Source organism: Pirellulales bacterium (genome assembly GCA_035656635.1).
Taxonomy (GTDB): Bacteria; Planctomycetota; Planctomycetia; order Pirellulales; family JADZDJ01; genus DATJYL01.
In genome coordinates this window covers 1-55,320 of the sequence record DASRSD010000008.1, presented here as the reverse complement: position 1 = coordinate 55,320, position 55,320 = coordinate 1, and the positions used below count along the sequence as shown (strand labels likewise).

The following is a 55,320-nucleotide window of genomic DNA, read 5'->3' as shown; positions in this document are numbered from 1 at the left end:
ATCCAATCCAGGCCGGGCACTTTGACCAGTTTCCGCAGCAGTTCCGCCAGGCGCGGCTGGCCGTATAAATCGAGACCGTAATACGTGGTATCTTGGGCCACGATGATGAGTTCGCGCACGCCGTCGGCCGCCAGCTCGGCGGCTTCCTCCAGCACTTCTTCCATCGGCTTGGTGGCGTGCTTGCCGCGCATTTTGGGAATTGCGCAAAACGTACACAGGCGATCGCAGCCTTCGGAAATTTTCAAATAGGCAAAATGCCGCGGGGTGATTCGTAACCGGGAACGATCGGAAAATGGGCGCGAAGGCGCCGGCCGGAACACGCTGCGTTGCTCCGCCAGCCGGCCGACCAAACGATCGGCCACTTGCGTTACCTGCTCGCGGCCAAACACGCCGACGATGTAATCTACCTCCGGGCATTTTTCCAGCAGCACTTCTTTTTCGCGCTCCGCCAGGCAGCCAGAAACAATGACGCCCCGGATATCGCCACTCCGCTTCAGTTCCAGCATTTCGTGAATGGTGGAATACGATTCTTCGCGGGCCCGCTCGATAAAGCCACACGTGTTGACGACGACGAAATCTGCCCCCTGCGGTTCGTGCACCAGGCGGTAGCCATCGAGCTGCAGCAGGCCCAGCATGCGTTCGCTATCGACCAGGTTTTTGGGGCAGCCGAGGCTGACAAAAGCGTAGGTGCCTTTGCAATTGGTTTGGGCGGGTTTTTCGGCTATGGCGGACAAATGGGGGCCTTTATCAGTGAATGATGGAGCGCAATGTTCAGGTTCTTCATCTTATCCGAAACCCAGCGCGCTGACGAGTGGACCGCTCAAAACGAATTCGCCTGCCTAACCGGCGGCTTACCAATTGCTTGACAGGGACCGACCCGCATGATATAAACATATGTACACTAACTGGGTGCCGTCATGCTGCCGGAAATTTCGCGGGAAGAATTAGCGGGAGCGCTAGATATAGTGGCCCGCCGTGCGCTGCGGAGCGTACGGTGCGATAAGACGCCGATCGATGCGGTCGCCTTGGCGCAGCGGCTGGGCCTGACCGTGGCCTGGGACGATCGGCAACAGGGGCGGGCACGGCTGGTCAATTTGGCCATGACCAATGGGAGAAACGCGGCATCGATTTTTGTCAAGCACGACCCGCGCCCGGAACGGCTGCATTGGGCCGTGGCGCATGAAATTGGCGAAGCGTTGGCGGAAAAAGTGTTTGCGCAATTGGCGGTCGACCCTCATTTAGTGCCGCAACAGGCGCGCGAGACCATCGCCAACGGCATGGCGGCGCGATTGTTGTTGCCACACAAATCGTTTCATCGCGCCGGGAACGAGTGCCAGTGGGATTTGCTGCGGTTGAAAGAAATTTACACCACCGCCAGCCACGAGTTGATCGCCCGGCGGATGCTCGATTTTCCGCCGCCGGTGATTTTATCGGTATACGATCAAAACCAACTTGCATGGCGAAAAAGCAATGCCGGCTATCGGCTGGCCCCGCCGTGCGCGCGAGAACTTCAGGCTCGTCGCCAGGCCCACGAAACTTGCCAAGCGGTTTATGATGATGGTCCGCCGGCCATTCGCGCTTGGCCGATTCACGAGCCCGATTGGAAACGGGAAATTGTGCGCGTCGAAGTGGACGAGTTCGCCGAGTTCTGAATTGACCCGCCGGCTCGTTCACACTGGTCTCGTTAACACTGCGGCACGATCGCACTGCGGCACATCACACTCCAGCACCTTCACACTGCGGCGGGCGCGCTACACATTGGGCAATTTGCCCCAGTAAATCGGCGGCGAGAAACGGCTTGGAGACGACTGCCGCAGCGCCGGCGGCGTGCCACTGGGCAATATCTTCGCTGCGCGGAAAGCCCTGGAGAACCACAAGCGGCGCGTGGCCGGAAATTGCTTGCAGCGCGGCCACCGTGGCTAGCTCCGCCTGGGCGCAAGCACTGGAATCAAAAACAATGGTGTCGACCTTCAACGGCGTTTCCACCGGCGGTGTTCGAAGCCAAACGGTTTTCCATCCTCGTAGCGAGCAGACATCGCACAAGGCTTGACCTGTTTCGCGCTGCGGCGAAACCACGGCAATGAGCGCGGTCGAGGAATTGGAGCGCGCCGAATTCAAAGGGTCGCAGGCCAGCAACCGTTCGTCATCGGCCGCTGTGGCAGGAGAGATCAGCCAGGGGTTAAAAACCGTTTCGCCATGGTCCCCATCGGCAGGCACAGGCGTAACCAACCGCGGCAAGTGGCTCGGCCATTGATGCCAGTAAATTCGCAGCGCGGCGGGCAGCGGCAGGCCAGTGCGAACTTCTCCCTCGAACCACGGCCCCAACAGGCGCACGATTCGGGCCAGCGGCGCCGCTTGGTGCAACGCTTCAAGCTGGCCTTTCGAGATGCGCGGCGGAGAAAACTCTGCCAAAACAATCACCGCCGGAGCCAAGCCTTTCTCGGTCAGCAAATGGAGCGCCGCAGGCACATTGCCGGCTGTCCAAGCCCCGCGGCCAATTAGCCAGGCGGCCGCCGCGCGGAATTCGGCTTGATCCGTAGGGCCAATCCACAACGTGGGTAGAGTTTGATTCATGCAGGTGCGCTACGCATTCAATTTTGCTTCGGCCGTTTGAATTGCTTGTCGGACGGCTTCGGCATCTGGCGCGGCTCGCAGCGCGGCCAGCAATTCCGGTTCGGCAATGATTCGACTCAAGCGCGCCAAGGTTTGCAAGTGACCACGGTCGTCGGTCGAGCAAATCAGAAAGAACAAGTCGGTCATTAAACCACTGCGTCCGCCAAACGGAATGCTGTTTTCCGTTCGGCCAAACGCTAAAAACGCTTCGCCTAAAATGCTGGTCGTCGGCCGGCGCGGGTGCATCAGCGCCACGCCAATTTCCAGCGCCGTTGGGTGCATATCTTCCCGGGCACGGACCGCTTCGGCCATTTTTTGCGGGTCCCACAACAGCCCGGTGCGGGCAGCCACTTCGGCCATAGCGGTGATTACCGAATTGCGCGTTTTCGCCAGCAAAGGCACTTCGATTGCGGCCAGCGGCAGCAGTTGGCTAATGCCCACCGGAGCTAGCAAATGCCCTGCGGCCGGCCGAACAATGGCTTCCATTTGCTGCAACTCTTCCTGATCGGACAATCCAATGCGGCTCTCCAGCCAGTGATGCACATCCGCTTGCGAAAACCGCCATTGCTCCTGAACTTTGCGTCCCGGAATTTTGCCGCGCTCCGCCAGGCGGCTTACTTGCGCCGGCGTTAAATGCAAATAGACAGCCAGCCGCTGCAAATCAAAATCTTCTTCTGCCATGCGTGATAGCGTAACGGCAAAATGGGGAATGCGGAATGGGGAATGCGGAGGTGATGAGAGAGGAATGCAGGTAGCTGAATGCAGTGCAAAATGCAAGGTGCGGAGCTTGATGAGGTAAGGGAGGCGAGCAGGTAAGAAGGTGAAGAAGCCAGCAGGCATGCGCACTCGGTGCAAGCAAAAAAATAGGGGTTTGAAAGTCAGCCGAAATCGCCTTGACAGGAATGCGGAAATCGCCACAATTCGGCCCCGTTTGCAGTGCAATTGAGATCGCTTTTTCACGAGCGCGCCGTAACCAGGAAGGAAGCGGCCGCTGGCTTTTCGGTTTGTACGTCTCGACCAAGTTCCGGGGGCAACGGGACAGGTTGTGAAGGCGGCAGATGCCGCACTCACCGCCGAGCAGGGCAAGGAGGCCTTGCGACATGCGGGACATTACCTCTAGCGCTGGCGGCGTCAGCTTGCGGCAATTATTGCCTGCGGCCACGCTGTTTGGAGCCGACGACGTGGTTGTGCAAGCCTGCACGGCCGATTCGCGCACTTGCCATCCCGGCGATTTGTTTGCTGCGCTGGTGGGCTGCCACGTCGACGGCCACGAATACGTTTCTGCAGCGGTTCAACGCGGGGCGGCGGCCATTTTGTCGGAGCGCTATGTGCCGGCCGCGGGCATTCCGGTGTGCGTGGTGCCCGACAGCCGTATCGCCTTTGGCGAAATTTGCCAGGCGCTGGCAGGCCATCCTAGCCGCAAGCTGAAAGTGATTGGCGTCACCGGCACCAACGGCAAAACGAGCACCAGCTGGCTGATTGCCAGCGTTCTGCAAGCGGCCGGTTACACTGCCGGATTGACCGGCACCATTGTCAACAGCGACGGCCTGGCCATCGATTCCAGCGACATGACCACGCCCCCGGCGCCCATGCTGGCCGATTGGCTGGCGCGAATGGCCGCCAACGGCTGCTCGCACGCCGTGTTGGAAGTTTCCAGCCATGCCTTGGCGCAATCACGCACGGCCGGAATCGAATTCGACGCCGGCTGCATTACCAACGTGCGGCGCGATCATCTCGATTTTCACAATACCATCGAAAATTATCGCCAGGCGAAAGGGCGGTTGCTCGAGCAAATTAGCCCGGACGGCTTTGCAGTTCTGAATGCCGACGATGCCGTGTGCCGCGAATTTGTGACTTCGTTCAACGGGGCGGCGCTGACCATCGGCCTCGAAAACTCCGCCGAGCTCACGGCCACCATCATCGAGCGGCACGCCAGCGAGCAAACGTTTTTATTGCATGCCGGCCACAATACTGCTGCGGTTCGCACCAAAATCATTGGCACAGGGCACGTTTACAACTGCCTTACCGCCGCGGCGGTTGGGCTGCTATACGGCATTCCGCTGACCGACATCGTGCGCGGGTTGGAACAGTTGGAAAAAATTCCCGGCCGTCTGGAACGAGTGGAATGCGGCCAGCCATTTAGCGTGTTTGTCGATTACGCCCACACGCCCGATGCCTTGGCCAGCGTACTCGGGTCGCTGCGATCCACCACCCCAGGACGGCTGCTGTGCGTGTTCGGCGCAGGTGGCCAGCGCGATAAAGAAAAGCGTCCGCTCATGGCTCAGGCCGTGGAGCAAGCCGCCGACCTGGCGATTGTGACCGACGACAATCCACGTCGGGAAAACCCGGCCAAAATTCGTCGCGATATTTTGCGCGGGTTCGTGCACAGCAATGCCGTGGTGGTAAAGCCCGATCGGGCCGAGGCCATCGCTTGGACGCTGGAGCAGGCCGAAGCGGGAGATTGCGTTTTGATCGCCGGCAAAGGGCACGAAGATTATCAAATTGTCGGCAACCAGCGGAATTGGTTCGACGATCGGGAAATTGCCCGCCGCTGGCTGTACGAAAATATTTCCTTGCCGCGGACCGGCGCGCCGGCGTTGGCGTCTTTGTGGAGAGCAAACGCGGGCTGAGGAAATCAACCCGGCCTGGCGGCCGGGGCTAAGCAATTGATGGATGCGATTTCGGCAATTGATGGATGCGATTTCGGCAGTTGATGGATCAAAAATCATGGTATTAACTCTGGCGCAACTTCGAGAAATTACCGGCGGCCAACTGCGGTTAGCGGCGATGCCGCCGCGCCACGGCGAAACGACGCACGTGGGTCCAATTGTTACCGATAGTCGCCGGATCCAGGCCGAGATGGTGTTTTGGGGCTTAACGGGCCCACGCTTCGACGGCTCTTGCTTCGCAGAAGATGCGCTGGTGCGCGGCGCATCGGGCGTGGTGGTGGCCGGCCGGAACGTGGAGCCGTGGGCGGGTCGTTGGTCGTTGCGCGTGGAAGACGGCTTGAAAGCGCTGCAATCGCTGGCGGCCTGGCAGCGGCGGCAGTTTGTCGGAAAGGTGGTGGCCGTTACTGGCAGCGTGGGAAAAACGACCACCCGGCTGATGATTGACACTGTGCTGCAGAGCAAGTTTTCCGGCACGACCAGTCCGCACAACTACAACAACAACATTGGCGTTCCGCTCAGCTTGCTGCGGCTGGAGCGCGAACACCAATACGCCGCTTTAGAGCTGGGCGCTAGTGCGCCAGGCGAAATTGCCGAGCTGGCCAAGCTGTGCCGGCCGCAAATTGGCATCATCACGCGAATTGGCGAAGCCCACTTGGGCGGCTTCGGTAATCAGCAGCAATTGGCCGCCGCCAAGGCGGAATTGCTGGAAGCCCTGCCACAGGACGGCCTGGCGGTGCTTAACCGCGATGATCCGTGGCAGCGACAAATGCGTCACCGCTGCGCCGGAAGAGTTGTTTGGACGGGCCGTGGACCGAATTGTGATTTGTCCGCCTCCGAGGTGCGCTCGGCCGGCGGCCGTTTGCAATTTCGTGTCGATCGGCAGAACTACGAAGTGGCCGTTTGGGGTCGGCATCATTTGACTTCGGCACTGGCGGCCATTGCCGTGGGACTGGAATTCGGAATGTCGCCCGCGGAAATTGCGGCCGCCCTGGCGGGTTTTCAACCACCCTCCATGCGCTGCCAGGTGACCGACGAAGCGGGCGTGAAAGTGATCGACGATTCGTACAACGCCAGTCCCTCGGCCATGCGGGCGGCACTGGAGCTGCTGCGCGAAGTGGATGCGCCGGGAGAGCGGGTGGTGGTGTGCGGCGACATGAAGGAATTGGGCGCCGCCAGCCGGCAATGGCACCGGCAGATTGGCGAGGAAGTAGTTACGCGGTGCGGGGCCGATCGGCTCATCGCCTGCGGAGATCATGCCAACGACGTGGTAATTGCCGCCCGAGCCGCAGGCATGCCCAGTGCGCGGGCAACCGCCTGCCAGGCGATGGAAGAAACCATTTCGCTGGCCAAGTACCTCACGCAGCCGGGCAGTGCCGTGTTGGTGAAGGGTTCGCGGGCCATGGGTTTGGAGCGCGTGGTGGAGGCGATTCGTAGTGAAAATTTGCGGCGCGCAGCGTGAAGTGTTTAGCCGCGACGCGCAAGCGGAGCGCGGTGCTGAGCAAGTGAAGACATGAGCGGGTGATGAGTGAATCGATGTTTAGCCGCGACGCGCAAGCGGAGCGAGGTGCTGAGCGAGTGATGACGTGAATGGTGAACAGATGAGGCAGTGAGCGCGTGAGTTCTCACTTCCCCATCTCTTCACCTCGAAGGAACAATCCAAGTTGTGGCTCCGTCCGCTGCGCCAAAGTTTGCGGGAACCGAGGCGCTACCCTCCCTCCTGGGTAGGAGTGATTAACTTGTCTGGCGCAGTTTCTGGGTCAATTGCGCGGGCAAGTGCTTCGCGACGGAGCCAAGACTGAGCGTCGGAGCGGCGGCAACGCCGCTCCGACGACTCAGGGAACAAGCGGTTAGTGGCTAGCGGTTAGTGGCTAGGGGTTAGTGGCTAGGGGTTAGTGGCTAGGGCTAGAGATTAGTGGTTACGGATAGCCGGAGGCACACTTGCCTCCGGAGGCAGCTGAAATGACGAATGAAATGACGAATTATGCTCGTTTGGCTCGTCGATCAATTCGCAACCTGGTGGACCGGAACGCCGTGGTCCGCCATGCAAACCGGGTTTGGCAAAATCACGTTCCGCACGGCGCTGGCAGCCTTGGCCAGCTTCATCCTGGCCGTGTTATTAGGACCGCACGTCATTGCCTGGCTGCGTAATCGCTTCCGTGAGCCGCCCAACCAACGGTCGGCCGAACTGAGCCAGTTGCATCGCCACAAAGCCGCCACGCCGACCATGGGTGGATTGTTTTTAGTCGCCGGCATTGTGGCGGCCGCCGTTTTGCTTGGCAACTGGAAGAACAGCTACGTGCCGATTTTGATCGTGAACTTAATCGCCTTGGCCACGATTGGCGCGCTGGACGATCTCAAAAAATTATCGGGCGCCGGCCGTGGATTGACCGCGCGCACCAAATTGGCAGCGCAATTCGCCGTGGCGGGATTGATCGCCTGCTGGATGTATGCCGTGCAGCACGATGTGCCCGGCGGCGCCGATTTACAAATTCCCTTGCTGTGTGCAAGTGTGCCGCTAGGTATTTGGTTTGTGCCGCTGACCATGCTAGTGATTGTGGCCAGTTCCAACGCCGTGAATTTGACCGACGGGCTGGATGGATTGGCCGGAGGATGCTTGCTCACCACGACGGCGGCCATGGCCATCATGGCCTATGTGGCCGGTCACGCCGATTGGGCCGGTTACTTGGGCGTGGCACATATTCCTGCCGCTGGGGAAACCGTTGTCATTGCCGGCGCCATGATCGGGGGAACGCTGGGATTTTTGTGGTTCAATTGCCAACCGGCGCAAGTGTTCATGGGCGATACCGGCTCGCTGGCGCTGGGGGGCACTTTGGGATTGCTGGCCGTGGTCGCCCGACAGGAATTGCTGCTGTTGATCGTGGGGGCCGTGTTTGTGGCCGAAGCAGGCAGTGTGATTCTGCAAGTTGCTTCGTGCCGCCTGCGCGGCCGGCGTATTTTTCGTTGTGCGCCGCTGCACCATCACTTTCAACTGGTGGGCTGGGCGGAAAACAAAATTGTGACGCGGTTTTGGATTGTGTCGATGCTGTGCGCCCTGGTGGCGCTGGGCGTAATGAAAATGAACCGCAGCGAGGAATCCCGAGCGCCATCGACCGGCGAAAATATCGCGGCGCGCGAACTTGGATTCGCAAACCATGTCGTGGAAAGCGATGTCCAAGCCAAGTAAAGTTAACATTCTGTTCGCCGGCGGCGGCACCGCGGGACATTTATTTCCCGGGCTGGCCGTGGCTGCGCAGTTGGCCGCGCTGGCGGATGCCCCGGCGATGACCTTCGCCGGAAGCGGCCGGCCTTTGGAACAACGCTTAGTAGCCGAGGCGGGCTTGGAATACCTTTCGCTGCGCAGTGCCCCGGCCGCAGGTGGATGGCGCGGCATGTGGCGATTCGTCGGTCAGAACGTGGTGGGCTTTCAAACGGCGCGGCGTCTTTTACAGCGGCGAAAGTACAACGTCGTGGTCGGCTTAGGTGGCTACGTTAGCCTGCCCGTGGGTGTGGCGGCGCGGAGCATGGGAATTCCGCTGGTGCTGTTGGAGCAAAATGTATTGCCGGGCAAAACCAACCGATGGCTGGCCGCGGGGGCCGATTTAATTTGTGCCGCGTGGCCGAATTCGCGGCAACACTTTCGCGCCGTGTGTCCCGTGCGAGTGACGGGAAATCCACTGCGAGCGGGCTTCCGGCCACGAACTTCTGCTCACCGTGCCCGGCGTGCAACGCGCCACGGTTGGCGGCATCGATTGCTGATTTTGGGCGGGAGCGGCGGCGCGCACGCGTTGAACGAATTTGTCCCCCCAGCGCTGTATAAGCTGCGCGATCAACTCTCCGGCTGGCAAATTGTGCACCAGGCCGGCGCGCACGAGGCGGCAGCCACCGACGAGTTGTATCGCAAATTGATGATCGAGGCACTCGTCGTGCCCTTTGTGCGCAACCTACCGCAAGTGTTGCGGCAAAGCGATTTGGCGGTTTGCCGTGCCGGCGGCTCCACCTTGGCGGAACTGGCGGCCACCGGCGTGCCGGCGGTGTTGGCGCCATATCCGCACGCAGCGCAAGATCATCAACGGCTCAATGCGGAATTATTTCGCTCGGCCGGAGCTGCACGCCTGATTGACGAGCGCCAGCCGGGGGTGCCCTTTGATGATGCGCTGGCCGACACGTTGGTCGATTTGCTGGCCGACGGTGGCGCGCGAAATAAAATGTCATCGGCCATGTTGCGCTTGGCGCGGCCTGACGCCGCCTGGCAAGTGGCAACCATGGTGTACGAGCTGGCAACTCAGGCTGCGGCGCGCAAAGCCGCTTGAGAGCTAGAGTTTGCACCGTTCGCTGGACTCTGTTTGCTGTGCTGTCGTCGACAGCACGCTTGCCTTGTCGGCATTGACCGTGGCGCGCGGCAGCTCGTATGATCCGCAGCCCAATCGAGCGAATTGTGAAACGAAATCAATCATTTTTTAACATCTGGCAGAACAACTATGCGTGTTGATCGAATCCATGAATTGGCAACCCGACCAGGCACCGGACCCGCTGGGCAAAATCGCAATGCTCATTTGGTGGGCATTGGCGGCTCAGGAATGCGCGCTTTGGCCACCGTGCTGTTGGACCGGGGCTGGAAGATTAGCGGGTCCGATGTGCGGCCCGAAGCGGCTGGCAGCCTTGCTGCGCGCGGCGTGCATGTTTTTTCGGGCCATGCTAGCAACCATTTGCCGCCGGAGGCCCAGCTACTAATTTACAGCGACGCCGTGCCGGAGAATAACCTGGAACGCATGGAAGCCCAGCAACGGGGCATTGCGCAAATGAGTTACGCGCAAATGCTGGCCCAGTTAGCCGGCGAGACTCAAGCCGCCGAAGGGCAAACCATCGCCATTGCCGGAACGCATGGCAAATCGACGGTCACGGCAATGACGGCGGAAATTTTGATTCGCGCCGGACTCGATCCCACGGTCATCTGCGGGGCCTCTGCGTTGGCGCCGGGAGGCACGCACGCCGATTCCAAGGCCACGCCGGCGACAGTTTCGCTAACGGCGCGCTCTCGCAAGCTGGGCGCAACCGGCGGCCGGCATGGCGAGGGAAAATTGTTTGTCGTGGAAGCGTGCGAATACCGCGAAAACTTTTTACAGCTGCGACCCAACGTATCGGCCATTTTGAACATTGAGCCGGATCACTTCGATTACTACCACTCGCCGTCGCAATTGCGAGAGGCATTTCTAAAATTCACACAGCAAACGGCGCACGACGGTTTAATTGTCGCTTCACAAGAATGCAGCCTCACCCAGGAAATTGCCGTGGCGTTGGGAAGGCACGTCGCCTCGTTCGGGTTTTCGCGCGCGGCCGATTGGCGGGCGACCAATTTGGAGCATCGGCTGGGGCGGTATCGCTTCGATTTGGTGCGACACGATTCCAAACTGGCCCACATAACCTTGGCTGTGACCGGGCGGCACAATGTGCTCAATGCGGTGGCGGCGGCCAGTTTGGCGCGGCATTGCGGCGTTTCGGCCCAACATATTTCACAAGGATTGGCGGCCTTTCGCGGGCTGAAACGGCGTTTGGAAATGCGCGGCCGCTGGGGCGGAGTGCCCTGGATGGACGATTACGCCCATCATCCCACCGAAGTAAAAGCCGCCTTAACGACGGTGCGACAAATGTTTCCGCGGCGGCGAATTTGGTGCGTGTTTCAGCCACATCAGGCTTCGCGGCTGGCAGCCTTACTAGACGAAACGGCCACAAGTTTGCACAATGCCGATAGAATTGCGGTCGCCGAGGTTTACCGGGCTCGGGAAAATACAGCCGAACCGGCAGCCGCCACGGCGACTGATTTAGCCAATTTACTGGAAGCCGGCGGCAGCGAAGTGCTGGAAGAGCATCAGCCGGCGGCCATTGCCAGGCGGTTGAGCAACGAATTGCAGCCCGGCGACGTGCTTTTGACCATAGGAGCAGGCGATCTTGGGAAAATCTTCTACGAGTTTCACGAGCGGCTTCGACGAAATTGTGCGGTCGCATGAGGCCTTGGCGCCACTCACCTGGATGGGCCTGGGGGGAGCCGCGGAATTTTTCGCGGAGCCGCGGTCGGTTGACGAGCTACAGGCACTGGTGCGCCGTGCGGCCGGGGATGGTTTGCCCATTCGCTTGCTGGGCGGCGGATCGAACCTGCTGGTGCGCGACGAAGGCGTGCCCGGCGTCGTGGTGCGCTTGGCTGCGCCCGCATTCAACGAAATTCAAGTTGAAAAGCAAGTGCTCTCTGCCGGCGGCGGAGCGCGATTAGGGCATGTCATTTCCACCGCGGTGCGCTCCGGCCTAGGAGGCTTGGAAACCATGGTGGGCATTCCCGGCACCATTGGCGGCGCCTTGCATGGCAACTCCGGCTCCAGCGGCGGAGATATTGGCCAATGGACGTGCCAGGCAGACGTGATAACACGCGAGGGCGAAATTATTTCCCGACAACGGGAAGACCTGGTATTTGCCTATCGCCACAGCAGTCTGGATGAGTTGGTCATTTTGTCGGCGCAATTTCAATTGGAAACGGACGATCCACAAGAATTGACCAAGCGGATGCAAAAGCAATGGATCGTTAAGAAGGCCGCACAGCCGCTGGCGCATCAAAGTGCCGGATGCATTTTCAAAAACCCGCGCGGCATCAGCGCCGGAATGCTGATCGATCAGGCCGGCTTGAAAGGCACGCGCGTGGGCGGGGCCGAGGTCAGCGATCGGCACGCAAACTTTGTGGTGGTCGATCGCAACGCTTCCAGCCACGATGTGCTGCAACTAATCGATCTGATGCGCAGCCGGGTGGCAGAACACCTGGGCGTGGAGCTGGAATTGGAAATTGAAATTTGGTGAAGCGCTTGCCGCCCATTGAACGGGCGGGTTATTGGGAGCATGGCCATGGATGGCGCCGCTGGTGCATTTGGCTTTCGTGTTGCGCTGTTATACGGTGGCGATTCTGCCGAGCGCGAAATCAGTCTCCACAGCGGGCGGCAAGTGGCCTTGGCATTATCGCTGGCCGGCCATGCACCAGTCATGATCGATCCGGCCGAAATAAGCTTATCGGCCATCGACTGGCCGTCGTTCGATGTTTGCTGCTTGGCGCTGCACGGCGGTCCCGGCGAAAACGGGCAAATTCAGCAGCACTTGGAAACGCTGGGTGTTCCCTACACGGGGAGCGGGCCGGCTGCCTCCCGGTTGGCAATGCACAAATCGGCGGCGAAGTTGCGATTCAAAAGCCACGGCGTGCCAACCTTGCCGAGCATTGCATTCACGGCGAGCGAATATCGGGACGCCGAAAACACGCACCCCGCTTCCGCCGTGCGGCAGCAATTACAATCTCTCGGCTTTCCCTTGGTCATTAAGCCCGAAAGCCAGGGCTCCAGCTTGGGAATCTCCATCGCTGCTCATCCAGCCGAACTGTCGCCAGGCGTGCGTGCGGCGGCGGAATATGACGATTGCATCATCGCCGAGCCGTACGTGGCAGGGAGAGAATTCACGATTTCGCTATTGGGACGCGACCCCTTGCCGATGATTGAAATAGTGGCGCCGCAGCGTTTGTTTACCTATTCGGCAAAGTATTGCAGTCCGAAAACAGAATATCAGTTGAATACCGGTCTGCCGGCGGCGGTCGAGGCTCAGCTGTATCGGGCCGCGGTCATGGCTGCCGAGGCGCTAGGCACCGCCGGGTTAGTGAGGGTCGACGTAATGCTCGATGCCCAGCACCGGCCGTGGGTGCTGGAAGTGAATACGATTCCAGGCATGACGGTTCGAAGCCTGTCGCCGCGGGCGGCCCAAGCGGCGGGAATGGAAATGCCGGCGCTGGTCGATTGGATGGTGCGCGAGGCCCGGCAGCGATTTCGCCGCCGTCCCGTCTCACGCCGCAGGAATGCAGAATTTGAACTACGTGGAACCCAGCAGGCACTCATGTGAGCACCGTTGCCAAGAGAGAATCGCGGGGTGCGCGGCGTGGGCTGTTCAGTACTGCAATCGCGTGGTTTCGCTCCTCTCGGGCTGCCCGGCTGGCGCTAGTGACAATTGTGGTGTGTGGCGTGGGGGTGGGGGTGGCCCTGGGCGTGTGGCGGAGAGTGCGCCCGCATGTCGAGAAACTGCCGGAATATTTGGTGGCAGCCGAAGATTTGGAAATCACGACGCCGCCAAGCTGGGTGCATACCGATCTCAAGGCGGAAGTGATTCGCGATGCCGGTTTGAGTAAAATATCCATCCTCGACGAGCACACGCCGCAACTATTGTCCGAAGCGTTTGCCTTATGCCCTTGGGTGGATCGCGTGTCGGGCGTTCACACTTCTTATCCGGCGCACATTCGGATCGATTTGGTCTACCGCCATCCCGTCGCCATGGTGGAAGTGTCCGGCGGCCTGTTGCCAATCGATGACGCCGGCGTGCTGCTACCCACGGCGGGTTTTTCCGCTGACGAAGCGCACCAGTATCCGCGCATTGCCGGCATCGAAACCAGTCCGCGAGGAATGATTGGCTCGCCCTGGGGAGATCCTGCCGTAGAACAAGGTGCGAAGCTTGCCGCGGTGCTGCAAGATGCCTGGCCAATGCTGCGGTTTCATCACATTCAATCACCGCGTGCCGAGAGTAGCGACGACCCTGCCGGAGCAGGATTGCAACTTGTCACTCGCCAGGGAACTTTGTTTGTATGGGGAGATCCGCCGGGCGAAGAAAGCGGCGACGAAGCGCCGGCGGCCAAAAAACTTGTTCGTCTGAAAAATTTGCTCGTCGAATTTCAATCGCCGGATGCTGTGCCGGCGAAGCAGCGCGACCTGCGGCAGGCAAATCGTTGAGCAAGCTCAGCGGCAACACATAGTTAGCGGGCTAGTCGTGCTGTTCGACGGGGCGCTCTCGGGTCGTGGGTATAAAGCCCTCGCGAATTTCCTCGCGCACCACCGTCATTTCGACGGGCGCTTCCACTCCGATGCGCACCACCCCTGCGCTAATCCGCACGACGGTAACCTCGATTTGCTCGCCAATTTGAATCCGTTCACCCGCCCGGCGCGATAATACAAGCATGGCCATCCCTCCTGGATCAAAAGCTGCATCAGGCTTTCTTGCATCGAATACGAAGCGAACTCCGTCGTCGTTCGAACAAGCGCCGTCTCTTTTGCGCCCGCCACTTTCGTGCTAGCATAGCAAAGCTAGCTTTTGGCAACAACGTCAGATTTATCCAGCATTTCTATGCCTCTTTCTGCGTTAGTGACGGGCAGTTCTCGCGGAATTGGCCGAGCCATTGCCCGGGAAATGGCTCGCGCGGGCTACGCCGTTGGGGTAAATTACGCGTCACGGGCCGACAGCGCAGAAAAAGTGGTTGAGGAAATTGTCGATAGCGGCGGGCAGGCGGTGGCATTGAAGGGAGACGTCGGCTTCGCGGCCGATCGGACGGCGCTGGTCGAGGCGATGCTCGGCCAATTCGGACGATTGGATGTGCTGGTCAACAATGCGGGCATCACGTCACCCGGTCGAAAAGATTTGTTGGAAGCGACGGAAGCATCGTGGGACCAGGTGTTCAACACCAATTTGAAGGGCCCTTTTTTTCTGACGCAGTTGGCGGCGAACAAAATGGTGGAACTCATCCGCGCTGGAAAAATGCCAGGAGGAAAAATCATCAACATTTCGTCAATCTCGGCATTCGCTGTCTCGACCGACCGTGGCGACTATTGCCTGACGAAAGCCGCGCTGCCGATGCTCACGCAATTATTTGCGGTGCGGTTGGCGGAGGAGAAAATTGGCGTGTTCGAAATTTGTCCCGGCATTATTGAAAGCGACATGACCGCGGCGGTGAAAGAAAAGTACGATCGCTTGATAAGCGGCGGGTTAACGCCTATTCGCCGCTGGGGACGCCCGGAAGATGTGGCGCAGGCCGTGTCGGCAATCGTCGCCGATGTGTTTCCGTTCAGCACCGGGGAACGAATTCACGTGGATGGCGGTTTTCACATTCGGCGACTGTAAGCAATCCGTCATCAGCAATCAACTCATTATGCGACTAGCAATGTTGGGCGTCGACGATGCCACACTTGCCCTGGCCGCAGCGGCAATGCGCGGCGGGCACGACGAAATTGCATTGATCGATGCCACTGCATCCCGCGCAGCGGAAGCGAAAGCAATTGCCGGCAATGCCCGGCCGATGACCAATTGGGAAAACGCGCTAGATACCAGTTCGCTCGATGCCGTGTTGGTGGCGGCCGATCAGCCAATGGGCGAGCCCTCGAACATCAGAGTTGAACAACTCCGCCGGCTCATTCAGGCTGGAATGCCGCTGATCGTTTCGCATCCGATCAGCCTGTCGATGCTGGAATGCTATGAGCTGGAAATGATTCGCGAGGAGTCGCACAGCGTCGTGCTGCCGTATTTGCCAGCGCAATGGCACCCGGCGGCAATTCAATTGCAATCGCTCGTGGAACAGGATGATTCCGCGGAAATCGGTTCGATTGAACAGATCGTGTTTGAGCGGTTTTTGCCAGTACGAAATCGCGAAACGGTGTTGCGACAATTTGCCATGGATGCTGATTTGCTGCAATTTGTCGCGGGTCCGGCGACCAAGCTGCACGCTTTGGGAACCGAAGCCGGAAAATCGGCTGGGCCATATTTGAATTTGACGGTGCAAATGACATCTGCGCGAGGGCTGGTTTGCCGATGGAGCGTTTCTCCTGCGGAAGCTGGCTCCGGCAGTCGGCTCACGGTCATCGGCGCACACGGAAAGGCCGTGATGCAGATGCCCGATCGTGGCGCCTGGCAGTTGGAAGTTCGCGGGACCTCCAACATGGAAGACCCGCATTGGGATCCGGCCGCCATGGCCCTGGAAAAACTCGCCGCTGCCATGCAAAGCGAACAGACTGAGCCGACTTGGGCTCAGGCCTCTCGCACCGTGGAGCTGGCGGAGACGATTGATCGCAGCCTGGCCAAGGGACGCACGATTGATCTGCATCAAGAAGAATTCACCGATATTGGCACGTTCAAAGGAACAATGACCTCGATCGGCTGCGGGCTGCTGGTGGCCGGGTTGGTCCTTGTAGTTGTCGTGGCTCTGTTACATTTGCTGGCTGTGCAAGCAGGCTGGGGGAAGCTGGCAAATTTGCTGGACCATTGGCCGATTCTGCTCCTTGTTGTCTGCGGGCTTTATTTGCTGCTCCAGCCACTGGCATTCATTGGAAGGCCGCGACAAACGCAGGATAAAGGCGGCAACGAATCGCGGCGTTAAAGGCTGGCCCCTCGCTCTCGCTGGCTAAACATTCTCTCCCGCTTAACACGCCCGCCTGGCGGTAGTCTACACAAACTTTGCCGGTTATCCGCAAGTTGGTGTCCTAGTCGATCCGATGAATTGACCCGGGATTCTATGCAGAGATCGCCTCTCGATAGCCTGAGAGTCTTGCGTAGATTAGTGAATTTGGTGAGCTCGTGAAAAAACTTGTTTCTTCACTGTTTATTGGATTGGGAGCCGCAACGCTAATAGGCTGCTCTGCGCCGGTTGGACCCCTGGGAGGCGCAGAATTCAACCGCGCGATGATGCATCAATGCCGATGCTTTTCCAGCGAAACTTGCGAGGAAAATGATCCGAGCATTGTGCCGCCGCATGCGAATTTTCATCCGTTGCCGACGCGGCCAGTGTTTTCACCCCCGGCGGCGATTCCTGGAATCTATACACCGTGGCCGGATCACAACGGCATGCCTTCGGCGCCTATAGCTCCCCTTCCGACGCCAGCCAGCGAAGTTCAATACCCGCCACGGAACATCAACAGTTCGCCGGCTTGCGCTACGAATGCCAGTGCCAGTGATTCAACCGACTGGTCGGCAAGTGCAAACAGCGGGGCATCTTTGCGACGATAGACGTTCCGCGTTGCTGATTCGGCAACGTTTGCCGGACCGGCACATCTTACGCGAGCGGAAAACGGGCCAGTAACCGGCAATCTTTTGTGCCGGAAGATGCAATCAGGCAAGCTATTCGGGCCGCTTCGTAGCGTTTTAAGCGCCTGTAACTGGTGGACCGATTTAACCAGCGTATCGCTGTGCATTTCCTGCCCAGCGAATTGCTTTTTCCCACCGATCCGGCCATGTGCCGGGCGCATCTTCGCAACGCTTCCTCACGTCCACATCGGCCTGCCATGACTAATTGCCTTGTCCGTCGCGTGCCTCGATTTTGTCGGAGCACGTTGTGCTGGATTGCAGTCAGCGGCTTAGTGAGCTTGGCCCAACTTGGCACGTGCCGCTCCGGCCAAGCCTCCGAAGCCCGTCGCACCGCCATTGTGCAAGCAGTAGAAGGGGCGCGCGACGCGGTGGTGAACATCCGCGGGCAAAAAACCCTGATTGGCGACGACGATCCTTTGGCCCGGCCCGATGTGCCGCACAAAGTGAATGGGATGGGCACCGGAATTGTGATTGACGAGCGCGGTTACATTATCACCAATTTCCACGTGGTCGACGGCGTCACCAAAATTGAAGTGACGTTGTCCGACAGCACCACCTGCGTGGGCCAGGTGGTTTCAACCGATCCGAAAAATGATTTAGCGATCGTGAAAATCGACCTGCCACGCAAACTGCCGGTGATTTCGATTGGCACCTCCAGCGACCTGATGGTCGGCGAAACGGTCATCGCGCTGGGCAACGCCTTCGGATACGAGCACACGGTTACGCGGGGAATCGTCAGCGCCTTGCACCGCAATGTGCAAATTAGCGATACGCAAAGCTACGAAGACCTGATTCAAACCGACGCCAGCATCAACCCCGGAAATTCCGGCGGGCCGCTGTTGAACATCGACGGCGAGATGATTGGCATTAACGTTGCCGTGCGGGCCGGAGCGCAAGGCATTGGGTTTACCATTCCGGTCGACAAAGCGATGATCGTGGCGGCAAAGTTGATGAGCGTGGAACGGGTCGAGCGAAAATGGCACGGCGCGAAAACCGGCGATACGCCCGGCCATCCGGATGGCGCGGTGGTCACCTCCGTCGAAGAAGACAGCCCGGCCGCCAAATGCGGACTAAAGTCGGGCGATGTCATCACGTCTGTCGACAGCAAACGGGTGGCCAGATCGGAAGATTTTGAACGGGCGATGTTGGGCCGGCCTGCCGAGCAAGATGCGTCGGTCACGGTGCGACGCAACAATCAGCCGGTCGAACTGAAGCTGGCCTTGACCGATTTGCCTAAAAGGGGAAGCAACCCCGCCGACGCCGCCTGGGAAGTATTGGGGTTGAAATTACAGCCGATTTCGTCGCAGCAGTTCCAGCAGTATCAATCGCGGTATCACGGCGGATTAACCGTCACCGCAGTACGGCCTGATAGTCCGGCCGCCAAGCAAGGAATTCGCCGCGGCGACGTGCTGGTGGGGATGCATATTTGGGAAACCGTCAGCCTGGATAACGTCGATTACGTGCTCAACCGGCCCGATTTTTCCGACATTCAGCCGATCAAATTCTACATTCTGCGCGGCAGCGAAACGCTGTACGGCCATCTGCCGGTGTCGCTGGAACGACGATAACGCCGTGGGCACGGTTGCTGGGCGATCGATCGCTACTTGCATCTGCGGGGACGCGCCGATATGGTCGGAGAATGGAAACTGATTTTCTGCGCTGGTTGCGCCAGCAGTTGCCTCCTCATCCGCTGTTGAAGTTAGGCATTGGCGACGATGCCGCGGTATTGGCAACCGCAGGGCGAAACGATGTGGTGGTAACCACCGATTTAATCGCCGACGGCGTTGATTTCGATTTGAAAATTCATTCGCCCGAGCAGATTGGGCACAAGGCGCTGGCAATTAACCTCAGCGATTTAGCGGCGATGGCCGCCCAACCCTTGGCGGCGGTGATTGCCTTGAATTTGCCGCGGCAAAATGGCAGCGAACTGGCACAAAAGCTGTACGAGGGAATGCTGCCCCTGGCGGAGCGTTTTCACATTGCCTTGGCCGGCGGCGACACGAACAGTTGGGATGGCCGGCTAGTAATTAGCGTAACGGTGCTGGGCGAAACCACGCTGGATGGTCCCCTTTGCCGCAGCGGGGCTACGGCGGGAGATAGAATTATTGTCACCGGCGTTTTCGGCGGCAGCATTTTAGGGCGGCATTTAGATGTCGCGCCGCGCGTGGAGGAGGCGCTGCTATTGCATCAGCGGTATCCACTACGGGCGGGAATCGACTGTAGCGATGGGTTATCGCTCGATTTATGGCATGTGTGCGAAGAAAGCCGATGCGGGGCAATTATCGACTTGGATAAAATTCCCATTGCCACGGCTGCGCACGAACTTTCCAAACAGCGCGAAGACGGCGTATCGGCCATCGAACATGCGCTGAGCGATGGGGAAGATTTTGAATTAATTCTGGCTGTTCCGCCCGCGGCGGCGGAGCAAATGCTGGTCGATCAACCGCTGGACGGCGTGCGGTTAACAGATGTGGGTGAATTTATCGCCGCAAGGCGGCTGCTGTCACGAAATTCCGCTGGACAAATTACGCCGCTAGCGCCGCACGGCTTTCAACATGTATTTAGTTAACGAGAGACGCATGGCCTGGCAGCGAATTACCGCCGTGGAAAATTGTCCGCCGGGAAAGAGCCTGGAAGTGGTCGCCGGCGATCGGGTAATAGCATTGTTTAATGTGGCCGGCGAATTTTTTGCCCTCGACGGCGTGTGCCCGCATCAAGGCGGGCCGCTGGCGGAAGGGGAACTTACCGGCTGCATCGTCACTTGCCCTTGGCACGGCTGGCAGTTCGACGTGCGCACGGGGCAACATCAACTTAGCCGCAACCTGCAGCAGCCGAGCTTGGAAACCAAAGTGGAAACCGGCGCGGTGTGGGTAAATGTGTCTGAATGAACGATGCTCAATCTTTGTGATAAAGCAGACATCGTCTTGTTTGGGATAGGCGTTTTTTGCTATCGTGTTTGCATGACATTCGGCAACCGCCCTACGTGAGTTGGCATTTTGATTGGCTTTCGTACTTTTCGTAACAGCGACCCGCCGCACTTAGCCAAAATTTGGCGCACGCGCTCCGGATTGCGGGGTTACGTGCAGCCAATGAATATCACGCTGCTTGACCGGCTGGTGCTTTCCAAGCTGTACTTCGATCCGGCCGGCCTCGTGCTGGCCACGGATGATGATCTGCCAATCGGTTTTGCGCACGCGGGCTTTGGCCCGGTCGAAGATGAATCGGCCTTGTCGTACGAAATGGGCGCAGCCATTTTGACAATCGTGGCGCCTCATCCGCAGGAAACTACAATTGCCGCGGAGTTGATCGCTCGCAGCGAAGCCTATTTATGCCACAGCGGAGCGAAATTGATTTATGGCGGCGGCATTCGCCCGCTCAATGCGTTTTATGTCGGGCTGTACGGCGGCAGCGAATTGCCAGGCATACTGGACTCTGACGCGCAGCATCAAAGCTTTTTTCGCGCCGCAGGTTACCGCGAAATTGACCGCACTGTGGTGTTGCATCGAGAGCTCTCCGATTTTCGACCGCTTGTCGATCGGCAACAAATGCTGCTGCGGCGGCGCGTGCGTGTGGAATACACATGCGATCCGCCGTTGCGGACGTGGTGGGAAATCTGCACGCTCGGAGATTTCACACGCTTGCAATTCCGATTGTATTTGAAAGATGAAGCCGAGCCCGTCGGAATGACCACGCTGGTGGACATGGAAACATTCAGCCACGCCTGGGGCGCGCGAACCGCAGGGCTGATTGACGTGTGGGTGGAAGAGCCGTATCGCCGGCAGGGAATGGGCATATGGCTGGTCGGCGAAATTTTGCGCCAAGCCGCCGAGCAAGGTTACGGCCTGATCGAAGTGCAAACCATGCAACAGAATGCGCCGGCCCTAGCGATGTATGCGAAGCTCGGCTTCCAGCAGGTGGATAGCGGCGTTGTGTTTCGGAAAGAAACATGAGCCACTGCGTTCATGAGCCACTGCGTTATTGTCCGCCTTGCAGCCGGACAATGTAATCGAACAACTGGTGTTCGGGGTCTCCCGGCAGTCGTCGCACGTACAGCGAAAGCGGAGTTGGCGTGCCCGTGCGGCGCAGGTCGGTTAGATATTCTTGCAACAAGGATTTGTGTGCCGGGTCGGTTTCGAGCAACCAGTGCACCCAAGACCAGGCTTCGGCGTAATCGCATTCAGTCATTTCCGCCGGCGAGCGCAGCGCTTCCAGCCGACGAATATCGGGCCGCCACCGTCCTTGCTTGGCTTGCTTGTCCAGCTCGACTAGCAAGGTGGAATTCATCCCATGCGTGCCGCGCGGCACTTCGAAGTACTTGGCCAATCCCTCGTCCAGCCACAGCGGCAAGTTTTGCACCATTGAATGCAAATAGCCGTGGCACACTTCGTGGCGCAGGTCTTCCGCCACTCGATCGCCCCAGTAAGCGTACACCGAAAGCTTGGTGTCGGTTTCGATGAAGAACGCTCGGCGGTCAGGAAAGTTAGGATATTTTAGCCGGATGAATTCGTAAAACTGTTCCGGCTCTTTGAACAAGTAAACGTGGATCTTTTCGTCCGAGATGGGCAGGTTCAGCTGGCTGCTAATGTCCACTCGTTCCGCATTGATTTCCTGCAGCAGCCGGTGTTGGCTTGGAATTTCGAAATTGCTGTGAATGAGCAACTGGTCCAGCGCCACGGTGAACCGCTCGGGCAGCTCCGCGCTAGATTTGGGAGCAGTGTGCCATGTAGCGCAGCCGCAAACTGCGGCGCAAATCGCCAGTGCTCCTGCCAGCCGGCAAAGGAATCGAAAACGAAACCGCGGTGCCCCCACGTGCATCCTGGTCCTCCATGACCCGGAAAAATGTGAGCAAAATCGGTTTGTTGGACTCGGCCCGCAAGAGCATCAAACCAACATGCGCGGCGCCAGAACCCAATGGCCCAAACCGACCCTATGAAAAGCGAGCAATGATAGCGAAGCCGGGCGATTGAACAAAGAGCAAACTGGCCGGCAGCTAGCTTTATTTGACGGCACTAAGAAATTCAGCGACCGTTAAGTCGGCGGCGCGGATCAAGCTTCGAAGTGTTCCACGGGCAACCTCGCGGTGGTCCGGCACTGATAGAGTGGCCAAATGGCCTTCTTTGACAAGAATGATGTGGCTACCGCTCTGTCGATTCACTTGCCAACCAAGCGACTCGAAAACTCGAACCACCTGACGACCACTCAGCATGGGCAGACGTGGCATTATGCTTCCACTTCGATTTGCCGAGTTTCAATAGTCAGGGGCAGACCTTTTTCCGCACGCACCTCTAAGCATGAACGGATGGCATCTTGAATATTAGCCAATGCCTCGTCCTTTGTTTTTCCTTGGCTAACGCAGCCGGGAATGGATGGGCATTCTACAATCCACACGCCGTCTTCATCCCGATCAATATTCACGAAAAATTTCATGACTTTTTCCACAGTGGCTTTGCAAAATTCGAGTTTTCTTTGTTCATCCACGTTGCCGATACTGCGACACTAAGGCCTCGGCTTCTATTCGTCGTGCGGCTCAACGCGACTAACCAGCTAATTCCCATAAATAAACCGCCGGCCAAGAGCCCGATGAGATTGCCGATACCGCTCATACTTAAATCCCAATTGAATATTAATTGTCCTGAATCTCGCGCATCAACTCATCCACGCTGACTGCTTTGCAGGCTCCTGCCTTAAATTCTTTGCCAGCTTCTTCCACGTCGGCAATGACCCGGCGGCGACCTTCTTCCGCCAGACGACGACGCAGAATCGCAATAAGCTCTTCCTTCTCGTCAACGGAGAGCTGATCAGCGGCCTCCAAAACTTCGCCAAAATGGACCGATTCAGACATCGTTTCTACTCCCCCCGAATTGAAGTGTGGGTCAGCCCTTCAATTCTACACTATTTCATGGATAGGAATTGCCCTATATCTTGTTGCGTCCTACTTGTCGCCATTTGCAATTAAAGCATCCAGTTCTTCTCGCAGCCGGGGTAAAATTTTGTCGTACGGAAACGCGCCCAGTTCTTCGCTACGGCGTTTGAGGTTCACAAAATTCGGACCGCACCACAGGCCCAAGTCGGCATCATCGGTTTCGCCGGGACCATTCACGCGGCAACCCATCACGGCGATGGTAATGCTGTGATCTTCGGCAAATTGAGTCATTTCTTTCACTTGCTGGGCCAATTCCACGAACGCTTCGTTTTCCACTCGGGAACAGCTTGGACAACTGATGATGTTCAGCGTCTTCAAGCCGAAATCGACCACGCTGCGTACCCGGCCAGCGGCAATATCGGCTAGAATGGAACGCCCCGCAGCAATTTCTTCCCCCTTCCGTGGATTGGGAACCGTGAGCGATACCCGAATGGTGTCGCCAATGCCGTGGCCGATGAGCTGCTCGAACGCGATCCTGGTTTTAATGATTCCATCGGGCGGCAGGCCTGCCTCGGTTACGCCCAGGTGCAATGGCACATCGGGCCGGCGCTCGGCAAAGCGGCGATTGACTTCAATCACCTTTTTCGGATCAGAATCTTTGAGCGATACGCAATAACGAGTGAAACCGAGCTGGTCCAGCAAGTCGCAATGTTCCCAGGCGCTTTCGAGCATGGGGGTAATCGAATCGGCCGGATCGTACTTTTCCTTCTTCGCCGGATCGACGCTGCCGCAATTCACGCCAATGCGAATGGCGCAATCGTGCTGGGCGGCGGCCTGGGCAATGAATTTCACTTTTTCCTGCCACGGCTTTTCACGCTCGTGATGGTACAAGTGCCCGGGATTGTAGCGCACCTTGTCCACATGCGGAGCGACATCAGTTACCAGGCGATAATTCTCTTGCAAATCGACCGCCAAATTCGCGCGCGTTTGACGGCGAATTTCAGCCAACGCCTCGGCATCTTTGCGGTTATCGACGGCAATTCGCACCACATCGGCCCCGGCCTGCTCCAAATTGCGCACTTGCGCCACGGTGGCGGCCACGTCCTGTGTGGCGGTAGCCGTCATGCTTTGCACAGCGATGGGATGATCGGCGCCGATGGTCACCGACCCGATTCGCACCGCCCGAGTTGGATTACGTTGAATGGCAATCATTCGTAAATTGAAATCAATCGAGTAAGCCTTCGGTGGAACCGCCCTTACGCGGTTTGCTTGGGTGGCCGAGCCGGTACGCCACTCAACATCCCTCGGGCGCCGATGTCTTCATCAAGTTGTGGCCAATGGACACCTTCTCCTTGGCCGATAATTTCATATTCTGCTCGCTGTTGTGGCGTGGCGTTGGCCAGCCTCCAAGACCAAACCAGCGGCACACTGATGATGCGGCCATCGGTCAAGTGCGCTGTAATCAAATCCGCGGTCACTTCGACGCTTTGAATGCGGGGATCGTCATTAGCCGCAGTGCTCATCCCAAGGCCTCGATGAAATGTTCCAGATGATCTGTAATAATGCGGCGAATTCGGCTCAGCTCATGTGCCGCAAATCCATTGTTTGCCGCCAGTGATACTTGATCAAGCCAAAATTTGCAGGTTTTATATTCTCGATGAACATGCCGGGGTTCATTGCAGTCGAAACTATAGAAAAAGAATCGGTACGGGCCGGGAATTCCACGAATGGTAGGCACAGCGTTGTTACCTGCATTTGGTGGTGATCGGCTTTCCGATACAGTTTAGCCCCATTTTTTGCCCAGTTCGGCCAGGCCGGCTTTTTGTAAATCGTCGGAGGTCATTACGGGGTGAAAATGGCATTCGGCGTTAAAGTTCAAAAAGAACGGTTCGGCCAACGCCGGAATTTGGGATGCATTTTCCATATTCACCACCAATAGGGCCGTCCGCTTGCCGTCCATGTCGGTGAAATAAACGGATTCCGGCTTAATCGCTGCCAGAATTTTACCCATGATCTTCCCGGCAGTCCCTTTTCGCACCAACGTATTAAACGGCTCATTAGGGCAATTGGCTCGAATCAGCATTCGCATCGTGCATCTCCGTGATCATTGAATTGCATGGGATTCCTTAGTCTGAGAGGAGCATCTTAACCGATTCGGTCGGGAGGGCCAAGGCGAGGCTTGACGGCCCGGTAGCGTATTAGTATAGTGATACACTATGTCACGCTTCTTGTTTCAGGCTTTTCCGGGTTCCGGCGTGCCGCTGTATCGGCAATTGGTCGATCAGGTGCGCCGGCACGCTGCCACGGGGCGGGTGCAAGCCAGCGATTTTTTGCCCTCGGTGCGGCAAGTCGCCCAGGAATTGCAAATTAATCCCATGACTGTTTCCAAGGCCTATTCGATTTTAGAGCGGGAAGGGGTGCTGGAAAACGTGCGCGGCCAAGGCATGCGCTTAAAAACGCCGTCGGGCAACGGAACGATCCGCGACAGGCGGCAAGCGCTCAAACCACTATTGGAACAAGTGGCTGCCACGGCGTATCAGCTTTCGCTGCCGCCCAGCGACGTATTGCGATTGCTCGAACCCATGCTGGAGGATCTCAATCGTGAGTAATTTAGAAACCGCGAGCCGGCCAACGACGGCCAGGGACTCGACCGAACTACTAATCGACGTGAGCGGCTTGCGAAAGCAGTTCAAACAGGGCAAGGAAGTACTGCGCGGAGTGAACCTGGAGGTTCCGCGGGGAACGGTGCTGGGCCTCTTGGGCAAAAACGGCGCCGGCAAAACGACCCTCATCAAGTGCCTGCTCGGTTTGCTGAAGCCGACCGACGGATCGGCAACGCTGTTGGGGGAAAATGCCTGGGACCTGTCGGCTCAAGCCAAGGAGCGGCTGGGATATGTTCCGCAGGTTGTGACACTGTATACCTGGATGAAGGTGAAGCACTTGATGGCGTACACGGCCGCATTCTACCGGAATTGGAACGCCGAATTGGGGGCAGAATTGGTGCAGCGCTGGGAGATTCCGCTGGACGATTTCTTTGGAATGCTTTCCGTCGGTCAGCAGCAAAGGCTGGCGATTGTGCTGTCGCTGGCCTATGAGCCCGAGCTGCTGATATTGGATGAACCGGCCGCGAGCCTGGATCCAATGGCCCGGCGCGAGTTTTTGAGCGAGGTGCTGAACATTGCCGATCAGCTGAATCGGACGGTCGTTTTTTCCACCCACATTACCAGCGACCTGGAGCGCGTGGCGGACACCGTGGCGATTTTGAAGGAAGGAAAAATCGCATATCACGGCGAGCTCGGCGAGTTAAAAGATTCGATCAAGCGGCTGCATTTTTCGGCGGCGGCGCCTTTGCCAAGCAGTTTCGTTGTGCCCGGCGCGCTGTCGACGCGCATCGATGGCCACCATGCCATGGTGGCCACGCGCGATTTGTCGCCGGAGCTGATCTCGGCATTGTGTCACCAATGGAAGGCTGACGTGCAGATTGAGGATTTGAGCCTGGAAGAGATTTTCCTGGAGATGCACCAACCATGATGGCGCAAATTGACCAGGTACTGGCGACGTATTGGCGACGGGCGATTTCCGGTCCAATTGCCATGGCAGCGGTTTCCCTGTTGCTGTTCTCTATAGCTGGGTCTTTGGCGGCAATACCTGTGGAACCGAAAGAAATTGCGCTGATGCAGCAGCAACACATCCTGGCTGCGATCGGGATGATGATCTGTCCGGCGTTCCTTGGTTCGGCATTTGTCGCAACGCATTTCAAGCAGCAGGTTATTCAGATTCACAAGCGGCGGATTCCAAATGCGGTGGCGGCCCATGTGATTGTCGTGGTGGGATTTTTGGTTCTGTTAGCAGTGGTTGTTCCTGCGGCAAGCATGGCCATCCGCACATGGAGTTGGGGGGTGCTGGGTCTTATCCTCGCGCTGACCGCAGTGACATTTGCCGTTTTCACGTCCCCAACGCCATGGACAGTGTTATTCATCCCGTTTGTTTTCATTGTTTGGTTTTCTCCGGTTCAAAAATGGCTGGAGCAGCTCTGCCAAGGGCGGCATGAAGCGTTCGGTTTGTCGCTTTTGGCCGTGGGCGTTTGCGGAATTGCAGCGACGCTCGTGTGGCTGTTACGAATGAACGAGGAAAACGCAGGATTTATTGACTTAATGGAGCTATGGGAAACTAAACGCTATTCACAGTTTGGGCTGAGCATTGCATGCGCGCGACCACGAACGGCATCGTGGCTGTACCGTCTCGGGACACCTTCGGCGCGCCAAGTTCCGTTGTGGCGGCAATGGGCCCGAGGATCGCTGTGGAAGCGCGTCAGGCTGTGGAATGTGGTGCGCAGCGACGGCGGATGGGGGACCGCGATCGTCTTGTTTTTGGGCTTCTGGGGTATCGCCTCAACGGAGTCGCCCGACCTGCGACCAAGCGTACTGCCAATCGGTGCCTTCTACATCATGTTTGCCCCTGTTTTCAGCGTGGCGATGACGTGGCAGCAGCAGCGCCAAATGGCAGCTATCGAATTGCTGCGACCGATAACGCGATCGCAATTTTTGATTGAGAGGGGGCTAACCTATGCCTATCGAGCGGCAATGGAGTGCGTACGGATGAATATTGCGTGGTGTGCGCTGGCATATGTGCTTGCGGCGGGCGCGCCGAATTGGAGTCAGACGCTCAGCGCATTGGTGGTGATAGCTGCGCTGCAAGTGTTAACCTTCGGACTGGCAATTTGGATGATGCGATATGCTTGGTTCACGTTTTTGGCCGCGATGATCATATTTTTAGCCGCATTGCTCATACTTGAGCCGTTTATTAATTGGCGAACCGCAACACTGGGCGCGCTCGTCTGGGTTACGCCGGGCATTGTTGCCGCGGGCGTTTTGATTACGTGGGACGCCTACCGGCGATGGATGCAGATGGAGTTGGGGTAAATTAGCGACGGCCTGCGACGCCCCCAGCGCGACCACCGGTCGCGGCTTTATATTCCCCATTCCCCATTCCGCATGCCCCATTCCATCACACGCCAATATCCTCATTCCACAGCTCGGGCTTCTCGCGGATGAAGCGGCGCATGAGTTCGATGCAGCGCGGGTCTTGCAGCACTTCCACTTTCACGCCGCGGCCTCGCAGCAATTCTTCTTCCCCCATGAACGTTTGATTTTCGCCCACGATGACGTGCGGAATGCCGTACAATAAAATCGTGCCGCTGCACATGGGGCACGGGGAAAGAGTGGTATACAACACACACTGGCGGTAAACCCGGGCCGGTTGGCGCCCGGCGTTTTCCAGGGCGTCCATTTCGCCGTGCAAGATTGCACTTCCTTTTTGCACCCGCCGATTGTGCCCGCGGCCGATGATTTTACCCTGATGCACAATCACCGAGCCGATGGGAATGCCCCCTTCGGCATAGCCGGCCTCGGCTTCTGCAATGGCGGCCTGCATCAATGGGTCCATATGGTTGCTCCTAATGCAATTTCACCACGCAGAGGCAGAGACACAGAGCAGCAGTAGGAAAGTATGATATGGGCTCAGAATTTGGAAGCCGTGGGAAACTCTTGAGCGGTATTTGTTCCACTGGTTTGGCGTAATTGTTCGATTTGATCGGCCTGCGCCAGCAGCCAAGCCCGAACTTTGTTGGCTGTGGGGAATTTTATCAGCATCACCATGGTTATCATGCCTACCATCGCTAATGCGAGCCAGTGAGCCTCCATCAAGTACGCCATGACTGCCAGAAAGGCAGCGCCTTCCAGCAGGGCCAGACCGACGATTAGCGACGTTTGATAGGTCATCGTTAATTGATCTGGAATGGATGTCGGTTTTTGCAAGTTTTTTCCGCTGGCTGCCGCTTTGCGCTGAAAATACAGCGCCAGTTGCTGGAAAATAATTCCGTTCGGTGATAAAGGAATACAATTGTCGGCCGGTTTTTGCTCCCATTTACCGCTGACAATCTGTTTAATTGCCCGCTGCGTGGTCAAATTGGGCATGACAAACGACAGGGGCACATTGACCATTCCCATGAAGAGGGCGGCACAAGTGATTGCAGGGAAATCGGCGTTGGCAATGAAACCATGACCTTGGTTTTGGATTTGCACCAGCCACAAAGTAATGAGACAAAAATTAAGCAGGCCAAGCAGCAGGGCCCCGGCGATAATTTGCGACGTCCGCAAACGCTGGGGAGAAACAAGATCCTCGGATTGATTCATCAGGCACCGCTGCGTTCTTGCCGCTGCTTTTGTGTGGGCTTATTATTTTCAGTTCTGTTGCTGTTAACCTTTTGTATCGTCGCTGTTCGGGCTGTCTGTTTTTTGGCCGTTATTTTTTTGGCTGGTTCCTTTGTCGCCAGTTTCATGATTTATGCGATCGGCTGCATGCTTTTGGTAGACACGGACATAATCGACTTCCATTTTGGAGGGAAAAGTGGTTTGCGAAGGATCGCCGCCGTTGTCGCCTCCGACGGCCACGTTCAAAATCATGTACTGCGGCGCGGCAACAAAGGGATTGGTTTTTCTAGCATCGTTATCGATGGTTTTCGTCAGGTCTTGGTCGTTGAGCAGCATATCATCCACGTACAACTTGATGTCGTTCTCGTCCCAATCCATGCGCCAAATATGAAATTTCGACGACCAATCTGCCGGAAAGCGACTAATTTGCCGGACCGCGGAATTCCAGGTGGCGCCGCCCCGATTTTGTTCGCCAGCCCAAGCGATGTTCGCCTTCAGTATGCCCCGATAATACTCCATGATGTCGATTTCGCCGGCGGCCGGCCAACGGCCGCGGCCCAGCGTCCACCAAGCGGGCCACAAGCCGGCGCTGGTGTCGATGCGGCCGCGCATTTCGAACCGGCCATAGGTCCATTCGTGCAGGCCGCGCGTCGTCATGCTGCAGGAAGTGTAATCGGCGTATTCGCGGCTGCGCTGCCAGCGCTGGCTATTAGCGCTGGCATCGTAGTTCGGATTTTTGAACTTTTCGCGGCGGGCTTCGATAATCAATAAACCGTTTTCGCAGCGCGCGTTTTCGGGCTGATACCATTGGGCTTCATGGTTGCGGACAAAGCCGTGCTCGTAGGTCCAGTTTTTCGGATCAGGCCGGCCATCTTGATTGAATTCGTCAGACCACACCAGTTGATACTCTGCTGCTTTGTCGCTCGGCGCTCTGTTTTCGTTCGACGCGCCGGCGGATGGCGGTGCTGTGGTCGATTTGCTCGACTCGGAGGTTGGATTTTCTGCGCGCGCCTGCGGCACAAGCAGCAAAACCGCGCAACCAGCAAGCAACATGGCCAAGCGATTTGGCATGATGCGGTTCCCTTTTGCCCGCGATGGTAAATGGTTCATGCGATAGTTCATTTCTGATTGTCGACCTTCACCAGTTGGAGATTGGCGGGGGTTAGCGCCGCGCTGGCTTCGGAATTGATAATTGCACCATCATTCAGATCGAACTTAACCACTTGAACATCCGTGGCGCCTTCCGGAAGGGTAAATTGGAGCGTGTTACTGCCGCTGCCGGAGGCGTACTCGGCAAATGCATTCCTCTTAAGCTCCAAGCGCGGCTTTCCTTTGACGGTGACATCGCTCGTGAATGTAACCGCAATTTTTCCTTCCATAGATTTAAAATCTTTGATCGCGGCGGGCTGAGGATGTTCTGGATTCCAGGTATTGTTGAAGGTCCAAGCCGCAGTAATTTGTTCCGGCTTGGGAGAACCGGCGGCGGTGGATAAATTATCGGCAAACCACGCATAATCGCCGCCATCGCGATGGCAATTGAAAAAATAAGCCCGTTCGCCCCATAAGTTTTGCTTATCTAAATCGGCATTGCGCTGCTTGTCAGAATCGGTGGCCGGCGCGCTGCCCAGCGGATAAATCACTCGCCGCGGCGGTCGATCGGCCATCGTGCTGGAAAATGTGCAATCGAGAAAATAAAACTGGGCATCGACGTGGTGGCGGGCCAAGCACCAGCCTTTCACGCCGTCGAATTTGCAATTGTGCAACACGTATTTCATGTCTTCGTTCACGTGGCCGTCGTGCCACACGGCGGCCGTAGATTTGACTTCATAGAAACTGCAATCCGTCACGTAACACCAACCTCGCGGGCAAACAAAATCGACCGATCCGCGAAAATTGCAGCGCGCATGGTAGTATCGTCCGCTTTGACCTTTCCATAGCGAGACCGTGTCGTTCCCCTCGCTCAGCACGTCGCTGTCGACGATGACCGTTCGATCGGCCGTGCCATAAATGGCAAAGGCATGCTTGCCGATGACGCCGGCCGTGTTGGCCACCGTAAGGTTGTCGAGCACGAAATCATCGCCATGCACGTTAATAACGCCGCGGCCAATGTCATCGGGGTGGCTGGTGAAATCGTCGGCCAATTGCGGAAATTCGAGCCGCGTGTTATTACGATTTTCTCCGCGCAAAGTAATGTTGCCGGCATTCACCCGGATTTTTTCTTTGTACACGCCGGGCTTGATGGAAATAATTTTTCGCTCGTGGTTGTTGTGCGGAATCGAAGCGACAGCTTCCTGAACCGTGTGGAAATCGCCGCTGCCGTCTGCGGCGACGGTAATATCAGGCGGCAGTGAAAACTCCGTACCGGTTTTTGGCGATGCAGTTTCCGGCTCTGCGGCCATGGCGTGGTTCAGAAAGGCAAGCAACGCAAGGCTGGCTAAAAAAAGAAATCGCTGCACAAATTTTTCCAATATCGGTTGTACTCTGGCGGCTTTCATGCGATTCGACTTTGTAAGCATTGGCGTGGGAGTTAGTCACATTTCCCAGCGGCGTTGTTCGAGCGATCGTTGGGTGGCTTTGTGATCTTGGTCGGTATCGGTTTTACGCAGAATAAACCAAGCCAAGCGCCCCAGCAACCTCCCATAAATAAAAACGGCAGCGGCAAACAATGGACCGGCAACCAGCGGCATGAGAAACGGCGAGGCATCGAACAGCACTCGCGTGATTACCTCGTTGGCGCCCCACAAGATTGCCGTCAAAAAATAGAACAGTATCCAGGCTTGCCACGCTGTACGCAGGCTGCGAAAAACCGGCCCAGAGACGGGCCAAAAAAAGGAATCTGCTTCCAATGCGCCAAGAAGAACAATGGGAAACAGCAGGAAGGTGAGTACCAAGCACGTGGGCAGGAAAATATCTACAAAAAAGCTGGACACGCCGGCCATTGCCGACGTAAGCAAAACCACTATCGTTCCCACCCACATTAATCGCACCAATACCAGCACTCGTTCGCGCCAGTTAGGATCTGGCCACTCATGAGCTTTGTCAATGTTGTAGGCTGCATTGACGGTGATGTCCATGAAACAAGCGGCAAGGTACGAAAGGCTGAATAGCACCGCAAAAAACGCAGCGATGCCAAAGCATCCGGTTTGCAGCGCTCCGGCCATGCTGTGGCTCATAAAACCCATCATGCTTAATAGCGCTGCTTCGTCGCCAACAATTAATGCCACGGATGCACAAATCCACTGCGCTAACGCATATCTTTGGAACGGGAACCCCAACACGTTGTTGGTAAATGCCCATTGCAGGCCAGCGCGGCGCGGCGGAGTGATGACATCCTCGCGCGGCTTTTCTTCCGATACCGATCCGCGTGCCACATCGGATCGAACGAAAAGCGGGGGCCGCGCCACCGGAGCTGGGGCGAGCCCAATTTCCGGTTCGCTGGAAGTCAAAACGTGCTGCACGCCAGAAACCGGCGGCAACTCGACCGGCTCCAAAGCTAATTCTTCCTCCGGAAAAATCGTCGGGGCGATCGCCGGCATTGCCGACGCTGTTTCCACAACGGCGCCGCCGCATTGCCGACAGCGCGGCGTGCCCTGTACTTGATTCCGCGGGAACTCCCGTCGCCAACGGCAAGTCGGACAGGTGAGCCACACGAAATTGGAAACGGTGTCACTCATGAGAGTGTCGAAAAGTGTTTGCGGTAACTTTGGCGGGTGTGCGAAATTTTTTCAAGCTGGACAAGCAACAGAATCGACGCGGGGCTAGCCGCCGTTGATGATTGCATTGTATCCCTAATGCTCGATCTGAATCGACTTGGGATCGACCGGTTTCTTCAGATTAGGCTGGTGTGCTTTATATTTTTGTTCCCAAGCGGTAATGTCGGCCACGACGGAATCCTGCCCGAGAGAACGCGCAGTGCTCAACGCCTTTTCGGCGGTGGCCAGCGCTAACTCGGGCTGGTTGGTTTCGACGTAAATCATAGTCAGTTGATGGTATGCTTCCTGCATCGTGGGTTTCAGTTCAACCGCCCGCCGCAAGTGCTGAATTGCCGCCGCAGGTTGATGCAGCTTGAATAAAGCCACGCCTAAGTTGCAATGGGCATCGAACGAATCGAGGTTTAGTTGCAAGGCGATGTTCAATTGCTCGGTGGCGGCGGCCGTTTCGCCTTCATCGAGCAAAGCGTCTCCCAGGTTCCCATGCAGCATCCAGCAATTTGGATTTTTTTCGATGGCGGCAGTATAAATGGTTCGTGCATCGCGATATAGACTGCTTTGTCGCCACGTTAAATAGGCCAGCGTGCACAATATTGCGGCGGTAACAGCATTAGCGGCGAGAATCGTTGCCCCCGAAGATGAGTGTCGCCAACGGCTCCATCCGGCGGCGACCAATGCCACAACCGCGATGATGGCTACGTGCTGATAATGGTCGGCCACTAAAGAGAACCGCATAAACCCAACATCAGTGAAACCCAATACCGGCAACAGCGCAATGCAGAAGAAGACCCACGCCAATAAAAAAGCGCGCCCCCAGGCCGTGCTTCGTTTCAAAACCAAAATTGCAGTGACGGCCACCGCTGCCATCAACGGGAGCCACCATTGCCAATCTTGCGGTTCGATCTGCCAAAGCGGGTAAATAAATGCCAAATCGAATGGCCACATCGCTTTATATAAGTAGAACCAGACCGCCGCGCCGGCGCCCAAGGTACGTTCTTCCATTCCGGCGGTGCGGATCACTCCGGGTGTGGCCAATTTCTGAAACCACACATTCAAGGCCGCAAACACGACCGCCACGATGACCAAGGGAATGAGCCGAATGAGGTCCCGCTTCGTAGCTGGCCGCTTCCAGGCAATAATCGCCAGCAGAATCAACGGCAAAATGACCACGGAACCTTTACTGAGGCAGGCTAGTACAAAGGCAAACAAACTGAGCAGGTACCAACCAGCTTTGCGCGGCGACGCCGGCCGGGTAGATTGCGCTAATGGATCGGCGGAGCCGTCCCCCAGGTTGGTCAGCGATCGGTCGGACTTCAAATACCACAAAATCGACAGCAGAAAGAACAGCAGCGATAACGTGTTCTTCCGTTGCGAAATCCAAGCCACTGATTCGACGTTGACCGGATGCAGCGCGAACAAAGCGGCGGCCAAAAAACCGCCAGGAATCGATAGGCGACTTATAATCAGCCAAATCAACAGCGATTCGCCAATGTGCAGCACCAGATTGACCGCGTGATACCCTGCTGGATGATTGCCCCATAACCGCCACTCCAGCCAAAAAGTTGTATACGTTAGCGGCCAGTAGTCTTGCGATTGCGTCGTAAACCATAATCGATACAAACCATCGGGAGCCTGCACCAACGGGTTGTTCAACAGTAGTCCGTCGTCATCGAGAATAAATCCGCCGTTCCAGGCAGGAAGATAGGCAAGGCTGGTGGCAACCACGAGGATTACAATTCCAGCCAGCACGTCCCAATGCACGTGCGGTCTGTTGCGACTTCCGGTCGGCAGATGATGAGAATCCAAACATTGAGAACCTTCCGGCTGATCTGGGATGATTTCAACGCTCGAACTCGACGATTTTTTAGCGGCGGCCATACCTCGCATTTTTTCTGGAAGTAGAGCTAGAACGCAAGTGCAGCAGCCTCCTTTAGGGAATTCGCCGGAGAATAAAGCATGAGCAGCCAGCCCATTTCGCGGCGTACTTTTTTATCCAGCACCAGCGCGGTCACGGGAATGGCTGCGGCCGGCCTGTTGGTGAAATCAGGATTCGGCGCGGAAGGGGCACAAAATGCCCCTCGGCACACAGGCGACCATGGCAAAACTGTCGCCTTGGTGTGCGACCCGGCAGATGCCATCGCGGCGGCAAAAGCCCCGCAATGGGCATTAGATCAATTGAGCAAGGCTCTGACGGCTTTGGGCATTACAGTCAGGCGCTGCCGACGGATTGGCGATGTTGGGGCCGCGGAATTTTGCATTGTCGCTGCCAGCCCCAAATCGTCTTGGCTTAAGGAAGTACTGGAGCAAGCGAAAATCACACTGCCCGATTCTCCGGAAACCTTGGCATTGGCCTCAGCCGGCTTGGGAGACAAAACGGCGCTCTTTGCCGTGGGGAGCGACGAACGGGGGCTAATGTACGCCATTCTGGAAGTTGCCGATCGAGTGGTGCACTCCGATCCGCCGCTGGCCGCCATCGAAGCGCAAAAACCGATCGTAGAACAACCGGCCAATGCCATTCGCAGCATTGCTCGATTATTTGTCAGCAACGTGGAAGATTTGCCGTGGTATCGGGACAAATCGTTTTGGGAAAATTATTTCACGATGTTGTCGACCGAGCGGTTTAACCGCTTTGCGCTTACGTTGGGCCTGGGTTACGACTTCACGCGCCAAATTCACGATTGTTACTTTCACTTTGCATACCCATTTTTCCTGGCCGTGCCGGGATATAACGTGCGTGCAGCGGGCTTGCCGGATGCGGAGCGCGATGAAAATTTATTGCTTTTACGATGGATCAGCGAGGCCGCCACTAAGCGCGGCCTCGATTTTCAATTGGGATTGTGGACCCATGCCTATCGCTGGGCCGACAGTCCGCAGGCAAATTACACCATCGACGGGCTGAATTCCGATAACCATGCGAACTATTGCCGCGAGGCGCTGACGCAGCTGCTTTCGGCATGCCCGGCAATTCACGGCGTAACCATTCGCACGCATGGCGAAAGCGGGGTGCCGGAAGGTAGCTATGAATTTTGGGAAACTATTTTTAAAGGTGCGGCCGGGGCAGGGCGGAAAGTAGAAATCGATTTGCACGCCAAAGGAATCGACCAGCGCATGATCGAAGGGGCGCTGGCCACGGGCATGCCAATTAACGTTTCGCCCAAGTACTGGGCCGAACACACGGGCTTGCCGTATCATCAGGCGGCCATTCGCTCGCTGGAAATGCCTCCGGCGTCACAGCGCAGCGAAACGGCTAGCAAAGGCGCGGGAAGCGACAACAGCAAGCGCAATGCCGACGGCAAAGCGAGCAATCAAAGCCTGTTCGCACTCAGCAACGGCCAGCGGCGATTCATGCGCTACAGCTATGGCGATTTGTTTCGCGAAAATCGCGAATATGGAGTGATGTTTCGCATGTGGCCGGGTTCGATGAAATTGCTGCTTTGGGGCGACCCGGCCATGGCCGCCGCCTGGGGACGCTACGCCAGTTTTTGCGGCAGTACGGGGATGGAAATCCAAGAGCCGCTGTCGTTCAAAGGTAAACAAGGTTCCGGCCTGGCAGGCGGTCGCAATGCTTACCAAGATGAGGCCCTCAAGCCCGCCGCCGATTGGGAAAAATATGCGTATACATACCGATTGTGGGGACGATTGTTGTACAACCCCGATGCCGATCCAGAAGTCTGGCGTCGCATGCTGCAAAAGAATTGGGGCGCAGCAGCCTTGTCGGCAGAACAGGCTTTAGCGCATTCCAGTCGAATCATTCCGCTCATCACAAGCGCCCACCTTCCCTCGGCGGCCAACAACAATTATTGGCCGGAAATCTACACAAATATGTCGCTTGTCGACGCCACAGCGGGAAGTCCGTATTCCGATACGCCCAGCCCCAAACGGTTCGGCACCGTCAGTCCGTTGGATCCAGTAATGTTTTCGACCATCGACGAATACGCTGCGGAGATTGTGGCCAAAAAGTTCTCCGGAAAATATACGCCGGTGCAGGTGATCAGTTGGTTAAATAGATTGGTCGAAGACACCAGAAAGCATCTCACGCAAATAACCCAGCAGGCAGGCGCGAAGAGCAATCCCGATCTGAAACGTTTGATCGCCGACGTGCAAATTCAAATTGGGTTGGGGGAATTCTTTGCGCAAAAAATTGAATCGGCACTCTTGTTTGGCATTTATCAGCAAAGCAAAGATCGACGCGGATTGGAAGAAGCGGTTAAGCAGTATCAAACGGCGCGGGACACTTGGGCGAAAATTGCCCAAGGCGCTGACGGCGTTTACGTCAGTGACATTACCTTCGGCCCAGAAAAGCAATTGCGCGGCTGTTGGTCGGAGCGGCTGGCGGCCATTGATCAAGATGTGCAGCGCATGAAAAAATTGCTGGAAGGAACAGCCACAGTGCAAGTTGAAAAATCCTCCGACTGGGACGGCATTCGCCAATTGCTCGATTCAAAAAATGCAGCTAACCCTACGTCGATTTCAATCGTTCATCAACCGCCCAAGCAGTTCCATCCTGGTGACGCAGTTCCCATTAAGCTAACGGTGGGCTACACGTCGCTTGTGAAAGCCGATGATTTGCAATCGTCGACTTTACATTACCGCCATGTTAACCAAGCGGAAAAGTATGAAACCGCCGAGATGAAAGCCGACGCCAATCGTTGGGCAGCAATGATTCCTGGCGAGTATACGCAATCGCAGTATCCTTTGCAGTATTTCTTTGCGCTCACCAGCGCGAATGGCCACACTTGGCAGTTTCCTGGCTTTGACGAAACGCTGTGCAATCAGCCGTACTTTGTGGTGCGGCAAGGCTGAGCGTGGACTCACGTTAAACCGGTTAGCGGCCCGCTGCTGCAATAATCGGGATTGCCAAAGCGCTTGAGCTCGTGGCCGAACGTATGGGCGACCGATAGCCACAGCCGGTTGTGCGGAACGAGGGGAAAATCAAGCTTGCGGCCCATACGGAAGCCCGGCGCGCCGCCGACCAACACGAAAGGAATATTATCGAGCGTGTGCGTGTTCCCTTTCCCCAATTCATTGGTCCAAACGATGAGCGTGTGATCGAGCAGGCTTCCGTCGCCGCCGGGCTCAGGTGTATCTGCCAGCCGTCGCGCAAGATATGCCAGTTGCTCGCAATACCAGCGGTTAATGCGAGTGAGCTTATCTTGCGATTCCTGCTTGCCATCTTCGTGATGCGAAAGCTCGTGATGCCCCTCATCCACTCCCAACCAGTGCATCTTTGCCTGACCGACTGAGTTGGTAAATTGCAGCGTAGCAATGCGGGCGAAATTGGCAGCGAAGCTGTTGACCATTAAATCGATTTGCAATTTGCTAAGCCGCGGCATGTTGTCGTTTTCTTCCTTAACGCCCGGTTCCAACTGGGGCAGGGCGTGGCCGACGTTTTGATCGCCGGAACGCAGTTCTTGTTCTAAATCGCGGACGAAAGCCGCGTGTTCGTCAAGCAGCCGCCGGTCTGGAGCGCTGACTGCGGAGCTGAGCTTGTGGAAATCGTCCTGCAAATCGTCCAGAATGCTGCGCAGGCTTTCTTGATCTTTCATTCGCCCATACAGTTTGCCAAACATTTGATACGGATTGTCGATGGGCGTGATGGGTTTATTCGGCCCAGAATAAACCATGCGCGTCCACGTATCAGCGTGGTCGGGAACCATTACGCCAAACTCCAGCGAGCCGAAGCGCGTGCGCGTTTCGGAATTGGCTTGCAGAAAGTTTTTAATCTCCTGATCGATCGACAGCCCGCTGGCCCAGCCCGCCGGTGTATCGGACCCGCCTTGAATGTTGCCCGGGAACAATTCGGTTCCCGTGAGCAGGCAGCCGATGCCACGCATGTGATTATCGCCATCGCCCCGGACTTTATCGCACACGCCATGTAACAGGAGCGTTTGGTCGCGCAAACCTTCCAGCGGCGTAAGGCTTTCCTTGAAAATAAAATCGTCACCGACCTCGTCCGGCCAAAACGTGTCGGGAACAATGCCATTGGGGCTGAACATAATGATGAGCCGCTGCTTAGGGTTGGATTGGCCACCCCAGCAGAGGCTGGGCAAATTCAGGGCGAAGGGGATTGCGGCGGCGCTAATTCCCAAGTGACGCAGAAATTCGCGGCGCGAGTTGAACTTGGTCATTGCAGTAATTCCTCAAGGCTTTTCCGTTTGTTCCGGTTCAGTGTTGGACGCCGGTCGCGACCCGGGCAACACTGCCGCGCTGGCCACAATTTCGGCTACCAGTTTGCGAATATTAAAGTCGTTTTGCTTGAACGAAACCGTAAGCTGGTCGAGCTCCTCTGGCCCGTAAGCGCGAACAGGTTGCTTGATTAAAAAATGAAACAGATGTTCGACGAAGGCCGCGTGGGTTTCGTCACTGTCGGCCAGGAATTTCGCCAGATCCCGCACACCGGAAAACTGTTCTGTTTCACCGCCGCGCGTTTCATAGCCACCGCTGGCATCAATCGACTTACCTTGCTCCTCCGCGCGAAACCGTCCCACAGCATCAAAGTTTTCCAGCGTAAATCCCAACGGGTTGATGGTGGCATGGCACACCATGCACGATTGGGAATTGGTCTGAAGCGCCACCCGTTGCCGGGTAGTCAGGTCGGGATGCAATTCCGGCGCAAACGGAATCATAGCCTCCGGAGGCGGCCGCAAAGCCCGGCCTAACAAATTCCGCGAAATGAACACGCCGCGGTGAATGGGAGAACTGGTTTGCGCGTGGGCAAAGGTGGCTAGCAAATACGGATGCGTCAGCAATCCAGCGCGATGGTCGGGCTCAAACTCTACGTTTTGAAACGGCGCATCGGCGGGCAGTTCTACGCCGAAGAATTTCGCCAGCCGCCCGTTGAGCGGAATCGAAGTGGTTAAAAACAGTTGCCGGAAGTCGGAGGAATCGCTCCCCAGCACATGATTGATGCACAACTCCAAAGAAGTGCGCAAATCGGTGGCGATTTCAGGAGTGAAATCGGGATACTGGGTTGGGTCTTTCGATAGGTCGGGAATTTGGTCGACTTTCAGCCATTGCAGAAAAAAGTCTCGCAGTTTCGAATGGGCGCGCACATCTGCCAACATGCGTTCAGCCTGATGCACCAACTGCTCGTGCGTGGCCAATTGCCCGGCTTTTGCCGATTGCGACAAATCATGATCGGGAATTGAATCCCAAATTCCAAATGCCAGCCGAGCGGCCACATCGTAGGAAGTGTTTGGATTTTCGTCGCCGATTTCGCGATACAAAAACCAAGGTGATTTAAGCGCCAGCAGCACCACGCGCTTGGCAGCAAATTCGAAATTGTCGCCGGACTGCTCGAACTGATGGCCGATGTAGCGCGCGGCCTGCTCCTCGGTAAGTGGCCGGCGAAAGGCGCGCTGCACAAAACGTGTGCAAAAGTTACGAATTTTTGCGGCACGCTCGGGCGACGACTCCTTCACGTCGGCCAGATCGTACAAATGTGACGCGACGTAATCGGCCGTTTCGATTGCATCCTCAGTGGTAGCTCGATCCCATTCTTTGGAAATCGATGTGCCGCGCTCATAACCCGTGCTGCGATCGTCCGGCGGAAAGGGGGCGCTTGCGACAAACACTTCTGGCATTTGGGTCGGCCACAAGCACCGCTGCGGAATGATTTCTTCCGTCAGGTGCGGCAATTTCCAGCGCAGTGCAATGGACGCTTTTTGCGGTGGCTTGTTCTTATTCTTGTCAGAATCGTCGACGCCTTGCTTCGATTTGGAAAACTCCAGCCGCAGCGGGTAGGCACGCCCGCCAAGCAAGTGAATGGAGCCGCGAAATTCCGTGTCGTTGCCCGACTTCACCCAGGCATCGATCAAGGGTTGATGAGCATCGTTTACCCACAGGCGCGCGGCGTGATCGGTGGCAATTAAGAACTCGTAATCGCCGGTATCGGGCGCGAGCAGCGCGCCTTGCCAGCGAATGGAGAATTGCCGCGGGTCGAACTTTTCGCCGCCTGGGCTTGCATCGCCAAAATCAAACGCCACCTGTGCATCGATGCGATCGAGCAGACGATCTTTCTCGTCAAAGTTGCGCGACCGGAAGTATTCGCCACGCAAACCGTACTGCTCGCTAATCTTCGTTGGGCCACGGAAGCTGGCGATCAAATCGGTGACCGCATTTTGATACTGCCGGACGGTCAGACGAGCCAATTCAATGCGGGCCGGCTGATTGCGAACTCTGGCGGCCGGGGAGTAAAAGGCATCGTAAATGTAGGCCGCAACCTGGTGGGCATCGTCGCCGGTGCACGTTCCAGGCTGATCTTCCGGCATCGATTTTTCGATCAACCGCGCCAATTCGGCAACGGAACGGTCGCCCACTAGCGGATCGGGGTGATGCTCTTTTGTTCCTTCGCCGGCGGCGCCGTGGCACTTGGCACACGTAGTAGCGTAAATATCCTGTCCGCTGCGAAGATCAGCCGCAACTGCCTGCGAAACGGCTAGCGCCAAAAAAATATAGGCGGGCGCCGCCAGCAGATGGCGGCTAAAGGCGGGAATTCGTCCGGGCATATTACTAGTTTATCGTGCCCGCGCAGCAGTGGTCAACGCTTGCTCGCTAGGGGTGTCCACTGGGCAAATCAGTTAACGTTCCCACCGCAAGGCGGCCGTCGGTATGGTAAGGATCGCCCCCCGCCGTTGCGGCCTTCGTGTTGCGGTTGAAAATTGTCGATCCAATCGACCGAGCTAATTTCTCCGGCCGTTTGCAAATCGTTCAATAATTTGTCTCGCTCGGCATCCACATTGGAGCTAATGTGGTGGGTAATTTCGCCGGTGGTTTGACAGAAGCCGACGCTAGTATCGAGTGTTGCAACACCCAGCCACAACGGTTGGAAACTCGGCTCGGCCGTGTTGGCAGGTAGCGCTCAAATAACTTGGAAGGTTGAATTCAACTAACCGTAGCAAACATTTGCTGGACCTCAAAGATCAGCGGCTTTATACTAAGACCAAACCGTGAGTCTGCAATCTTTAAGGCGTCACGGTTGAAAGTGCCGGGAGGAGGGAACGGCAATGACCGTCCGGAACCAAGCATGTACTCTAAGTTGCGCGCGGGGACTTCTTGCGCGCTGGCTTCCCAAAATCGCTTTTGCCCGGGGATTTGTCTTCGGCTTGGTTGTTGTGGGGATGGCCTCCACATGTTGGGCAACCATCAGCATTTCGGGCACCAGCGGCACCACCTGGACCATTGCCAACGGCGATTTAACGGTGAAGTTTAACTCGACAAACGCCAATCTCACGAGCGTGGCCATCGGCAATAGCGGAAACGTTCTCGACCCAAATAACTCCAAGCTTTATCCGGAGTTCGCCGGCACGCCATTTGGTTCGGGCCCCACGACGGCCAGTTTTCAGCAAACGAGTAATTACATCGATTTTTGGACGACCACGCAGTCTTCCGGCACGACAAATCCGATTACGTATTCGTTTCATTACGTGATGTTCAACAACGATCCGGACATTGTGTGTTACGAGGTGCTGAATCATTCCTCCACGGACCCGGCCACTGGCGTTGGCCAAGGACAGTTTTTAGCACGCGTCAACACTTCGCTGTTTAATAACACTTATCAGGTAAACGTGGGTCCCAACAACATTGGCGTGCAAACTTCTACCTTGCCGCCCTTTTACCCCGCCGACGGCTCCCCCAACATGCAAACGGTCAGCGCGCAGGCTGGCCGGACGGTGCAAGACGCCACCACCGATTTAACTGGGAGCGGCTTAGCGGGCGCGTGGGGAACGAACAGTTACACCAAGTACGACTATTCCGCTTACATGCAGTTTTTGCAGGCCACAACCGAGTATGGGTCGCAATACGCAGTCTCGGCGCTATTCACCTCGAAAGACACGATGACCGGCGGTCCGACCAAGCAAAACTTGATGTTAACCAACAATATTTCCATGATCGAATTTCTTTCCAATCATTACGGAACGGGCGATCCAAATTACGGCTACACGCCCACCCAGGGAGTCAATACAACACGTTTGTTTGGACCGTACGCCTTCCGTTTTACACCGATCAGTGGAGAGAACGGTGCTCAGCTTTATCAAGATGCCGTCAACAGCATGTCGACCTTACAGGCCGATTATGATACCGACTCGGAGCTCATTAGCACGGGCTATACTCCTACTTCGCAGCGCGGCAAGCTGCAGGTAGCGGTTCCCAATGCGGCCGGTTGGAGCAGTAATGCCAACAACAACACGATTGTGCTTGCGGATCCCGGAAAGAGCTTTCAAGAATCGACGACCGGCTATCAATACTGGGCACAACTTTCCGCCAGTGGTACAGCGAGCATTTCCAGCATTGTGCCGGGAACATATCGGTTATCTTTGTACGAATTAGGGCAGTGGGGAGAAACACGCTACGACAACATCCAAGTAACTAGCCAGCAGCTTAATCTTTCTAACAGCATCAAGTTTACCCCAGAGAACTTCGGCGCCGCCGCGCCCATTTGGACCATCGGCACGCCAAATCGCTCGGCTAATGAATTCCTGAACGGCCACGCCACCAGCGCCAACCCCGGCGTCGTTTCCGGTGGGGACCTGAGGCAATTCTATGGCGCCTACGATTATTGGGCGGAAGAACAAGCACTGGGCAACCCCGGCAAGGTGGTGTATTACGCCACGACCGTAGGTTCCACTCCGGCCACGAACGACCCCAATAAGTGGATTGCCAATCAATGGCAAAAATTCAATCCGGGACTGTACGATTCGAGCAATGGGACCACCGATGACTACTCCAAAATTGCGCCGGCGTATGTCACAGCCGGAGGCGGCCCAGGCACTTACACAGGCTCACCATGGGAAGTACATTTCACCACCACCGCGACCCAAAAAGCGCAAGGACAATATGCAGTGCTTTCGGTTGGGTTGGCCTCGGTGGAAGCCAGTTTGACGGTCGCACTTAACGGCCATTCCGAAACGTGGCACTCCGGCGGCGCGACAGGCACGCCCATTTCCGTTTCTGCCGATGCCATGACCCGCAGCGGCGACGCGGGAGTTTATCAGTTTTTGGCTTTTCAATTCCCGACCTCTGATTTGAATGCCAATGGCAGCGACAATGTTTTTACGTTTAGCGTTAGTACAACGGATGGCGTGATGTACGATGCCTTGCGCATGGAAATTACCAATACACCGGCCGATCCCAGCATTACCGGCTGGCATGATTATGAATACATTACCGGGTCGAATTCCCAAGTCGATGCCAACAACACGGCGGGCAATGTCCTACCGGGCGATTTCAACGGTGACCGCCACGTCGATGCGAGTGACATCAACGCCATGCTAAACGCACTCGTCAATTTGCCCAATTATCAATCGGCCCACGGCCTCACCAGCGTCGAAATGTTGACCATCGGCGATTTGAATAATTCCGGAACGGTAAACAACGCCGATCTGCAAGCACTTCTCAATTTGTTGCTATCGGGAGGCGGTTCCACAAATCCAGTTCCCGAGCCGGGCACTGCTGTGCTGCTAATCCTCGGCGGCAGCGTTTTGGCGTTGAGCTATGCTTGGAAACGGGCCCGCGCGGCGCCGTGGGCATTACGTTTTCGCACCGCTGGCCAGCGAATCTTTTTTTAACAGGCCCGGATGCTTATCGCGAACTTTACAAACCTTCGGAATGGCTGCGGCTCGGACGTAAGGTTGCAAAGGATTGTTGCGGGCATAATCTTGATGATATTCTTCCGCCGGATAAAACGCTGTGAGCGGCTCCAACGTAGTGACAATTGGCCTGGAAAACGCATGCGCATCGCTCAATTGTTTGATTTTCGCATGGGCCAGTTGCTTCTGTTGCTCGTCGGCATAAAAAATGGCCGAGCGATATTGCGTGCCGTAATCGTTGCCCTGGTGATTTAACTGCGTCGGATCGTGGGCATCGAAAAACACATCGAGCAAACGATCGTAACTGATGCGGCGCGGATCGTACGTGATGCGAATTGCCTCGGCATGGCCGGTATTTCCCTCGCAAACCTGTTCGTAGTCGGCAGTTTCTGGCTTGCCGCCGGAATAGCCGCTTTCCACGTCGCTAACACCATCGAGTTGCTCAAATACCGCTTCCGTGCACCAGAAACAACCACCGGCGAATACAGCAGTGGCCGATTCATTTGAGCCCTGTGAATCGTCTTCACGCAAATCGTTCTTACTGGCCAAATCTTGTTTTTCCATTTGCGAGGCTAAAGGATCGGCCAACGTGGCAAGCTTCTCGCTAGCGGTGAAATTTAACGACGCCGAATTTAAGCAAAACCGAAGGCCTGTAGGTCGGGGGCCATCGTCGAATACATGACCCAAGTGCCCGTCGCAGCGTGCACAATTAATTTCCGTACGACTCGTGCCATAGCTGTAATCAGACTTTTCGGCGACGTTGTCTTTGGCGATGGGTTGAAAAAAACTCGGCCAGCCGGTGCCGGAGTGAAACTTGGCATCGGACGAAAACAAGGGCAACCCGCAGCCTGCGCAGGTGTAAACGCCTTTCATCTTATTATCTAGCAGCGTGCCACAAAACGGTCGTTCCGTGGATGAACTGCGCAACACCTCGAATTGCTCCGGGTTAAGTCGCTGGCGCCATTGCGCTTCGCTTAGAATTAGCTTGGGAGATTCAACCGGCCCAACGAGCTCACCATTTCGATTGAAGACGTGTACTCGGACCATTGTTTCATCCTCCTGTGAATTGTCACGTTTCGATGAATTGTTGCGTGGGAGGCCGGCAATTTCAACCAGCACATCACAGGCATGGGCTAATCAGCCGGGAAAATGTGGAAAAGCGATGCTGCGCCGACCATGACAGCTCTGCTTGAATTCTGCTACTTGATGCACTTCATTGAAAAGCGGAAACTATTCCCGCTGTCGCGCATTTAGCTTTCGACCGATAAGCTATGATTAAAGTTGTCTAATCCCCGATTGCCGAGACGGTTTTGAGATTGTAGCCGAGCTGCTCCGCATGCACATGGATCTGCCTATTTCGGATTGTAAACCATACACGCGGGAATGGTACGAACATCTGCGGCGCTTGTTGGGCGAGGCGGGCTGCCGGCAACTCGGCTTTTACGAGCTTCCGGCTAATTTTGTGCTGTCGGTGGTTATTCCCATGTACAACGAGGCCGCAACAATCCGCGCATTGGTCGATCGTGTCAGAAATTCGCCCTTGCGGAAAGAAATTATTTTGGTCGATGACGGCAGCAGCGATGGATCGCGCAATATTCTTCAGCAATTGCAACAAGAGAACAATGAAGACCACGATAATCGACTGCTAGTATTGCTGCATGATCAGAACCAAGGAAAAGGAGCCGCCTTACGAACGGGATTCGCTCGCGCCACCGGCGATGTTGTCATTGTGCAAGATGCGGATTTGGAATATGACCCGGCCGATTATCCGCGGTTGTTGCAGCCCATTGTGGAAAACCTAGCCGACGTTGTGTACGGCAGCCGATTTTTGGGAGATCAGCCCCATCGGGTGATGTACTTTTGGCATTATGCGGGCAACCGGCTTTTGACTCTGCTATCCAATTGCTTTACTAACCTTAACTTGACCGACATGGAAACCGGGTACAAGGTTTTTTCGCGGCAAGCATTGGCCGCGGTGCTGCCGGCATTGCGGCAAAATCGATTTGGCATTGAGCCCGAAATAACCGCAAAAATTGCCAGGCGGAAATTTCGGGTGTTTGAACTTTCGGTAAGTTACTCCGGTCGTACCTACCAGCAGGGCAAAAAAATCGGCTGGCGCGATGGAGTAAAGGCGCTCTGGTACATTCTCCGCTACGGTTTTGCCGATTGATCACGGCAAAGGAGCTCTGGCGGCGCTTGCTCACTAAGTGGTGACGTTTCCGCGCGGTTAGCTTGCAAACAAACGGTCTTAATGATGCGGAACAGCTCCTCCGGCTGAAATGGCTTGGAAATGTAGCTATCCATGCCGGCCGCCAAACAACGTTCCTTGAATCCATCCATAACGTGTGCCGTCATCGCGATAATTGGGGTTCGATTACTGATTCCCGATTCCTGCTGGCGAATGACTGCCGTTGCGGCTAATCCGTCCAAATCGTGCATTTCGACGTCCATTAAGATCAAATCGAAATGGCGCTGCCGCCAGCGGTCGATTGCCTGGCGTCCAGAGTTCACAGTTTCCACATAATGTCCATGCAACTCCAACAATCCAGCAGCCACTTCTTGATTCACTGGACTGTCATCGGCGACCAAAATGCGCAAAGCCTGGGCTGCGGAATCCGGCGCACTACTGATCGTTTCCAGCGCCTTTTCGTTCTCAGGAGCAAATACACTTTTTAATGCGGACTTCAGCTCTTGTGCCTTGATAGGTTTCGTCACACAGGGTTCAATTCCCAATTCTTGGCACCGCTGAGTAATATCGATACGAGCGACCGGCGCCACGATGCCGACAATCGGCACAGCGGCATGTAACTCTCGCTGCAAAATTTCCACTTGGTCAAGCTCTACCGGCTCGGCTGCCGAAATATCGACAACCAATAGATCAGCTAGCTTTCTGTCTTCGGAGTTGCCTAAGCATTTCGACACAATGTCGCCTGCTGGGTCAACAGCATCCACTTCCAACCCGCAATTCTTCAAAATGGCACTATAAGCTTCGCGCGCGTGAACGTTGCGGCACAGTAGAACAGCACGCCGCATAGTTTTTGATTCCCAAGCGGGCGACGGCTCTTCGCCAACGGTCGCCAATTGCAAGGGTATGATAAATTGAAACGCACTCCCTTCACCCAGTCGGCTTTCCACCCAAATACGACCGCCCATTAACGCAACTAATTGTGATGAAATCGAAAGGCCTAAGCCGGTGCCGCCATAGCGACGGGTCATTGAGGTATCGCTTTGCCGAAACGCCTCGAAAATAGAATTCTGCTTCTCTTGGGAAATGCCGATGCCGGTATCTTGGACCGAAAAGTGCAGTACGTAACGATTGTCGACGTGCTCCCGGCACCCCACCCGCACATAAATTCCTCCGGCGTCGGTGAATTTGATGGCATTGCCAATCAAATTCAAAACAATTTGTCGTAGACGACTTGGATCGCCGAGTAAGCTGTCTGGAACATCCGGCTCCACGTGGCAAATCAATTCCAATCCTTTGCGCCCAGCGGGGACAGCAAATAATCGCGCTGCATCTTCAACCACATTGCGCAGAAGCATCGGAATGGATTCAAGTTCTAATCGTCCGGCTTCAATCTTCGAGAAATCGAGAATGTCGTTCAAAATAGCCAATAGGGCGCTGGCGGAATCCTTGACCACGGTTAATTGTGATCGTTGCTGATGTGAAAGCTGAGTATTTAGCGTTAGTTCTGTCATGCCAATCACGCCGTTCATTGGCGTGCGGATTTCGTGGCTCATGATCGCCAAGAATCTGCTTTTCGCTTGACTAGCAGCTTCCGCAGCTTGTTTGGCGACCGTCAATTCTTGCTGAGCCGTCAGCAACTTCTGAGTCAGCCGTTCTAGTTCCTGATTTGACACCGCCAATTCCTGCGACCTGGCTTCCACAGCCGCAGTACGCTCTTTCACGCGCAACTCCAAGTTCTCATTCAATGCTTGCAACTGGCCGAATCCTGCCGCGTTTTCGAGGGCAGCTCCGGCAATCGTGGCGATGTAATCGGCTAATCGTTCTTCATCGGCCCCAAACAATCCTCGCACGTGTTCATGTGTGACATACAAGCAAGCGATGGCCTCTCCGCGTACATACAATGGCGCACACAATGCTGAGCGATCGGTTCCGGAATCACTCCGATTCCCAGCCTTGAGATCAGTTTCTTCCACAAACGCGACTGCCCGACAGGTCCGCAGCGCATCGGTGATTTTGGACTCATCCCAAGCACCAGGAATATTCCCTGCTGCTGGCACGAATGAAAGTTGTCCCTCCTGATTCACAATTTGCAACACAATGCAATGCTCGGCCCTTAATAATCGCAGCGATGCAACACGGGCCTCCCCCAAAATTACCGGCGGTGATAAGGCGGAAGCAATTCGTCGCCCCCAATCGAGCACAGCATCAAATCGATCGACCAACGAAAGGCTAGCCAGTTGCTGCGTTGGGCCGGAAACACTCCCGTCGACTTCATAAACGCGTAATTCTCCTAGAATTGCCTGTGCCTCCGACCTATGCGGCACCGCATCGGGGTGGCCCAATTCCGTTTCTAATTCGGCCTGGGCTAATAGGGTTTGCGCGAATTCGTGCTGGGCATTTTGCCGCTTAGCAAGTGTCAGGCTTTTTTTGAAATAGGGGAACGCTTTACTAGGCCGATCGCGCATCGCCATGACCAATCCCAATTCGCGATATGCATGCGGTACATCGTTTTTGCACAGCCAGCGGTTGCGAATTGCTTTTCCTGCTGCAGCTTCTGCCTGCTGCAAAAGTTGAATTCGACGCTGCGAAGTCAGGTCTTCTAGCTGAGCTGCCTGCAGGCGAAACACTGCGGCCAGCCAAGGCCAGTACGGCAATGTGTAGGCGTTACGCACTCCAGCGGCTTCAACGACTTCAATGGCTTGCTCTATTTGCTGTTGCGCTGCAGCCAACTGGCTGGTCCCGAGGAGATGAATTCCATTGGCGAACAGCACCTGTGCTTTTCCTTGGGCATCATGTCGTTGGCGTGCAAGTTCTGGCTTCAAGATTTGTTCTGGCACTGCGCCGCCCGTGGCGCGCACCCAAATATCCAAATTGATTCCAGAGGCTTGCTCATCCCCCAATTCAATTCCCGATTGGTAATTCAATCGCGATTCTTCCAGGGCGCCTTGCAAATCGCCCAAGCGATATAACGAAGCAGCAATTTGATACCGCGCAATATGGACCTGCCAGTAATCGCCGGTGCGCTCTAACAAGCGGATAGCATCACGACACTTCTCAATGCACTGCCGATAGTGTGATCCGGCATAGAGCACCACACCATAGTAATGCAACGATTGCCCTTGGCCTGACCAATCGCCAAAGCTCTGTCGGATGTTGAATGATTTTTGTGCGTATGCCCGTGCCCGGCTCAAGTATCCGACCAAGGTAAGACCAGGCGCGTGTTCTGCGTACGCTTGCGCTAATTCCAACGTTGGGAGAAAACGTTCTGCTAAATTCAAGTTTCGCAAATGCGCCCACATCACATGCAACAGGCTGCGGCAGTACCAGCATCCATGAGCCAAGTTACTAAGCAATCGCAGCGTCAATTGCTCCTCTTCATCCGGCAAGCGATGTGTCCTGTGTACGAATACTTTTGGAAAGCACGTATGAAGAAATTGGACAAATGCTTCTTTCATGGTAAGCAACAGCATTATCAGCCAACGGCGCGGAACAAATCTGCCTAACGAGCCTAGCGCCTGTTCGTAGTGACAAATGGCGCCCTCCATGTCGCCGCGCTTGAAGGCTAATTCGCCGAGCTTTCCGAGTATCTGAGCTTCATCCCAGGAATCGTTGGCAGCGCCCGCTGCAGCTTGAAGTTTTTCGCCCGCTTGAACGTAATCACCGCGGAGCATGAGCACTTCGCCAAGCTTCTCCAGCGTTCGATAGCGCACTGCGGGCGTTGCGCCCTCGGTGCCGCGCTCGGCGATGCGATATTGCTGCTCGGCAATTTCCAGAGAATATTGTGCCCGTGATTGGTCCGCGGCTTCTAGCGCATAGGAAAGTGCTGATTTAGAATCGCCGGCCGCATCAAAATGATAGGCAATCTCGGCGCTTCGATCGGGCGCTTGCAATTGCAGATATTTTGCTGCGCGGCAGTGCAGGCTTTTGCGCTGCGATTCCTCTAAGGATTCAAGCAAAGCCGTTCGAATTTTATCGTGGACAAATACGCAATGCGAACCGTCCGGTCGCAGCCATACCAATCTCCGCTGGCGCGCGGTGTCCAAGGCTGCAATTGCTTGGGCTGGGGATTGCTCGACCAACTCTGCAACAACGTTTAATTCAAATTCTTTTCCCAAGACTGCGCCGTGTGACAGCAAGCGCAGTGCATCCTGCGGTAATAAACTCAACCGGCGAGTTAGAAACTCAGCCGCCTGGCGCGAAGACTGTACTTCGTCAACATGATGCGGGTCGAGCCGCCAACCCTCGGGCTCCCGTTGAAGCGTCCCAGATTCTACCAGTCCGCGCAACACCGCCGACGCCATAAAAGGGCTACCTTCTGCCAGTCGAGTGACCGCTTCGATGACGGCCGCGGGAAGCTGCCCTGCCATCGACTCCACTAATTGCTTGATTTCATTAGCGTCGAATGGCAAGAGGCGCAAATGCAGGGAGGGATTGCAACGCCTAAGAGGATGAGCGGCGTCGACTTCCTCGGAGCGAAACGCGGCCAACAGCAAAACCGAATGCGAGTTGCCTTCAGTGCGCGATTCTGATTGCCATCGACGAATTAAACGATACGTTAGCTCGTCGGCCCACTGGCAATCGTCGAGCACCACCAAAACCGGCCGTAGCTGTGCCTCCAGTGCATTAAGAAAGCTGGTCAGCGCATGCAACGTCCGCATTTCGCCGGCTTCTTCGGGTGCAGAAGCAAAGGCGGCAGTCGACCCAAACACTTCCGCTAGGCCAGGAAGCGCTGCGGCAACGACTGGCGCTTCATCGCCCAATCGTTCTCGAATGGTTTTAGCAAGGTCCGGATTTGATTCCACTGCGGAAAGAAAGCCTTCGACCACTCCTTCTAGCAGCGAAAATGGTCGGCGCGCAACATCATTTGTTCCTTGTCCCCACAGCATCCAAAAGCCTTGTGCTGCCGCGCGGTGCGCCGTCTCGGTCAGCAGGCGTGTTTTTCCACCGCCTGATTCTCCTTCTAATACAATTAGGCCTCCCTCACCGCGCTTGGCCCGCTGCATTTGTTCGTCCAGTGCGTTCAATTCGGCGGCCCGGGCAACGAACGCAGGTTCCGTGAGCGTTCGTCGATCATCATGGGCGCCAATAACCACCGCGGGCTCATCTTCACCGCGCTCCATTGCCGCTGCGATGGCCTTTAAGTCCGCCAATGCAGCTTGGGCCGATTGGTAACGATCGCGCGGGTCTTTGCGAAGCAGACGCTGTATCATTTCTTCCAATGCACGCGGCACTGAAATACCCAGTTCGCGCAATCTGGGAACGGCGGCCGTCATGTGCTCGAATAACACGGCGCCTAGTGTGTTGCCGGAGTACGGAGGACGTCCGGCCAAGCAATGAAATAATGTGATGCCAGCGGAATACAAATCAGAGATTTCGGTGACATCTTGATACAAAGAACCTGCCTGTTCCGGCGAAAGGTACAAGGCCGCTTCAAGCGATTGCGATTGCAACGGACCTTCGTCGGAACACAGCGCCGGCGTAGGATCAATATCAACCAACGTGGCCGTCGTTAATGGTACTGTTGCGGCAACGATAATGTTTGCAGGCCGTACTGCGCGGTGCAACAATCGATGCTGGTGCATGTCGTGCAGCGCCGAAAACAGCGCGTCGCCCACCGCAAGCGATTCAGAGATCGTTAGTCGCCGAATTTCTAAGCACTTTTGCAAAGAAATGCCTGGCATGCGCTCGTAGACCAACAGCAAATCGTTCTGCTCGCGCCCCACATACATTACTGGCGCCAGCCACGGGCTTTGGAATCGCTGAAAGCGAGTTGCTTCGTATTCCAAACGCATCAGAGAGCCTGGATGTACGGTATCCACGGGAATAACTTTGACGATCACCTCACGGCCATCGTCAATGCTTCGACCTGCGTACGTATGAATTCGATGCGCTTCGCTCAAACACTCGCGCAGCTGATACCATGAGCCCACGATTCGTCGATCTGGGTCTGAAACCGATTCGCCGTTAGTTTGGTCCTTCGCGTTAGCCACGCGATATTCCTGAAAAGATAATTCAACAGCGCGTGTGTATTGTTCACGCTGAACTGACTGCGGTCCTGTTCCGATTCTGCACACACACAGCGAACAGCCTGGCACAGGCAAATACCTGTACAAATGTAGGTTTATCGCTGCGAATTCGTCACCGATGGAGCAACTGCAAGGTCATATTTCAGGAGTGGAACCGGAGCGCCGCGCGAACAATGTACAGATTTAGATCCATCATGAAGAATGTATGTACGTGTTCTAACGATAAGTCTTCCTACTCCGTCTACATGGGGGAAATTGCAAGTAGCGATGTGTGATTTAGAAGTGCTGCAGAGAACACAAATGTGCGCCGCACAAAGACATTTTTTTGCGGTTAACCGCAGACGAGTACCAATTGTTGCTCCATCGTGGGCGCATAGTTTACGCCAACCCTACAAACTGAATTGCAGCGATTAATTTTTTCCAATTTCGGAGAAGCAAACTCTGAATTTGCTTGCATTGTGTGCCTTGATTTTGCATAAACGATTGCAGGGCTCGCAAGACCTGTACTTTTCTCAACAGTTCCAGCGAACCAAGGACCTTTACGATGTTTCGGGGTTGTGCACATTCGAGCGCTCACCCCGGTTCCACTAATTTTTCTGCCCAAACGGTGTCGCCATGGATTGCAAAATTGCCGCCTTCTTTTCCGATCACGTTTCTCATTTCACCCAGCAACTGCAGGAATTCGATCGCCAAATTGCCCCCGACGCGTTGCCGCACTCCGATCAAATACTCGAAAATTTGACCAATTGCATCAACAATTCGTTAGCGGTTTGTGCGGCATTTGAAAAAGAACTCGAAGCTGCCGATCCGCTTGTTTTGAAGGATGTGCAACGACGATACCGAGAAGCCATTTGGCCCTGGTTCGGTAAAAGTTGGTGCATGCAGCGAGCGTTGACCAAGCCACGTGGCTATCCTGGCGATGCAATGCTGCTAACGGCAATTTATGACGGCGTGGCGAAGTCGCTGGGCCTTGGCGGATACTTCGATCGCTACTTTCTGAATACCACGCTGGGTAGAGCGGTTCCAGCCCGGATGTGGGAAGCTCGACGGTTCCTCATGGAAGAGTTAGGACGGCGTCGTGGCCGAGTCGACGTTATGGATGTGGCCTGCGGTTCATGTCGTGAGTATTTAGGAGGATTCGAACCATCCGCCGATCGAGAGACAACTTTCACCTGCATCGACAACGATCCTGAAACACTCGAATTTGCCAAATCACAAACGCAAGCGGCGCTAGCCAATAGCGGCATTACAGGGCGATTTATTCGCTACAATGCCTTGCGGATGGTGTCGGCAGAATCGAATATCCGCCGCTTCGGACGGAGCGATGTAATCTACAGCGTCGGGCTGTGCGATTACATTCCCGACGAATATCTGATTCCGCTGTTGGCCGGTTGGCGCGAGTCATTAAACCCGGGCGGGGTGGTGTATGTCGCCTTCAAAGACACGAAGCTGTACGATAAGACTGAATATCAGTGGTTGGCTGATTGGTACTTCTTCCAGCGCACCACGGACGATTGCCGGCAGCTATTTGTCTCGGCTGGTTACGACATGAGCGGTGTAACGATGACGCGTGACCCGATTGGCGTGATCATCAACTTCATCTGTCGCGACAAAGTTCCTGCGATAGTCCGGATCGACACTCCGGAAGAAAAGTTAATTCCGCAACACGTTGACCAGGTTGCGAAGCAGGTAAACAGCGTCGGCAGCTAGGCAAATGGGGTTTAGCGGCGCGTCGGAGAGTTAACCGCTAACGATTAAAACTGTCGGATGAGGTCCAGCACGATGGCATCGACCGATGCGCTCTGGGCACTATCGCTGAAGTCGCCGCCGATCAAGCCGCTATTGCCTACGTGCTGTGTGGGCCCGAACTCGTGCACGTAGCCTAAGTCGACATCCCAACAGCAGACCTTGCATCCCACGCCCACGGTGACGCCGTGCTCCATAAATGCTTGGAGAAACGGCGTTAGCGTGCTGTCGGGAATTGGGTTGGGATTGAAAATGTAGCCGATTCGAAAGGTCATGCCGTTGTCGCATTGCTGTTGGTAACCCATGTGCAGCGACACGCTGTCGTGCCAGTTCAGCGGAAGATGATCGTTCACTTGCGGCGGAAATCCGGGCGTGCCGGGATTATGCAGGTTCAGCGAAAATTGGTCAAAAGAGTGTTCCCAATCGTACCAAATGACATCGAGCCCAACGCTGCGATGCGGGCACAAATCGTGACGAATTCCTAGTGCCACGGATTCCGGCCATACCATGTGCAGTGTGGAATCGTAAGTGGATGCACCCAGAGGCGGCGCCAACACGTTGATATATGTGTTGCCGTGCAATGTAAACGGACTGGCGCTTTGATAGGTGGCGCCAAAGGTTGTGTCGTCGGTCAATTTATATTGCAAAGCGGCGGACCAGACTAAGTCTGCGCCTTCATCGTGCGTATGCAACTGAGTCAGTGGGCCGGGCAGCGTCGGGCCTTGCAAAAAGTAGGGGCCTTCTAACTCGGCATAGCTGACGCCCACGCCCAATGTTGCGCCGATCGACAGCCGA

44 protein-coding genes are annotated in these 55,320 nt (G+C 56.0%); 22 read left to right on the top strand and 22 right to left on the bottom strand.

Translation table 11 applies throughout. From position 1 onward, the window contains the following. Positions 1-734: radical SAM protein (locus tag VFE46_00860; GenBank protein ID HZZ26526.1), on the bottom strand; the 734-nt coding region annotated here is incomplete at its 3' end. A gap of 183 nt (positions 735-917) precedes the next feature. On the opposite strand from VFE46_00860, the gene VFE46_00855 reads away from it, so the two are divergent. Beyond that, positions 918-1,652: an ImmA/IrrE family metallo-endopeptidase gene (locus VFE46_00855; GenBank protein HZZ26525.1), complete on the top strand. Its 735-nt coding sequence runs from the start codon at positions 918-920 to the stop codon at positions 1,650-1,652. Between the two features lie 64 nt (positions 1,653-1,716). On the opposite strand, the gene VFE46_00850 is transcribed toward VFE46_00855, so the two are convergent. Next, positions 1,717-2,574, bottom strand: coding sequence for a hypothetical protein (locus VFE46_00850; GenBank protein ID HZZ26524.1), 858 nt, complete (start codon positions 2,572-2,574; stop codon positions 1,717-1,719). A 9-nt stretch (positions 2,575-2,583) separates the two neighbouring features. After that, entirely contained in the window at positions 2,584-3,453 is an 870-nt protein-coding gene (locus tag VFE46_00845) for a PTS sugar transporter subunit IIA (GenBank protein HZZ26523.1), read from the bottom strand. Positions 3,454-3,713: 260 nt separating this feature from the next. Between VFE46_00845 and VFE46_00840 the strand changes: the two genes are divergently transcribed. The 8 genes from VFE46_00840 (at position 3,714) to VFE46_00805 (ending at position 14,077) form a co-directional block, all read left to right on the top strand. Beyond that, positions 3,714-5,243, top strand: a complete 1,530-nt coding sequence (locus tag VFE46_00840; GenBank protein HZZ26522.1) for a UDP-N-acetylmuramoyl-L-alanyl-D-glutamate--2,6-diaminopimelate ligase — start codon at positions 3,714-3,716, stop codon at positions 5,241-5,243. 97 nt (positions 5,244-5,340) lie between these two features. Next, positions 5,341-6,741: a UDP-N-acetylmuramoyl-tripeptide--D-alanyl-D-alanine ligase gene (gene murF, locus VFE46_00835; protein ID HZZ26521.1), complete on the top strand. Its 1,401-nt coding sequence runs from the start codon at positions 5,341-5,343 to the stop codon at positions 6,739-6,741. A 522-nt stretch (positions 6,742-7,263) separates the two neighbouring features. Continuing rightward, positions 7,264-8,466, top strand: coding sequence for a phospho-N-acetylmuramoyl-pentapeptide-transferase (mraY, locus tag VFE46_00830; protein ID HZZ26520.1), 1,203 nt, complete (start codon positions 7,264-7,266; stop codon positions 8,464-8,466). Beyond that, positions 8,435-9,592, top strand: coding sequence for an undecaprenyldiphospho-muramoylpentapeptide beta-N-acetylglucosaminyltransferase (gene murG, locus VFE46_00825; protein ID HZZ26519.1), 1,158 nt, complete (start codon positions 8,435-8,437; stop codon positions 9,590-9,592). The genes mraY and murG overlap by 32 nt, the downstream gene beginning before the upstream one ends. Positions 9,593-9,760: 168 nt before the next feature. Continuing rightward, positions 9,761-11,287, top strand: coding sequence for a Mur ligase family protein (locus tag VFE46_00820; GenBank protein HZZ26518.1), 1,527 nt, complete (start codon positions 9,761-9,763; stop codon positions 11,285-11,287). Next, entirely contained in the window at positions 11,229-12,122 is an 894-nt protein-coding gene (gene murB, locus VFE46_00815) for a UDP-N-acetylmuramate dehydrogenase (protein ID HZZ26517.1), read from the top strand. Before VFE46_00820 ends, murB begins: the two co-directional genes overlap by 59 nt. Positions 12,123-12,167: 45 nt before the next feature. Then, positions 12,168-13,199 (top strand): D-alanine--D-alanine ligase, encoded by a 1,032-nt coding sequence (locus VFE46_00810; protein HZZ26516.1) that lies wholly within the window; start codon positions 12,168-12,170, stop codon positions 13,197-13,199. Further along, positions 13,196-14,077: a hypothetical protein gene (locus VFE46_00805; protein ID HZZ26515.1), complete on the top strand. Its 882-nt coding sequence runs from the start codon at positions 13,196-13,198 to the stop codon at positions 14,075-14,077. The genes VFE46_00810 and VFE46_00805 overlap by 4 nt, the downstream gene beginning before the upstream one ends. Before the next feature lie 31 nt (positions 14,078-14,108). Here the strand turns inward: VFE46_00805 and VFE46_00800 are convergent, their stop codons facing one another. Further along, positions 14,109-14,303: a carbon storage regulator gene (locus VFE46_00800; GenBank protein ID HZZ26514.1), complete on the bottom strand. Its 195-nt coding sequence runs from the start codon at positions 14,301-14,303 to the stop codon at positions 14,109-14,111. A gap of 165 nt (positions 14,304-14,468) precedes the next feature. Here VFE46_00800 and VFE46_00795 point away from each other — a divergent pair, with 165 nt between their 5' ends. The 6 genes from VFE46_00795 (at position 14,469) to VFE46_00770 (ending at position 21,142) form a co-directional block, all read left to right on the top strand. Then, on the top strand, positions 14,469-15,239 hold the full coding sequence (locus VFE46_00795; GenBank protein HZZ26513.1) for a 3-ketoacyl-ACP reductase: 771 nt from the start codon (positions 14,469-14,471) through the stop codon (positions 15,237-15,239). Next, positions 15,211-16,488, top strand: coding sequence for a Gfo/Idh/MocA family oxidoreductase (locus VFE46_00790; protein ID HZZ26512.1), 1,278 nt, complete (start codon positions 15,211-15,213; stop codon positions 16,486-16,488). The genes VFE46_00795 and VFE46_00790 overlap by 29 nt, the downstream gene beginning before the upstream one ends. 901 nt (positions 16,489-17,389) lie before the next feature. Then, positions 17,390-18,760, top strand: a complete 1,371-nt coding sequence (locus VFE46_00785) for a trypsin-like peptidase domain-containing protein (protein HZZ26511.1) — start codon at positions 17,390-17,392, stop codon at positions 18,758-18,760. 71 nt (positions 18,761-18,831) lie between these two features. Beyond that, the gene (gene thiL, locus VFE46_00780) at positions 18,832-19,761 is read left to right on the top strand and encodes a thiamine-phosphate kinase (GenBank protein ID HZZ26510.1); all 930 of its coding nucleotides are present in this window, start codon (positions 18,832-18,834) and stop codon (positions 19,759-19,761) included. Positions 19,762-19,771: 10 nt separating this feature from the next. Continuing rightward, positions 19,772-20,080: a Rieske 2Fe-2S domain-containing protein gene (locus VFE46_00775; GenBank protein HZZ26509.1), complete on the top strand. Its 309-nt coding sequence runs from the start codon at positions 19,772-19,774 to the stop codon at positions 20,078-20,080. A 108-nt stretch (positions 20,081-20,188) separates the two neighbouring features. Next, the gene (locus VFE46_00770) at positions 20,189-21,142 is read left to right on the top strand and encodes a GNAT family N-acetyltransferase (protein HZZ26508.1); all 954 of its coding nucleotides are present in this window, start codon (positions 20,189-20,191) and stop codon (positions 21,140-21,142) included. Positions 21,143-21,167: 25 nt separating this feature from the next. Here the strand turns inward: VFE46_00770 and VFE46_00765 are convergent, their stop codons facing one another. From VFE46_00765 to VFE46_00740, 6 genes are all read right to left on the bottom strand, one after another. Further along, complete coding sequence (locus tag VFE46_00765) at positions 21,168-22,007, bottom strand: DUF1570 domain-containing protein (protein HZZ26507.1); 840 nt, start codon at positions 22,005-22,007, stop codon at positions 21,168-21,170. 405 nt (positions 22,008-22,412) lie between these two features. Then, a complete protein-coding gene (locus VFE46_00760) occupies positions 22,413-22,619 on the bottom strand; it encodes a type II toxin-antitoxin system HicB family antitoxin (protein HZZ26506.1) in 207 nt (68 codons plus the stop codon). 196 nt (positions 22,620-22,815) lie between these two features. Continuing rightward, positions 22,816-23,034, bottom strand: coding sequence for a hypothetical protein (locus VFE46_00755; protein HZZ26505.1), 219 nt, complete (start codon positions 23,032-23,034; stop codon positions 22,816-22,818). A gap of 90 nt (positions 23,035-23,124) precedes the next feature. Continuing rightward, entirely contained in the window at positions 23,125-24,267 is a 1,143-nt protein-coding gene (ispG, locus tag VFE46_00750; protein HZZ26504.1) for a (E)-4-hydroxy-3-methylbut-2-enyl-diphosphate synthase, read from the bottom strand. Between the two features lie 44 nt (positions 24,268-24,311). After that, positions 24,312-24,578 (bottom strand): DUF2442 domain-containing protein, encoded by a 267-nt coding sequence (locus VFE46_00745; GenBank protein ID HZZ26503.1) that lies wholly within the window; start codon positions 24,576-24,578, stop codon positions 24,312-24,314. A gap of 260 nt (positions 24,579-24,838) precedes the next feature. Continuing rightward, positions 24,839-25,144, bottom strand: a complete 306-nt coding sequence (locus VFE46_00740; GenBank protein HZZ26502.1) for a hypothetical protein — start codon at positions 25,142-25,144, stop codon at positions 24,839-24,841. Between the two features lie 127 nt (positions 25,145-25,271). Between VFE46_00740 and VFE46_00735 the strand changes: the two genes are divergently transcribed. The 3 genes from VFE46_00735 to VFE46_00725 all read left to right on the top strand — a co-directional run bounded on the left by VFE46_00735 (position 25,272) and on the right by VFE46_00725 (position 27,977). After that, entirely contained in the window at positions 25,272-25,664 is a 393-nt protein-coding gene (locus tag VFE46_00735) for a GntR family transcriptional regulator (protein ID HZZ26501.1), read from the top strand. Beyond that, positions 25,657-26,586: an ABC transporter ATP-binding protein gene (locus VFE46_00730; protein ID HZZ26500.1), complete on the top strand. Its 930-nt coding sequence runs from the start codon at positions 25,657-25,659 to the stop codon at positions 26,584-26,586. Before VFE46_00735 ends, VFE46_00730 begins: the two co-directional genes overlap by 8 nt. Positions 26,587-26,648: 62 nt before the next feature. Then, the gene (locus VFE46_00725) at positions 26,649-27,977 is read left to right on the top strand and encodes a hypothetical protein (protein ID HZZ26499.1); all 1,329 of its coding nucleotides are present in this window, start codon (positions 26,649-26,651) and stop codon (positions 27,975-27,977) included. An 85-nt stretch (positions 27,978-28,062) separates the two neighbouring features. Here VFE46_00725 and VFE46_00720 read toward each other — a convergent pair whose 3' ends face one another. From VFE46_00720 to VFE46_00695, 6 genes are all read right to left on the bottom strand, one after another. Then, positions 28,063-28,500, bottom strand: coding sequence for a nucleoside deaminase (locus VFE46_00720; GenBank protein HZZ26498.1), 438 nt, complete (start codon positions 28,498-28,500; stop codon positions 28,063-28,065). Between the two features lie 74 nt (positions 28,501-28,574). Continuing rightward, positions 28,575-29,249 carry a hypothetical protein gene (locus VFE46_00715; GenBank protein ID HZZ26497.1) on the bottom strand — a complete coding sequence of 225 codons (675 nt, stop codon included), beginning with the start codon at positions 29,247-29,249 and terminating at the stop codon, positions 28,575-28,577. A gap of 63 nt (positions 29,250-29,312) precedes the next feature. Further along, entirely contained in the window at positions 29,313-30,338 is a 1,026-nt protein-coding gene (locus VFE46_00710; GenBank protein HZZ26496.1) for a glycoside hydrolase family 16 protein, read from the bottom strand. Between the two features lie 47 nt (positions 30,339-30,385). Next, a complete protein-coding gene (locus tag VFE46_00705) occupies positions 30,386-31,666 on the bottom strand; it encodes a pectinesterase family protein (GenBank protein HZZ26495.1) in 1,281 nt (426 codons plus the stop codon). A gap of 132 nt (positions 31,667-31,798) precedes the next feature. After that, on the bottom strand, positions 31,799-32,941 hold the full coding sequence (locus VFE46_00700; protein HZZ26494.1) for a hypothetical protein: 1,143 nt from the start codon (positions 32,939-32,941) through the stop codon (positions 31,799-31,801). Between the two features lie 114 nt (positions 32,942-33,055). Continuing rightward, positions 33,056-34,783: a tetratricopeptide repeat protein gene (locus tag VFE46_00695; GenBank protein ID HZZ26493.1), complete on the bottom strand. Its 1,728-nt coding sequence runs from the start codon at positions 34,781-34,783 to the stop codon at positions 33,056-33,058. A 150-nt stretch (positions 34,784-34,933) separates the two neighbouring features. Here VFE46_00695 and VFE46_00690 point away from each other — a divergent pair, with 150 nt between their 5' ends. Further along, entirely contained in the window at positions 34,934-37,780 is a 2,847-nt protein-coding gene (locus VFE46_00690) for a hypothetical protein (GenBank protein ID HZZ26492.1), read from the top strand. An 8-nt stretch (positions 37,781-37,788) separates the two neighbouring features. On the opposite strand, the gene VFE46_00685 is transcribed toward VFE46_00690, so the two are convergent. From VFE46_00685 to VFE46_00675, 3 genes are all read right to left on the bottom strand, one after another. After that, positions 37,789-39,105, bottom strand: coding sequence for a DUF1552 domain-containing protein (locus tag VFE46_00685; protein HZZ26491.1), 1,317 nt, complete (start codon positions 39,103-39,105; stop codon positions 37,789-37,791). A 12-nt stretch (positions 39,106-39,117) separates the two neighbouring features. After that, the gene (locus VFE46_00680; GenBank protein ID HZZ26490.1) at positions 39,118-41,484 is read right to left on the bottom strand and encodes a DUF1592 domain-containing protein; all 2,367 of its coding nucleotides are present in this window, start codon (positions 41,482-41,484) and stop codon (positions 39,118-39,120) included. A 68-nt stretch (positions 41,485-41,552) separates the two neighbouring features. Further along, positions 41,553-41,798, bottom strand: coding sequence for an LssY C-terminal domain-containing protein (locus tag VFE46_00675; GenBank protein HZZ26489.1), 246 nt, complete (start codon positions 41,796-41,798; stop codon positions 41,553-41,555). Positions 41,799-42,096: 298 nt separating this feature from the next. Here VFE46_00675 and VFE46_00670 point away from each other — a divergent pair, with 298 nt between their 5' ends. Continuing rightward, the gene (locus tag VFE46_00670; protein ID HZZ26488.1) at positions 42,097-44,544 is read left to right on the top strand and encodes a polysaccharide lyase family protein; all 2,448 of its coding nucleotides are present in this window, start codon (positions 42,097-42,099) and stop codon (positions 44,542-44,544) included. On the opposite strand, the gene VFE46_00665 is transcribed toward VFE46_00670, so the two are convergent. Beyond that, positions 44,506-45,612 (bottom strand): bifunctional methionine sulfoxide reductase B/A protein, encoded by a 1,107-nt coding sequence (locus VFE46_00665; GenBank protein HZZ26487.1) that lies wholly within the window; start codon positions 45,610-45,612, stop codon positions 44,506-44,508. The two genes, VFE46_00670 and VFE46_00665, sit on opposite strands and share 39 nt — an antisense overlap. 289 nt (positions 45,613-45,901) lie before the next feature. On the opposite strand from VFE46_00665, the gene VFE46_00660 reads away from it, so the two are divergent. After that, positions 45,902-46,735, top strand: a complete 834-nt coding sequence (locus VFE46_00660) for a glycosyltransferase family 2 protein (GenBank protein ID HZZ26486.1) — start codon at positions 45,902-45,904, stop codon at positions 46,733-46,735. Here VFE46_00660 and VFE46_00655 read toward each other — a convergent pair. Next, positions 46,717-52,743 (bottom strand): response regulator, encoded by a 6,027-nt coding sequence (locus tag VFE46_00655; protein ID HZZ26485.1) that lies wholly within the window; start codon positions 52,741-52,743, stop codon positions 46,717-46,719. The genes VFE46_00660 and VFE46_00655 overlap by 19 nt on opposite strands. Positions 52,744-53,394: 651 nt before the next feature. Here VFE46_00655 and VFE46_00650 point away from each other — a divergent pair. Continuing rightward, positions 53,395-54,489 (top strand): class I SAM-dependent methyltransferase, encoded by a 1,095-nt coding sequence (locus VFE46_00650; GenBank protein HZZ26484.1) that lies wholly within the window; start codon positions 53,395-53,397, stop codon positions 54,487-54,489. Positions 54,490-54,533: 44 nt separating this feature from the next. Here VFE46_00650 and VFE46_00645 read toward each other — a convergent pair. Further along, positions 54,534-55,320: outer membrane protein transport protein (locus VFE46_00645; protein HZZ26483.1), on the bottom strand; the 787-nt coding region annotated here is incomplete at its 5' end.

Coding starts and splice junctions, on each gene's coding strand:
- VFE46_00665 (HZZ26487.1), bottom strand. CDS start 45,612: ATGGTCCGAGTACACGTCTTCAATCGAAATGGTGAGCTCGTTGGGCCG.
- murF (HZZ26521.1), top strand. CDS start 5,341: ATGGTATTAACTCTGGCGCAACTTCGAGAAATTACCGGCGGCCAACTG.
- VFE46_00670 (HZZ26488.1), top strand. CDS start 42,097: ATGGCCTCCACATGTTGGGCAACCATCAGCATTTCGGGCACCAGCGGC.
- VFE46_00710 (HZZ26496.1), bottom strand. CDS start 30,338: ATGCCAAATCGCTTGGCCATGTTGCTTGCTGGTTGCGCGGTTTTGCTG.
- VFE46_00705 (HZZ26495.1), bottom strand. CDS start 31,666: ATGGCCGCAGAGCCGGAAACTGCATCGCCAAAAACCGGTACGGAGTTT.
- VFE46_00810 (HZZ26516.1), top strand. CDS start 12,168: ATGGATGGCGCCGCTGGTGCATTTGGCTTTCGTGTTGCGCTGTTATAC.
- VFE46_00800 (HZZ26514.1), bottom strand. CDS start 14,303: ATGCTTGTATTATCGCGCCGGGCGGGTGAACGGATTCAAATTGGCGAG.
- thiL (HZZ26510.1), top strand. CDS start 18,832: ATGGAAACTGATTTTCTGCGCTGGTTGCGCCAGCAGTTGCCTCCTCAT.
- VFE46_00690 (HZZ26492.1), top strand. CDS start 34,934: ATGAGCAGCCAGCCCATTTCGCGGCGTACTTTTTTATCCAGCACCAGC.
- VFE46_00795 (HZZ26513.1), top strand. CDS start 14,469: ATGCCTCTTTCTGCGTTAGTGACGGGCAGTTCTCGCGGAATTGGCCGA.
- ispG (HZZ26504.1), bottom strand. CDS start 24,267: ATGATTGCCATTCAACGTAATCCAACTCGGGCGGTGCGAATCGGGTCG.
- VFE46_00745 (HZZ26503.1), bottom strand. CDS start 24,578: ATGAGCACTGCGGCTAATGACGATCCCCGCATTCAAAGCGTCGAAGTG.
- VFE46_00790 (HZZ26512.1), top strand. CDS start 15,211: ATGGCGGTTTTCACATTCGGCGACTGTAAGCAATCCGTCATCAGCAAT.
- VFE46_00735 (HZZ26501.1), top strand. CDS start 25,272: ATGTCACGCTTCTTGTTTCAGGCTTTTCCGGGTTCCGGCGTGCCGCTG.
- VFE46_00765 (HZZ26507.1), bottom strand. CDS start 22,007: ATGCACGTGGGGGCACCGCGGTTTCGTTTTCGATTCCTTTGCCGGCTG.
- VFE46_00740 (HZZ26502.1), bottom strand. CDS start 25,144: ATGCGAATGCTGATTCGAGCCAATTGCCCTAATGAGCCGTTTAATACG.
- VFE46_00680 (HZZ26490.1), bottom strand. CDS start 41,484: ATGCCCGGACGAATTCCCGCCTTTAGCCGCCATCTGCTGGCGGCGCCC.
- VFE46_00650 (HZZ26484.1), top strand. CDS start 53,395: ATGGATTGCAAAATTGCCGCCTTCTTTTCCGATCACGTTTCTCATTTC.
- VFE46_00715 (HZZ26497.1), bottom strand. CDS start 29,249: ATGAATCAATCCGAGGATCTTGTTTCTCCCCAGCGTTTGCGGACGTCG.
- VFE46_00820 (HZZ26518.1), top strand. CDS start 9,761: ATGCGTGTTGATCGAATCCATGAATTGGCAACCCGACCAGGCACCGGA.
- mraY (HZZ26520.1), top strand. CDS start 7,264: ATGCTCGTTTGGCTCGTCGATCAATTCGCAACCTGGTGGACCGGAACG.
- VFE46_00755 (HZZ26505.1), bottom strand. CDS start 23,034: ATGTCTGAATCGGTCCATTTTGGCGAAGTTTTGGAGGCCGCTGATCAG.
- VFE46_00785 (HZZ26511.1), top strand. CDS start 17,390: ATGACTAATTGCCTTGTCCGTCGCGTGCCTCGATTTTGTCGGAGCACG.
- VFE46_00840 (HZZ26522.1), top strand. CDS start 3,714: ATGCGGGACATTACCTCTAGCGCTGGCGGCGTCAGCTTGCGGCAATTA.
- VFE46_00775 (HZZ26509.1), top strand. CDS start 19,772: ATGGCCTGGCAGCGAATTACCGCCGTGGAAAATTGTCCGCCGGGAAAG.
- VFE46_00760 (HZZ26506.1), bottom strand. CDS start 22,619: ATGAAATTTTTCGTGAATATTGATCGGGATGAAGACGGCGTGTGGATT.
- VFE46_00845 (HZZ26523.1), bottom strand. CDS start 3,453: ATGCCTGCTGGCTTCTTCACCTTCTTACCTGCTCGCCTCCCTTACCTC.
- VFE46_00725 (HZZ26499.1), top strand. CDS start 26,649: ATGGCAGCGGTTTCCCTGTTGCTGTTCTCTATAGCTGGGTCTTTGGCG.
- murG (HZZ26519.1), top strand. CDS start 8,435: ATGTCGTGGAAAGCGATGTCCAAGCCAAGTAAAGTTAACATTCTGTTC.
- VFE46_00685 (HZZ26491.1), bottom strand. CDS start 39,105: ATGACCAAGTTCAACTCGCGCCGCGAATTTCTGCGTCACTTGGGAATT.
- VFE46_00660 (HZZ26486.1), top strand. CDS start 45,902: ATGCACATGGATCTGCCTATTTCGGATTGTAAACCATACACGCGGGAA.
- VFE46_00855 (HZZ26525.1), top strand. CDS start 918: ATGCTGCCGGAAATTTCGCGGGAAGAATTAGCGGGAGCGCTAGATATA.
- VFE46_00720 (HZZ26498.1), bottom strand. CDS start 28,500: ATGGACCCATTGATGCAGGCCGCCATTGCAGAAGCCGAGGCCGGCTAT.
- VFE46_00850 (HZZ26524.1), bottom strand. CDS start 2,574: ATGAATCAAACTCTACCCACGTTGTGGATTGGCCCTACGGATCAAGCC.
- VFE46_00700 (HZZ26494.1), bottom strand. CDS start 32,941: ATGAGTGACACCGTTTCCAATTTCGTGTGGCTCACCTGTCCGACTTGC.